The sequence below is a fragment of the Streptomyces sp. E-08 genome (genome assembly GCF_049913095.1).
Taxonomy (GTDB): domain Bacteria; phylum Actinomycetota; class Actinomycetes; order Streptomycetales; family Streptomycetaceae; genus Streptomyces.
Genome location: NZ_CP183971.1, coordinates 507,566 through 565,017, shown reverse-complemented (window position 1 = coordinate 565,017; position 57,452 = coordinate 507,566). Strand labels below are relative to the sequence as shown.

Below are 57,452 nucleotides of genomic sequence, written 5' to 3'. Positions count from 1 at the left end.
GCACCCGTGGAGGTGCGGGCCGCTCGCATGCCGCCCCGAGCCCGCGCCCCGAGCCCGCGCCCCGGGACGACGTGCCCCGGCGGGCCGGACCGCCGAGCGTCTCCTCGCACCTCGGGGTTTGACCCCGGGAAGAGTGGCAAGCCGAACTGGTAGGCACCGGATGCAGGGTGACGGACAGTCGGCCCGCGGAACCCACCCAGGAGGCGCTCATGTCGAACCCGACCCGAGCCCTCGTCCGTGTGGCGCCGTGGGCCGCGCCGATGGGACCGACCCGGCCTCGCCGCCTCGCCCACCCCTCCGGTGGCCCGTCGGGACCGGGGACGGCCCCCCGGACCCACGGGCATCGGCGCGAGCCGCCGCACCCGGGGATCCCCGCGCCGGACATTCCGACGCCGGGTATCCCCCTGCACGGCATCCCCGTGCGGGGGCTCCCCGCAGGAACGGTTCCCACGCCCGCGCACTCCGGCCGGACCGCCGCGGCGGAGCCCTCCGCACCGGTCCGCCCGCCCCGTCGCCCGACCCGCCCTCCGGTGACGCCGCCGTCGCGGCCGCCGGAGGCCGTAGTCCCGTCCGAGGATCCCGGCGCCTCGGGCCGGAGCAGGGAGAACCGCACGTACGCTCCCGCCGTGACCCCCGACGCGCCGCGCGGACGGGACGGGCAGGAGGGGCAGGAGGGGCTGAACGGGCGGGCCGACGGGCCCGCCGCCGGTGACCGCGGGCGGCCGCCCGGCGACGGCGGGAACGCCCGTCGTGGACGGTGGCGTCACCACGCGCCCCCGCGAACGGCCGGTACGCCGCAGGCCTGACTCCGCACCGTGCCGCGCCGGACGGAAGCCCCCACGCTCGACGGGGGCTTCCGCCGTGCCGTCCCCGCTCCAGGGCGCCGCACGTCCGCGCCGTGCCCCCGAGACCCGGCGCGGACGCCCCGCACCGCGCCGTCCGCAACCGGGCAGGGGCGGAGCGCCACCGGACAGGGTGGTGCGGGTCCGTTCCTGCCCTGCCCTGTGCTTCAGAGGAGGATCTTCGTGAACGAACGAAACGGCGGTACGCCGGAGGACGAGCCGAGGGAGGCGCGGCACGGCGGGAAGGCACAAGTGCCTGACGGCGGCACCGGTGCCGCCACCGGCAGGCACGACGGGAGCGGCGAGACGGAGGAGGAGCGCGCGGACCGGCGCTGGCAGGAGCTCCTCCAGGAGATACGGGTCGCCCAGACCGGCGTCCAGATCCTCCTCGGCTTCCTCCTCACCGTGGTGTTCACCCCCCTCTTCCACGATCTGGAGCAGACCGACAAGACGATCTACCTCGTCACGGTCGTCCTCGGGTCGCTGGCGACGGGCGCGCTGATCGGCCCCGTCTCCTTCCACCGGATCGTGTCGGGGCGGCGGGTCAAGCCCCAGGCCGTCGTCTGGGCCTCCCGGCTCACCTTCACCGGCATCCTGCTGCTGCTCGCGACGCTGACGGCCGCCCTGTTCCTCATCCTGCGGGTGGCGACGCACGACCCGTACGTGCCCTGGCTGGTCTCCGGCGTCCTCGCCTGGTATCTGATCTGCTGGTTCGCCCTGCCTCTGTGGGTCCGCACCCACTACGCCGACAGAAGTTGACCGGAGCACGACCCGGCAGGGCCCACCGACCCGAGGCGCGTACCGGCCCGGGAACCGCTGCCGGCGGGGGGAGGACGACGACGCAGAGGGGCGGCCCGCCGGATGGCGGGCCGCCCCTCTGCGTGCCGGACGAGGTCCGTCGTCCGTCGGATCAGTGGAATCGGCGAGAACGAACCCGTGGAAATCCGGCGCTTCACCGCTCAGCGCGCACCGGAGGGGAGGTTCTCCTTGATCTTGGCGATGGCGAAGCCCCACGCCTGCGACATCGTCGGCCTCTCCGGCACGGCCACCTCGGAGGGGTTGGTCAGCACGTCGAGGAGGACCGGGCCGGGGAGGGCGAGCGCCTTGCGCACGGCCTCGTCCAGCTCGCCCGGCGCGGTGACGCGGATGCCGGTCAGCCCGAGCGCCTCCGCCACCGCGGCGAAGTCGGGGTTGTCCAGTCCCGAACTCGGGAAGCCCCGCCTGCTCCTGCTCCGGCTTGACCATGCCGAGGCGACGGTTGTCGAAGACGACGAGCTTCACCGGCAGCCGTTCGGAGCGGATGGTCATCAGGTCGCCGAGCAGCATGCCGGGTCCGCCGTCGCCGCGGAAGGCCACGACCTGCCGGTCCGGCACCCACAGTTGCGCCCCGATGGCCTGCGGCAGTAGTGACGTCACCCTGGACGGTGGTCTGTCCCGGACCGGCGCGGTCAAGCGCGCGCGACGGGAACGGGCGGGGCGGGGCCGGTGGGCCAGGGTCCACCAGGTTTAGCGTGCGGGAGTCCGGCGAGACGATGCCCATGAGTGCTTCGGAGAACAGCGAACGGAACCAGTTCCCCTGGACCGGCCCCTACGCCGTCCCGGACTACCCCGACCCGACGCGGGTGGACGACCCCGACGTGGACGAGGGGTACGAGCCGGCCGCTTCCGAGGAGCCGCGCGTCCTGCCCGCGCCGTTCGCCGAGAAGGCCCGCGCGGCCGCGTACGTGGCCTGCGGCGCCGGGAGCGACCTGTGGGCCGCCGCGCGTGCGCACCGGACCGTGACGGCCGGTGCCGCCGCCGGCACGGCGGCCGCGCTCGCCCTCGCGTACGGGTGGGGGCGCCGGGCCGGGCGGCGGGCCGCGCGGCGCGACCTCGGCCCGGTGGCCCTCTTCTTCGCACGCCGCGGCTGAGCGGGCGGCGCTTCCCGCCGCCGTAGGAGGCCGGTGCGCGTGTGTACGCCGTCCGGCCGTCCCTCTCCCTTTCCGTCATCCATCGTCCCGTCCCTCTCTCTTTCCGTCATCCATCGTCCTTACGGAGGCCCATCCGCATGGTTCCCCTGCTTCTCGTACTGCTGCTCGTCCTGCTCCTCTTCGGCGCCGGCTTCGCCGTCAAGGCGCTCTGGTGGATCGCCGTCATCGTGCTCGTCCTGTGGCTGCTGGGCTTCGTGGCCCGGCCGAAGGGCGGCACGGGCCGCTGGTACCGCTGGTAGGCGGCCCCGCGCCGCGCGCCCGCCCGTGGCGTGACCGAGCCCGGCACCTCCGTGCGGAGAGTGCCGGGCTCAGCCGTGCTCAGGCGCTCAGCACCGAGTCGTCCTCGGGGCGCGCGCCCGGCAGGCGATGGCGGGCCGCGATCAGCGCCGCGTCCACGTCACGCGTACCGGTGGAGACGCACAGCGTGTACGCGAAGTCGTCCATGCGCCGCCGTACTTCTTCGCCGCCGTTCTCGGCCTGGAGCACCTTGAGCGTCTCGTACTGCTCGATGAGATTGCGCAGGACCGCGGGGTGGGCCATCAGCACGTACTGCTCCCCTCGTCGTCGGGGCGGGAGACCGCCCGGTTCGACGCGCGTGTACCCCGGTCGCGGCGTCGCATGCCTTCCGCCCGGGGCCGGAGAGGGCGGGTTCCGGCCGGATGACCTGGCACCGCCCTCCTCTTGTCGATCACGGAGGGGTAGTGTCGTCATGATTGCCGTACGGCAACGATCGCGGCAGCCGGAGCCGTCCCGAGGGAACGGACGTCGGGCGCCCGGCGTGGGCCGCACTGTCCGTGTGCGCAAGCTTGGTGGGGAACGAGGATGGGGCATGTCTGAGACGACGACCAGGGGCTCCTCCGGCCGGGAGCACCCCGGACCGGCCGCGGTGGTCGAGCCTGAACTCCGTCAGCTGCTGGCAGGGCTCACGGCCGTGCGGGACGGCGACTTCGGCACCCGTCTGCCGGACGAGGCGGACGGGCTGATGGGCGAGATCTCCCAGGTGTTCAACGGGATGGTCGACCAACTGTCCCTGTTCACCTCCGAGGTGACGCGGGTGGCGCGCGAGGTCGGCACGGAAGGGACCCTCGGCGGGCAGGCCGCCGTGCCCGGTGTCTCCGGCACCTGGGCCGACCTGACCGACTCGGTGAACGCGATGGCCGGCAACCTCACCACCCAGGTCCGTGACATCGCCCATGTGGCGACGGCCGTCGCCAAGGGCGACCTCTCCCAGAAGATCGACGTGGACGCGCGCGGCGAGATCCTGGAGCTGAAGAACACCATCAACACGATGGTCGACCAGCTCTCGGCCTTCGCCGACGAGGTCACGCGCATGGCCCGTGACGTGGGCACCGAGGGCATCCTCGGGGGACAGGCCGACGTGAAGGGCGTCTCCGGTACCTGGCGCGACCTGACCGACTCCGTCAACTCGATGGCCGGGAACCTCACCGCGCAGGTGCGGGCGATCGCCCACGTCGCCACCGCCGTCGCGGGCGGCGACCTGTCGAAGAAGGTCGACGTGGACGCCCGGGGCGAGATCCTGGGACTGAAGACGACCATCAACACGATGGTCGACCAGCTCTCGGCCTTCGCCGACGAAGTGACCCGGGTCGCCCGTGAGGTCGGCACCGAGGGCCGGCTCGGCGGCCAGGCCAGGGTGCCGAACGTGGCCGGCACCTGGAAGGACCTCACCGACAACGTCAACTCCATGGCGAACAACCTGACCGGACAGGTCCGGAACATCGCCCAGGTCACGACCGCCGTCGCCAACGGCGACCTGTCGAAGAAGATCGACGTCGACGCCCGGGGCGAGATCCTGGAGCTGAAGACGACCATCAACACGATGGTCGACCAGCTGTCCTCGTTCGCGGCCGAGGTGACCCGCGTGGCCCGCGAGGTCGGCAGCGAGGGCCGGCTCGGCGGCCAGGCCGAGGTCGAGGGGGTTTCCGGTACCTGGAAGCGGCTGACCGAGAACGTCAACGAGCTGGCCGGCAACCTCACCCGCCAGGTTCGCGCCATCGCCGAGGTCGCGAGCGCCGTCGCCGAGGGCGACCTCACCCGCTCGATCACCGTCGAGGCGTCGGGCGAGGTGGCCGAGCTCAAGGACAACATCAACGCCATGGTCGGCTCGCTGCGCGAGACGACGCGGGCCAACCAGGAGCAGGACTGGCTCAAGTCCAGTCTGGCCCGGATGTCCGCGCTGATGCAGGGCCACCGCGACCTGGCCGTCGTCGCCGAACTCGTCATGGACGAGCTGACCCCGCTCGTGGCCGCCCAGTACGGCGCGTTCTACCTCGCCGAGGAGGGCGCCGACGGCATCGAGCTGGGCCTCGTCGGCTCCTACGGACGCCCCGCCGGCGACCAGGACCGGGTCCGCTTCCGGCTGGGCGAGTCGCTCGTCGGGCAGGCCGCCCGCAGCCGCCGCACCATCGCCGCCGAGAACGTCCCCGCCGACTACGTCACGATCTCCTCGGGTCTCGGCAGCACGTCCCTGGGCAGCCTCGTGGTGCTGCCGATCGTCGTCGAGGAGCAGGTGCTCGGCGTCATCGAGCTGATGTCCTTCAGCCCCTTCACCTCCGTGCACCGGGACTTCCTGGAACAGCTCATGGAGACCGTCGGCGTCAACCTGAGCACCATCGTCGCCAACGCCCGCACCGACGAACTCCTGGACGAGTCCCAGCGCCTGGCCGGCGAACTCCGCTCGCGCACCGAGGAACTCCAGGTGCGGCAGGAGGAACTCCAGCGCTCCAACGCCGAGCTGGAGGAGAAGGCGGCCCTGCTCGCCACGCAGAACCGCGACATCGAGGCCAAGAACCTCCAGATCGAGCAGGCCCGGCAGGAGCTGGAGGACCGCGCCCAGCAGCTCGCCCTGGCCTCCACGTACAAGTCGGAGTTCCTGGCCAACATGAGCCACGAACTGCGCACCCCGCTCAACAGCCTGCTGATCCTGGCCCAGCTGCTGGCCCAGAACCCGACCCGCAACCTCACGGCCAAGCAGGTCGAGTACGCCGGCATCATCCACTCGGCCGGATCCGACCTGCTTCAGCTGATCAACGACATTCTCGACCTCTCCAAGGTGGAGGCCGGGAAGATGGACCTCAACCCGGAGCGCGTGCCCCTGCGCAGGCTCCTCGACTACGTCGAGGCCACGTTCCGCCCCCTCACCTCGCAGAAGAGCCTCGCCTTCGCGGTCTCCACGGCCGCCGGCGTCCCCGTCGACCTCGTCACCGACGACACGCGGCTCCGGCAGGTGCTGCGCAACCTGCTGTCGAACGCTGTCAAGTTCACCGAGCACGGCAGCGTCGAGCTGCGCATCGAACCTGCCTCGGACGGCGAGCCGCCCGTGTCCGTGCACCGCGGCGGCCCCGTCGTCGCCCTCCGCGTCGCCGACACCGGCATCGGCATCGCCCCCGAGAACCTGGAGGCCATCTTCGGCGCCTTCCAGCAGGCCGACGGGACGACCAACCGCAAGTATGGCGGCACCGGCCTGGGCCTCTCCATCAGCCGCGAGATCGCGCATCTGCTCGGCGGCGCCCTCACCGTCACGAGCGTGCCCGGCGAGGGCAGCACCTTCACCCTCTACCTCCCCGTCACCCGCACCGACTTCACCGAGCAGCCCGACCCCGCCGCCCCGCCGGCGGACCCCTCGGCGGCGCTCACCGTCCCGGCCCCGGCCCGGGGCGGCGCGCTCGCGCTGCCCGGCGCCCCGACCGCCCGGCCGACCCGGCGCCTCCTCGTGATCGAGGAGCGTCCGCGCGGGCTCCTGGCCGTTGTCGCCGAGAACGCGCTCACCCAACTCGCAGCCGACGGCGGGCACACGGGCCGGGCGGACATCGAACTGATCGCGGTCGTCGGCCCCCAGGAGGCCGCCTCCGCGCTCGCCACCCAGCCGTTCCACTGCGTCGTGCTCGACGTCGACATGGCGGACGGCGACGCCCTGCGCTTCCTGGACGCCATGGACGGCGACGAGGCGCTGCGCACCGTCCCCGTCCTCGCCCACAACAACCGCCGGCTCCCCGCCGACGAGGAGGGCGCCCTCCAGGACCTCGCCCGCCGCCGTCCGCTCGAACTCCTCTCCAGCCTCGACGAGCTGCGCGAGCGGATCGCCCTCCACCTGTCCGCGGAGCAGCCCGGCGACGTCGTGCCCCTGGTGCGCGGCGACCACTGGACGCCCGCGCCCCAGGCCATCGACTCGACCCTGTGCGGCAGGACCGTCCTCGCCGTCGACGACGACGCCCGCAACCTGTACGCCCTCAGCGGCATCCTGGAGCTGCACGGCATCACCGTGCTGCACGCCGATAACGGGCGGAAGGGGATCGAGACGCTCCTGGCGAACCCGGCCGTCGCCCTCGTCCTGATGGACGTGATGATGCCGGAGATGGACGGCTACACGGCGACCGCGCGGATCAGGGAGCTGCCGCAGTACGCGGACCTGCCCGTGATCGCCGTCACCGCGAAGGCCATGCCCGGCGACCGGGAGAAGAGCCTCGCGTCCGGGGCCAGCGACTACGTCACCAAGCCGGTCGACGCCGACGAACTCATCGCCTGCGTCCGCCGCTGGCTCGACGGCGGGGCGGCCTCGTGACCGTTCCCGCGGGATCGCCCCGCGCTCCCCTCCCGGCCCCGGAGCGCCGGACCGGCGCACCCCGGACCCGTCCGCACGGCAGCCCCGGGGCCGCCCAGACCGAGGAGTCGCCGACGTGAGTGGCCCCCGCTTCCAGGGCGGAGACCCGTCCGCCGGCCTATCCGAGGCAGGCGCCGCCGCGCCCCCGACCCCCGGCACCGTCGTCCCGTACCCCGCCGACGGCGCGCAGGCCGTCGCGTCCGCCGGCGGCCGGCTGGCCGCCACGGTGGAACGGCTGCGCGGCGAGGTGCGCGCCGCGCACGCGGCGGCCGAGGGCCGCGCCCTGATCGAACTCGCCAAGGGGGTCATCGTCGAGCGCCTGGGCTGCGGCCCCGCCGAGGCGGCCCGCCAGCTCGCGGAGCTCGCCGACCGGGCCGGACTGTCCCGGCTGGAGCTGGCCGCGGACATCATCAACCAAGCGGCCCGGGACCGGTTGGCCGAGGCGGCGGACGAGTTCGTGAGGACGGCCGTCGGCGATCCCGCCGCCACCGCCCCCGACACCTCGGTCGCCGTGCGGCTGCGCACCGCGGAGAGCGCGGCGCTCAGCGCCGGCGACACCCAGGCCGTCGCCGAGTCGCTGCTCCGGCACGCCCTCGAACCCCTGGGCGCCGTCGCCGTGGCGATCTGGACCACCGGTCCGGACACCTCGCTGAGTCTGCGCGGCCACGCCGGCTTCGGCCTCGAAGAGGCGGCCCGCTGGCACTACGTGCCGCCGGGGGTGACCACCGCGGCCCGCCAGGCGCTCATCGGGCGCCGCACCGTCCGGTACGCCTCCCTGGCGGCCGCGGGCATCCCCTCGATCGGCCGCGCGCGCCATCCCGACGGCGGCCGGGTCGTCGTCCCCGCCGGGACCGGTGGCCGCATCCACGGCGTCCTGGAGATCTGCTGGGCCCGTCCGCTCGACCCCCTGCCGCAGGCCGTGGAGCGCCAGATCGAGGCCCTCGCCGAGCTCTGTGCCCACACCCTGGAGGCGCTGCCCGAGGCGTCCCCCGGGGGCTCCCCCGTCCCCGGCGGCTTCCCGGCCCCGGGCGCGGACGGGGCGCCGGCGCTGGCCGAACTCTCGGACGGGCTCTACGACCCCGCCCTCGTCCTCACCCCCCACCTGGACGAGGCGGGGAAGCTCGTCGACTTCCGCATCCGGCACGCCAACGCGCACTTCCGGGATCCGGCCGGACGGCCCCGCGGCTCCGTCGACGGGGCCCTGCTCCTGGAGGCGTATCCGGCGACGGCGGGCGGCAGCGAACTCTTCGAACGGATCGAGCGGGTCTACGCCACGGGGGAGCCGTTCCGAGCCCGCCGGGCCCGGCTCACGGCCCTGGTGGACCAGGTGCCGCTCGCCTCGCTCGCCGACATCAGCATCAGCCGGTACGGCGCGAGCGTCCTGCTCATCTGGCGCGTCGAGGACGAGTCGGCACGCCTCGCCGACCTCCTCCAGCACGCCCAGCGCCTCGGCCGGGTCGGCGCTTTCGAGGAGGACGTCGTCGCCGGGGACATCACCTGGCACGGCCAGCTGTACGAGCTCTTCGGCCGCATGCCGACGGAGCCGCCGGTCGCCCTGCGCGACCTCGCCGCCCACGCCCACCCCGACGACGCCGACACCATCCGCAGCTTCCTCCAGAAGGTGCTGTACCAGCGGCGGGTGGGCTCCACCGCCTTCCGCATGCTCCGCCACGACGGCGTCACACGGCACATCCGGGTGACCGCCGAACCCGCCCTGGGCACCGACGGCGGTCTCCAGGCAGTCCGGGGCGCCTACCAGGACATCTCGGCGCAGCACTGGACCGAGGTCGCCCTCACGGCCACCCGCGACCGGCTGGCGGCGACTGAGGAGGCGGCCGAGGAACGCAACCGGCTCACCCTCCAGCTGCAGCACGCCATCATGCCGCCGGCCAAGCCGCCGCTCGACGCGCCGGGACTCGACGTCGCCGTGCGCTACCGTCCCGCCGAGTCCGAGTCCCTGGTCGGCGGCGACTGGTACGACGCGGTCGTGCTGCCGTCCAAGAAGGTGCTCCTGTGCGTCGGGGACGTCGCCGGCCACGGCGTGGAGGCCGCCACCGGCATGGTGGTGCTGCGCAACGCCCTCCGTGGCCTCGCCGTCACGGGCGCGGGACCGGGGCAGCTGCTGTCCTGGCTCAACAGCGTCGCCCACCACCTCACCGCCCATGTGACGGCCACCGCCGTGTGCGGCATCTACGACCCCGGGAGCCGTACGCTGCGCTGGGCCCGCGCGGGACACCTCCCCCCGGTGCTGGTCCGCGGAGACGAGGCGCTCGATCTGCCGCTCCTGCGCGGGCTGCTGCTGGGGGCACTCGCCGAGGCCGAGTACGAGGAGACGGAGCTGAGGCTCGAACCCGGCGACACGCTGCTGATGTACACCGACGGGCTCGTCGAGCGGCGGGACACCGCCGTCCAGGATTCCGTCGCCCAGCTGCTCACCGTCGCCCGGCAGCCGTCCGACAGCCTCGAACGCCGACTGGACCAACTGCTGGCGCGCAGCAAGTCGGACACGGACGACGACACGTGCGTGGTCGGCGTCCAGGTGTCATGACCCCGTCCGTCCGCCCCAAAGCCGGCCCCACACCCCCCCCATGGAAAGCAGGGAACATGTCCGAGCGAGAACCGAACCTCGATGTCGACGTCGAGATCCGCGACGACCGCACGGCGGTGCTGACCGTGGAGGGTGAGCTGGACATGGAGACGGCCCGCCGGCTGGAGGACCTTCTGACGGAACAGTTCGGCCAGGGGCGGCGCCGTCTCGTGCTGGACCTGTCCGCCCTCGGCTTCATGGACTCCTCGGGGCTGAACGTCCTGATCAGGGCGGTCAACAGGGCGCGGGAGACCGGCGGCGACCTGTACCTCGCCGCGCCGACCCCGGCGGTGCGCCGCATCCTGGAGATCACCGGCGTGACGACGATGATCCCGCCGCACGACGGCGTGGCGGACGCGCTGGCCGCGGCCGGCGGCGCGAGATAGCGGACGGGTGGCGCGGTCCCCGTGCACGGGGACCGCGCCCAGGAAAGAGGAAGAGGAAGAGGAGGACCGTGCACGAGATCGCCGAGATCGAGCAGGCGCTCCGTCGAGCGGCTCCGCACCGGCTCGTGGGGGTCGTGGAGGAAGCCCTGAGGGAGCACTGCGGGGTGCTGCGGGTGGAACTCCGCCTGGCCGACTACGGTTTGCGGACGCTCCAGCTCGTCGGGCACGTCTCCGGGGCGGATCCGTCGGTGCCGATCCACGACAGTCCTCAGGGGCGCGCCTTCGGCGCCCAGGAGCCGCACGTGGTCCGCGAGCCCGGGGCGCTCCGGCTCCACCTGCCCGTCACCGTCCGCGGGGACCGGATGGGGGTGCTGACGGCCGAGCTGCCCGTGGAGGCCGACCTCAGGCCGCTGCTGCCGGGGCTCGCCCAGGTCTGCGAGGCGCTCGGCCACGAGATCCTGGTGGCGGAGCGGGACACGGACCTGTACGTCCTGGCGCGGCGTGCGACGCGGCTCACGCTCGCGGCGGAGATGCAGTGGCAGCTGCTGCCCGGCCGTTCCTGCGCCCGTCCCGAGTTCGCCCTCGCCGCCCATCTGGAGCCCGCCTACGCCATCTTCGGCGACAACTACGACTGGTCGGTCTCGGACGGCCGGCTGACCCTGACGGTCACCAACGGCATGGGGGAGGGCATCGAGGCCGCCCTGCTGACGAACCTCGCGATCAACGCGCTCCGCAACGCCCGCCGGGCCGGCCTCTCCCTGCCGGACCAGGCGGCGCTGGCGGACCAGGCCGTGTACGCCCTGTACCGGGGCGAGGCCTTCGTGTCGGTGCTGCTGCTCTGCTTCGACCTGGCCACGGGCGAGGTGGAGGTCGTGGACGCCGGATCGCCCCGTCTGTGGCGGCAGCGGGGGCAGGCGGTGGAGGCCATCGGCTTCGAGGCGCAGCTGCCCCTCGGCATGTTCGAGGACACCGTGTACGTGCCCGAGCGGTTCGCGGTGCGGCCGGGTGACCGGCTGCTGTTCGGCAGCGACGGCGTGTACGCGGCCGTCTCGCCCGCGGGGGAGAGCTACGGGGACCGGGCGCTGGCCCGCGCGCTGCGGGGGACGCGGCTGTTGCCGCCCACGCACGTGCCGCAGGCGGTGCTCCGGGAGCTCGCCGTCCACCACGGCGGCAGCCCGCTGGAGGACGACGCCCTGATCGTCTGCCTCGACTGGCACGGCACCGTGTCAACGGTTGCCGTGTGACAACTGTATCCTTGGGGCAACACCTGGCAGGGGCCCGGAAGAACGCCGTCAAGGACGACCAGAGGTGGCAATGAGGACATGGGGTGTGCGCCCGGCCGGAGTCGGCGTCGCGCGGGGATCAGGCCGAACTGACGTCCTTCAGCGGCGTGCGGGCGGGTGACGAGGCGGCCGCTCCGCCCCCTCCCACGGCCTCGTGGAAGCCGGTGAGCCCCCGCAACAGCGCCTTGCGGCTCGTCGGCGACATGTTCGCGAGGACCGCGAGCAGGGCCTCCTCGCGCTGGGCCCTGAGGTCCCGCAGGTACGCCTTGCCGTGCACGGTCAGGTGTAGCTCCAGCTGCCGACGGCTCACGGGGCTGGGCAGCCGCTGCACGAAGCCCAGCGCCTCCAGCCGGTCGCACATGCGGCTCACCGAGGGCGGTGCGGAGCCGAGCAGCTCGCCCAGGGTGCGCAGGCTGATGCCCTCCTCGCGGTCCAGGCTGTACAGCACGCGCAGCTGACTCGCCGAGACAGGTGTCGACGACACCATGTCCCGGCCGCGCTCCCACAGCACCTCCAGCAGCTCGATGAGCTCCCGGGCGGACTCGGCCGTCCGCTGCGGTTCCCGCGGCGGCGGGGCGGGGTTGCCGTTCATGCCTGCCGACCCTCCTCGGACGTCCCGGGCCGGGTACAGCGGCCTTGCGACGGACCGGTCATCTCCACATCTCTCCAGAAGGCGGTACGGATCCGGTGGATCGACACGTGACAGTGGGGGGCGCACTGCGCGGGGCGGCACCACACCTCCTCCTGGACTCCCTCCGTACCAGTCTCGCGCACCTGCACGCCGCGACCTCCGTCGACCTACTGCTCGTCGACTACGGATTCACGACCCTGCGCCCCGTGGAACCCGTCCAGACACCTGCCGGGATGCCGCACGCGCCTGTGGACGTGGGCCCCGCCGGCCGCGTCTTCCGCACCCAGCAACCATATCTTTTCCGTGATGTCGGGCTCACGGCGACCGTTTACCTGCCCGTCACGGTCCGCGGCGACCGGTTCGGCGTCCTGGTCGTCGTCCTGCCCGCGGACCGGTCCACCCCGGAGACCACCGCGAGCCTCGCCCGGGTCGCCGAGACCCTCGGACACGCCCTGCGCGTCGCCGACCGCCACACCGACCTGTACCGCCGCACCCGCAGGACGCACGCCCTCAGCGTCGCCGGGGAGATGCAGTGGGACACCCTGCCGGGTCGGGCCTGCGCCGGACCGGCCTTCGACCTCCACGCCCACTGGGAGCCCGCCTACACCTCCGGAGGACACCTCCTGGACTGGAGCGCCACCGAGCGGGACCTGGTGATCGTCGTCGCCGACGGCGCCGGCCCCGGCACCCCGGCCGCCCTGGCGAGCACCCTCGCCCTGACGGCGTTCCGCAACGCCCGGCGGGCCGGGCTCGACCTGGTGACCCAGGCCAGCCTCACCGACCAGGCGCTCTACGGGCAGTACCGCGGCGAGCACCCGCTCTCCGCCCTGCTGCTCCGGCTCGACCTGACCACCGGCGAGGCCGAGGTGGTGGACGCCGGGTCGCCGACGCTTTGGCGTGTCCGCTCCACCGTGACGGAGCGCATCGAACTGGACCGCCAACTGCCCCTGGGCATGTTCGAGGACACCGTCTACGCCCCCCAGCGCCTGCGCCTCCTGCTCGGCGACCGGCTGGTCTTCGTCGCCCACGGCACCGGAGAGCCGACGGCCGGCGACGGGCACGAGGCGCCGGACGGTCCCGTCGCCCGCGCCCTCACCGGCGCACGCCGCCGGAAGGGTGCGGACGTCCCCCGGACCGTCGTACGGGCGCTGCGCGGGACACCCCGTAGCGCGCCGGACGCCGTCCTCGCACTCTGTCTCGACTGGCGCGGCCACGAGACCGGGACCCCGGGCCAGGGACGGCACGGGGGCCCCACGCCGACCGCGCCGGCGCTCCCTTGACGCGCTGTCGGTGGGTGTGATCCGCGTGCGGGCGGTGTGGGAATCATGAAGAGGGGAAAGGCGGGTACGAGGAGCCCAGCCGCCGACCCGGGACGAGGGGAGTACCAGCGCCATGACGGACGCGATCACCGCGGAGCGCGCGATCCCGGAGCCCCTGCTGTCCGCGGGTGCCGTCTACGACGACGCCTCCCGCGGCGGGGCGATCGCCTCCGCCCGCGCCTTCACGGCCGAGTTCCTCGCGGCCGCCCCGATCGTGCTGCCCGGACCGGTCGGTGAGGAGCGCGTCGAGCTCGCGCAGCTGGTGGTCAGCGAACTGGTCACCAACGCGATCCGGCACACGGCCGGCCCCTGCCGGCTCCTCCTCGAACTGGGCCGCGACATCCTGGAGATCTCGGTCTTCGACCAGGAGACCGCCGCCCCCGTGCCCCGCGGCCACGACCCCCGCCGCATCGGTCAGCACGGCGTCGAGATCGTCGTCGCCGTCTGCGAGAGCCTGACCGTGGAGCCCACCCAGGAGGGGAAGCGGGTCCGCGCCCGCCTCTCCCTCCTGCCGGAGTAGCCGCCACGGCCAACCCGCCGGACCGGCGATCGCGCTGACGCCCCGCCGACGCACCGGCACCTCACCGGCCCGCCGGGCGCACCACGGCCCCCCCGGGGGACGCCGGGGGCCGTGATCCGGCGGCCGGTCACCGGCGGTCGTCCGCCCGGCGGCGGGCCCGGCGTTCCAGCGAATGCCGCTCGGCCTCGGTCAGGCCGCCCCACACCCCCGGCGGCGGGTGCGGCTGCCCCAAGGCTGAGCGCAGGCACGGTTCGCGTACCGAGCAGCGCCCGCAGACCCTTTTGGCCTCCTCAGCCTGGACGAGGGCGGGGGAGCCGGTCCCCACCGGGAAGAACAGGTCGGGGTCGACCTTGGCAGGCCGCGGCCGCACGCCAGCCGTGAGCCTCCTGGCACATGAGGAGGAATCCGTGTCCCCGTTCGCCTGACCGTTCGTCCGTCCGTGAAACCCGGGCGGGACCGCTCAGGGGCATCACCGGGGCCCTCGCCGCGGACCGCGGGGGACGGGCGCGACGCTCCACCACGCCATCGCCACACCGACGACGAACACCAGGACCAGCATGACCGGCACGACGGAATCCTTCCCGGAGCGGACCGCGATCGAGGATCCGACTGACCGCGAACACCACGCCGAAACGTCTTCCTCCCTCATGAATCCAAAGGGCCGGGGAACGCGGAAGGGACAGTGACGCGCGCCGCCATCGCCCCGGGGGGGCGATGCCAGAGTCCTGTTCGGCGAGAGCACCGCCGTCCTCGCCTCCCTCAACGGCCCGGCGCACGAGGTCGAGAGCGCCAACCCGGCCTTCCTCGGCGCCATCGGCGCAAGCCCGCGCGTCCGCACCGGCGTGCCCCCCGGACAGCTGCTGCCCGAGCCCGCCGACCAGGGACTCATCGGCCTGCCCGACCGGGTCTACCGGCCGGGCACCCCCCGCACCGGCCCGCGACGCCCGGGTCCTCCTCGCCGACCGCGAAGCCCTCGTCCCGCAGGTCCCTGACGACCTGTCACGACCTTCACTCAACCATGACCCCATCGGTGCATCCGCCACGGCGGCACGAGGTGTAACAGGGACGGGACGGGTCAAGCGGACACCGCACCCGCTCGCTGACAGCCCCTCAGCCGGAGGACCCCATGCCCCAGCACCCTGTCGCGCCGCTCCCCGCACCGCGCGTCCTCACCCAGCCCATGGCGATGGAACTGCTCACCCCGGACGTGGCGGTCCGGATCGACACCACTGTCGGCTACGACTCCCGCGACCCCCATGCCCTGAGCATCGCCTTCCACCTCCTCGCTGAGGACCCGGTGGTGTGGCGCGTCGACCGCGAGATGATCCTCACCGGATCGCTCCAGCCCACCGGCGACGGCGCGATCTGGCTCCGTCCCGCCCCCGACGGCGGACTCCTCCTGCGGCTCGGGTCGGCGGGACAGTGCGCTGTCGTCAGGTGCGAGCAGGAGACACTCGACCGCTTCGTGCGCGACACCTTCGTCCTGGTGCCGCAGGGCACGGAGGAACGCCACATCGACTGGGGACCGCTGCTCTCGTCCCTGAGGCGCTGAAAAGCGGTGCGCCGGACCGCCGTTCGGGGACGACACCCGTCCTCGTACGGGGGCGGCTCCCTCAGCCGGGATGGCCAGGGACCGCCGGGCGGAAACAGGCCGTGACGTCCTTGCCCCGCGGACAGAGGCGGGTCCGCACGTCGTCGGCGAGCGCGTCGACCAGGAACAGTCCGCGCCCACCCGGCGCGCCGTCGTCCGGGCTGCGCTGCTCGGGAACCAGCGGCGAGGCGTCGTGCACGGTGACGTGCAGGCACTCCTCGTCCCACGTGAGGATCAGCTGCGCGTCGCTGTGGGCGTGCACATGGGCGTTGGTGACGAGTTCGGAGACCGTCAGCACGACGGAGTCCGCCACGCCGGGGGCGGTACGGTCCCAGCCGAGCGCCGCCAGGTGCTCGCGCGTCCAGTCCCGGGCCGTCTTCACGCTGCTGCCCATCGGCAGCGACCGCGCCCAGCCGACGGCCCTCATCGAGGGATCCCGTGTCATGACTCTCCTTCGGACGACCAGTGTGAGGTTCCGTCTGCCCATCGACCGGGAGAAAGGAACCGACCGCAGACACGTGAAGAGTTGGTGGGTGTGGAGGTGAGGAGTCCGGGTAGGCGGGCATCCTCAGGGCCACGCATCCCGATGAGGAATTCACGTGAGAGGGGAAAGGCGTGACGGTCACCACGATGTCGACCACGGGAGTCCAGTCCGGAGAGGGGACGCTGCCGCACATCCCGGACACGTTGGCGGTCGCGCCCAAGGACGCGAGGGCCCTGTCGAAGGTCTTCTTCCAGGAGCTCGCGACGCTGGAGGAGGGGACGCACGAGTACCAGTACGCGCGCAACACCCTCATCGAGATGAACATGAGCCTGGTCCGCTACGCCGCCGGGCGGTTCCGTCATCGCGCCGACGAGATGGAGGACATCGTCCAGGTCGGCATGATCGGCCTGATCAAGGCGATCGACCGGTTCGAGCTGTCGCGGGAGGTCGAGTTCACCACCTTCGCCGTCCCCTACATCGTCGGCGAGATCAAGCGGTTCTTCCGGGACACCTCCTGGGCGGTGCACGTACCCCGCCGGCTCCAGGAGGCGCGGGTGGAGCTGGCCAAGGCGACCGAGGAACTCAGCACCCGCCTCGGCCGGATGCCGACGGTCAAGGAGCTGGCCGACCTGATGAGCCTCACCGAGGAGGAGGTCACCGAGGCGCGGCTGGCCTCCAACGGCTACAACTCCTCGTCGCTGGACGCCGTCCTCAGCGGCGAGGACGAGGACAGCGACGCCTCGCTGGCCGACTTCATCGGCAGCGAGGACCCCGCCATGGCGCTGGTGGAGGACTTCCACTCGCTGGCTCCGCTCATCGCCGACCTCGACGAGCGCGACCGTCGGATCATCCACCTGCGATTCGTCGAAGAACTGACACAGGCTCAGATCGGTGAACAGCTGGGCTGCTCGCAGATGCACGTCTCGCGGCTGCTCGCACGCACCGTGAAGCGCCTGCGCGAAGGCCTGCTGGGCACCGGCGCCGGCTGATCCGGCCGGCCCGCACGGCTCCGGGGTTCCCGCACCCGACACGCGTCGGGTGCGCGGGAACCCCGAAGCCGTGTTCTCATGCGGGCGGGCGCTGTCCCCGGCCCGCCGGAGGGCCGGCCGGCGACGGCAGAGCGCCGACGGCTCCTCTCCCGGTTCCAGGAGGGTGTCGGCGGCGCCCACGGTGAGGGGATCGGGCCGGCCCACGGCCTCGTTGCTCTTGACGACCGTCCACGGCGCGCCGGCGGTGTCGGTCGCGCGGAACATCTCGATCTTCGCGACGGTGTACGCGCCCCACGGGTCCAGCGAGCCCAGATCCGTCGGCGACGGCTTCCACCGGCGGACGGGGTCCACCTGCCGGATCGCGAACCGGGTGCGTTGCTCCGCGCGGGAGACCGAGAACCAGAACGGGACCAGGATGATGCCGCCCTCGACCAGGTGCGTTGGACAGTGCCGCTCCCTGACGTCAGTCCCTCATCGGCCGGGGCGCGACGCACAGGCAACAGAGACGAGGACGCCGCTGAAGATCATGATGACGGCGGCGAACACCAGCCAACCACTGCTGTGTGCGTCTTCTCGCCGTCCGGGTGCACTCGCGTGGGTCGTCACGACAGGCTCCTCCGTGTCGTGCGGCCGCCTAGCCGTCGCCGTCCGGTGGGTCGGATGTCTCCAATCTGGCCCCGGTGGGACCGGGACGCACGTCGGCCGAACGAGTGGCGAGGGGCAGGGGACCCGCCGAACCCCGGCCGTGGCCCTTACGCCCGGAATCGCGGAGTTGTCGGCTGGCAAGCATCTGCCATGGCGAGGACTTGCCGCGGTGAAGCCTTCACGGCGGCAGTCGCCGGTCGATAGACCCGTGCCATGTACTTCCCCTCTGATGCTTCCGCCTTCCGGCGCGGGCGCCGCAGGCTGCTCTCGGCAGCCGCCGCGGTGCCCCTGCTGGCGTCGGGTCTGGCAGTTCTGCAGGCACCCGCACAAGCCGCGCCGGTCAAGCCCACCGTTTCCGCCAAGTCCTCCGCGACCCACAAGGTCACCCTCGTCACTGGCGACGTCGTCACGGTCACCACGTCGGCCGACGGCAAGCAGTCCGCCGACGTCGACCGGCCGGACAGTGCCGTCGGCGGCGTCAAATTGCAGCAGGTCCAGGGCGACTTGTTCGTCATCCCGGACGAGGCGGCGTCGCTGCTCGCGACGGACAGGCTGGACCGGCGCCTGTTCAACGTCACCGACCTGATCGAGATGGGTTACGACGACGCCAAGTCGGCCTCAGTACCCCTGATCGCCACGTACGGCAGGTCGACGTCCCGCGCGGCCGCCGAGCCGAAGGCTCCCCGGGGCAGCAGGCTGACCCGGGAACTCCAAGCCATCCACGGCGCGGTGCTCAGCACGGACAAGCGTCAGGCCCGCACCTTCTGGACCTCCCTCGCGCCCCAGGGCAGCCCCGCGTTGGGCGAGGGCGTCGCCAAGCTGTGGCTGGACGGCCGGGTCAAGGCCAGTCTGAAGGAGAGCGTGCCGCTGATCGGCGCGCCCGAGGCCTGGGCGGCCGGCTACACCGGCAAGGGTGTCAAGGTCGCGGTGCTCGACACGGGCATCGACGTCGGACACCCCGACTTCGCCGGCCTGATCGACGGCACGGCGAGCTTCGTACCGGGCGAGGGCGTCACCGACGTCAATGGACACGGTACGCACGTGGCCGGGACGATCGTCGGTTCGGGCGCCGCTTCCGGAGGGGACAGCAAGGGCGTCGCCCCCGGCGCGGACCTGTACGTCGGCAAGGTGCTCGGCGGGGTCGAGGGCTCCGGGCAGGACTCCTGGGTCATGGCCGGCATGCAGTGGGCCGCCGAATCCGGTGCGGACGTCGTCAACATGAGCCTCGGCGACTCCTACCCCACGGACGGCAGCGACCCGATGTCGCAGACGGTCGACGCGCTCTCCGCCCACTACGGGACGCTGTTCGTCATAGCCGCCGGCAACGCGGGCCCGGAAAGCATCTCCGCCCCCGGCGCGGCCGCCGCGGCTTTGACCGTCGCCGCCACGGACAAGCAGGACCGGCTCGCGGGCTTTTCCAGCACGGGCCCGCTCGCCTACTCCGGCAGCATGAAGCCGGACATAGCGGCGCCGGGCGTGGACATCACGGCCCCCCGGTCGCAGGCGATGACCGACGGGGGAGAGGGGCTGTACCGCACCCTCAGCGGCACCTCGATGGCCACCCCCCACGTGGCCGGGGCCGCGGCGATCCTGGCCCAGCAGCACCCGGACTGGACCGGCGCGCAACTCAAGGAACACCTGACCAGCACCGCCAAAGGGCTGGATGGCGGTTACTCGCCGTACGAGGTCGGCAGCGGCCGTCTCGACGTGGCCGCCGCCGTGCGCACCACCGTCCGGGGCACCGGATCGCTCTTCTTCGGCAACTACACCTGGCCGCACGAGCCCGGCGACGTCGCCGTCACGAAGGACCTGACCTTCACGAACACCGGCGCCACCGATGTCACGCTGAACCTGGCGCTGAGCGGCGACGGCGGGCCCTTCACGCTGGGAGCCGCCACGGTGAGGGTCCCGGCGGGCGGCACCGCCGTCGTCCCGGTGACCGGCGACCCGCAGGCGCCCCCGGTGGGCCGCCAGACCGGCTACGTGACCGCCAGCGACGCGGCCACCGGACAGCCGGTGACCCGCACCTCCCTGGCGCTGCTCGAGGAGGAGGAGCGCTACGACCTGAACATCAAGCTGGTCGGCCGGGACGGCAAGCCCGCCGCCGGGACGGTCGCCATCAACCTGGCCGGTGACCTCTGGCCTTGGTCGGTCTACGTCGAGGGCTCGACCACCATGCGCATGGCACCGGGCCAGTACACCGTCACGGCGTACCTCGACGTGCCCGGCGAGCAGGCGGACCGCTCGGGGCTGGCCGTCCTGGTCGACCCGGAGACCGTGCTCAAGGACGGCTCCGCCGATGTGGTGCTCGACGCGAGCAAGGCACGCCTGCTGCAGACCGAGGCGCCCCAGCGCACCGAGGACCGTCAGCGCAAGGTCGACTTCAACGTCCACTACAAGGGCCTCGACCCCTTCATGGACTACCGCAGCGCCTACGTGCTGCCGCCGTCGTACGACGACGTATACGTCGCGCCGACGGAGCCGATGAAGCAGGGCGAGTTCATGCTGGTCACCCGCTGGCGCAAGGGCGAGCCGCCGCTCAGTCTGAGCACGCTGGGCGACCGGCTGCGGTTCGAGACGCTGGTGCAGGCGGGAAGCGACCTGGGCACGGCCACGGACACGCTGGACACCGTCTACGCCGGCAGCGGCACGGTTGCCGAGTACGGGAAGGCCAAGGCCAAGGGCAAAGTCGTCGTCATCGAGCGCAGTGACAAGGTCTCGCCGCAGGAGCGCACCGCGGCCGCGGTCGCGGCCGGTGCGAAGGCGCTGATCGTGGTCAACGACGGCGTGGGCGCCCTGATGGAGTACGTCGGCGAGTCGGCCATCCCGGTCGCCACCGTGCACCGCGACGCGGGCAAGACCCTCATCGCGATGGCCAAGGCCGGCAACCTCAAGCTGACCGCACGGCAGACCGAGTACACGCCCTTCGTCTACGACCTGACCCGGGACTACCCCGGCCAGGTGCCGGACCGGGCCCTGGTCTACAAGCCGACCAAGAAGGACCTCGCCCGGATCGACGCACGCTACTACTCGGCCGCGGGCGACCGGTTGGCGGAGGGCTACCGCTCCGACTTCACCCTCAGCCCGTCGTTCAACTTCCCCGACACCGAGCGGCACCCGGGCACCCGCACCGAGTGGGTGACCCCGGGCCAGGTCTGGCGGGAATTCCACGCGCAGGGCGTCGACGGAACCCTGCCGTGGGTGATGGTGTCGGGCGACAACACGTACGCCAAGGGCAGCGCCACCCGGCTGGACTGGTTCGCGCCGGCGACCCGGCCCGACCAGAGCGAGTCCTTCGGCGTGTACAACTCCCGCTGGCAGAACTACATGACCTGGAACGTGCAGGCGTGGGCCTCCGCCAGCGACACCATGCGGCTCGGCGGTTACCTGCCCTGGGGCGAGACACCGTCCCACCTCCAGGTGTTCCAGGGCGACACGCTGATCGACGACAACCCGATCAGCGGCGACATGCAGTGGGTGGAGGTACCGGCGGGCAATCTGCCCTACCGTGCCGTCCTCGACGTGGAACGGCCCGCTGACGTCTTCCGCCTGTCGACGCGCACCCACACGGAGTGGACGTTCGTGTCCGACACCGTCGAGTCGGACGACTTCGAGCGCTTCACGGTGCTGAACCTCGACTACAAGCTGGAGACGGACCTGCACGGCGACCTGAAGTCCCGTGCGACCCAGCGGATCATGCTCAAGCCGGTGTCAATGGACGGCGGCACCGTGCCGGGCAACATCACCACGGTGAAGCTGGATGTGTCCTACGACGACGGCGCCACCTGGCAGAAGGTGACCCTCGCCAAGGGTGCCGGCGGTTCCTGGACGGGGGCGTTCAGCACGGCGGGGAAGCCCGGCGGCTTCCTCTCGGTCCGGGCGAGCGCCGCGACGGACAGCGGCTACAGCGTGAAGAACGAGATCATCCGGGCGTACGGCCTGCGATGAGCCGCACCGCCGGGCCCCGGGAAGGCGACTTCCCGGGGCTCTCCTCCTCGCACCCCCTCCCAGCAGGGCCTTTTCACGGCCTGCCGCCATGGCGCATACTCGCCCCGCTGCGGCAAGCGGAAGAGAGTCGATCGTCGATGCTGGATGCTCTGGGCCTCGAACCCGATGAGGAGCGCGTCTACAGGGCGCTGGTCGGGCGGCCGACGACCACCACGGTCCTTCTCTCGGACGCGCTCGCCCTGCCCCACGCCCACGTCGACCAGGCCCTGTCGCGCCTGGTCGAGTGGGGACTGGCGACCAGGTCCGCGGACGACCGGTTCACCGCCGCGCCGCCGGCCATGGCACTCGGCGCCCTCATCGGCCGGCGCCGGGACGGACTGCGCACGGCCGAGCAGGCCCTGGTGACCCTCGCTGAGGAACACCGGGCCGCGATGACCGGCCGCGGCATCACCGACCTGATCGAGGTCGTCACGGGCGTCGACGCCATCCGCCACCGGTTCCTCCAGGTGCAGCAGGCGGCCCGGACCGAGGTCCGCTCCTTCATCACCGCACCGTTCGTCGCGCTGCCGCCCGACGAGAACACGGCCGAGCCGATGGCCCTCGGCCGAGGGGTGCTCTTCCGCGCCGTACTGGACCGCGAGGTGCTGGCCGAACCCGGTATCGTCCGCGACGCCGTCGACTCCCTGCGCAACGGCGTGCGACTACGCGTCGCCGACCACGTGCCGATGAAGCTCGTACTGGCCGACGCCGATCTCGGCCTGGTCCCGCTCGCGGTCACACCGGCGGGTGAGCCCGGCGCCGTACTGCTGCACCGCAGTGGCCTCCTGGACGCGCTGGACGCGTTGTTCGAGACGGTGTGGCGCACGGCCCACCCGCTCGAGCTCTCGGACCCGAGAGACGAATCCGAAGCCACCGTCGAGGTCGGTCCGCAAGGCCCGACCGAACTCGACCGCAAGATCCTCGCGCTGCTCCTGGCCGGGCTCACCGATCTGACGGCCGCGGCCCAGCTCGGCCTTTCACCGCGTACGCTGCACCGGCGCCTGCGCCACCTCATGGACATGGCCGGGGTCCGGACCCGGATGCAGCTGGGCGCCCACGCCGTGCGGAACGGCTGGACGGGGTCCCCGCGAGCGTGACCGCGGATGACAGCACAGGGAGCCGAAGACGCCGTTCTCAGGCGAGGACGTTGATGGCACGGGCGACCACCAGGCCGAGAACGAGCAGGGAGACGAGGGACTGGAGGCCCATGGCGATCTTGGCCCAGGGAGCCAGGGGCATCACGTCGGTGGGGCTGAAGACGGTGGCGTTGGTGAGGCCGAGGCAGAGGCAGTAGATGTAGCGGGGCCGCCAGCCGGCGCTTGCCAGTTCGGGGTTGAGCTGCTGGGGGAAGGCGAGTGCGGGCGTGCGGGGGAGTCGATGGGGCACGGGTGGCGGCGCCACCGCCGTCGAGTTCGAAGTACAGCAGGGAGAAGGCCAGAACGGTACAGGCCCGCACGGTGCCACCGGTCGGCAGCAGGCCGGCGGCGGAGCTGGTCTCCCTGCCGCCGCGGAGGATGTCGTCGATCAGCTGGGCGGTGGACCAGACGGCGCTGAGCGCGAGAACGCCCACCAGGGAGACCGACAGGGTGCGCAGAGCGGTCGAGCGCCGGTCGATCCTGCCCGGGTCGCCGGCGACCAGGTCCCGCCTCGTCGGCGTCGGAGTGACCAGGCTCCGGGCGCTGCACCGGCCGAGGTGCACCAGGCGGGGCCGATCATTGGGTACCCTCGCGGTTGACTTCGGGCGTCGGCAGGAGCTGAATCGCCGTTAACAGGGGGATGGTTCCTTATGAGCAGTGCACCTTCGGCCGACTTCTTCCAACCGCTCAGGGCCGACGACCCGGCCGTCGTGGGCGGCTACCGGCTGGTGGCCGTCCTGGGCGCGGGCGGCATGGGCAAGGTGTACCTCTCGTACACGCCGGGCGGCCGGCCCATCGCCATCAAGGTGATCCGGGCCGAGTTCAGCGAGGACCCCGAGTTCCGGCGCCGCTTCCAGCAGGAGGTACGAGCCGCGCAGCGGGTCCAGGGCCTTTACACGGCGCCGGTCATCGACTCGGACACGGAGGCCGCCCAGCCCTGGCTGGCCACGGCCTACGTGCCCGGCCCCTCGCTCGCCCACGCCGTGTCCCTGTACGGCGGACTGCCCACGCGCAGCGTGCTGTTGCTGACCGTCGGTGTCGCTGAGGCCCTCCACGTGATCCACGGCGCGGGCATCATCCACCGCGACCTGAAGCCCGCCAACGTCCTCCTTGCCTCCGACGGCCCGCGCGTCATCGACTTCGGCATCGCCCGGGCGGCCGACAGCACCGCCTTGACCAACACCGGCGTCAGCGTCGGCACCCCGGCCTTCATGGCGCCCGAACAAGCCTCGACCGGTACGGTCACGCCGGCCACCGACGTCTTCGCCCTCGGCCAGATCGCGGCCTTCGCCGCCATCGGGGCCTCCGCATACGGCGACGGGTCCTCGCACGCCGTGCTCTACCGGATCGTCCACGAGGACCCCGACCTCAGCGGGCTGCCCGCGGAACTGCGGCCCGTGGTGACCCGCTGCCTCCGTCGTGAACCGGCCGACCGCCCGTCCCTGAGCGAGATCATCGAGCTGTGCCACGAGGCCGCGGACGAACCGCTGCGCCAGGGCGAGGACTGGCTGCCGCAGGCCGTGGCGGGTTCCATCACCGAGCGGCTCAAACTGCCCGCCCCCGCGCCCACACCGGCGCCGACCGCCCCGGGTACGACTCCGACGCCGACCGAGGCCTCCCCACGGTCGCCGGCTCCGAGCACGCCTCCGACGCCCCCCGCCGCGCCCCCGCACACGCCGACCGGCTTGGCCGCCGCGCCGACGCAGGCCGCTACGTCGCAGCCCGCCCTGGGGACGCCGCCGCCCCCGTACGCGCAGCCCACGTACCCCCAGCCGACGCACCCCCAGCATGCGTACCCGCAGCCCATATACGCGCCGGGCTACAGGACGCCGCCGCCGGCCTTCTTCCACGCCCCGGGATTCGCGCCGCCGCAGCCGCCCCGCCGCAAGCGGACAGGGCTGATCGTCGCCGGATCCATCGCGGCCGCGGTGATCGGGCTCGCGGTGATCGGCTATCTGCTGCCGGATGGCAAGGAAAAGGCCGGCGACTCCAAGGCGTCCAGTAGCGGTGCGACGGGCGGAAGCGCTACGCGGGGCTCGAGCCAGAAGCAAGCAGACCCGAAGCCGGTTTCCTACCGGGGCATCGACGTGCCGCAGAACCACCAGCTGCAGTTGGCCGACAGCCCGCCGCGCCCGGCCGAAGAGCCGACCGGCGCGGGCGTGATGTACGGACACGCGGACCTCTACTACTACCGGGACACCCTTTTCGGGGACGAGAAGGTGGGCTCCGCGAACGGGAAGCTGGTCCTGCTGAAGAACTCGGAGAAGGGCTCGCTCAAGACCTGTCGCGAGGTGACCCGATTCACGGAGAAGATCGGCCTCGACCAGCTCACGGACGGATCGCAGATCTGTGTGCTGAGCAAGGCCGGCCACATCTCGGTGGCGACCTACCGGGGCGAGTCCGGCGACAAGGATTCGACCACGTACATCAAGCTCGACCTCACGATCTGGCGCAATGCCGAGGACGTCCAACAGGACTAGCCCTGCTCCGCGCAAGTCCGTGGGGGGGGCGAGCGGAAGGCGAGTACGGACGGTCGGGCCGGCCTGTCAGACGAACGAGAAGCGCGCCGCGGCTTCGGCAGGGGTGGCCCCTGCCAGGGGACCCGGAACTTCCCAGGCCGGCGGCGTCAGATGTCGGAGTCGAGGAGCGCGGCCGCCCCGATCAGGAGCAGCTCGTCCCCGGCCTTCCCGCCGCGGTAGGCGTCGGCATGGCGTTCCGTCAGGCGATCACGTGCGGCGCCCAGCGCTGAGAGGCCCGGGATTTGCCGTGCGGCGCGCTGGGCCGTGAGCCGGCGGCCCGGTTCACGCCGGGCTTGATTGGACGGGTGCGGTGGGGAGCGTGAACAGGGTCTCCATGTCGTCACCCTCGGGGCCCCAGCGGCCATCGCCCGCATCCACTCGGGGAGCCCGCCTCGTCGCGGGTTCCGGGCGGCATGAACCACGAGGACGCCTGCCCCCGCGCTGTCCAGCCGGAACCGCCGTGTCACGAACGAGGGCTGTGGCGGTGTCGCCCGAGCGGAGGGCGCGATCGGCGGCTGTGACGGAGGAGGCGATCCGCGCCTCGCGGTAGAAGCCGTCGATCATCGCCTCCACTCCGGGCGGATTGAAGGGCTTTCCGAGCGTGCGCATCAGAGAGTCCTCGGTGGGGCGCCGCAGCCCGGTGACGTATAGACGCCGTCCACGTACGCGCCGACGGTGCCGCCGTCGGGAGACTGCGCACCGAGCCGGCGGCGGAGGACGCCAGGGGCGACCGCGGGCCCGCCCGGCCTCGATGACAGATGACGCATGGGGAGCCCGTTCAGCGCGCACCGCATGCCTCGCGCGGGAGCTGGCTTGCGGCACGGCGGCCGGGAGCTGTCAGTGCCGAGGTGTCCCGTCGTCCCCTGCGGTGAGCAGGGCGGGAAGGTCGGCGAAGGAGTCGAGGACGTGGTCGGGCGTTCCCGAGGCGGCGTGGTGCGTCTCGGGAAGGTACTTGCCGGTCATCACCAGTACGCCGGTCATGCCGGACCGTTGGGCGGCCAGTACGTCGGACTCGATGTCGTCGCCGACCATCAGAGCCTCCGACGCGTCGACGTCGAGGTGGGCGAAGGCGTTTTCGAAGAACGCGGGAGCCGGCTTGCCCGTCACCTCCGCCTCGGTGCGGGCGGCCTTCTCGAGGCCTTCGAGAAAGGCACCGGTGTCCAGGCCGAGACCGCCCTCCGTGCGCCAGTACAGATTGCGGTGCATCGACACCAGCCGGGCCCCACGCTGCAGCTGCCGGAAGACGCGATTGAGGGCCTCGTAGCCGAACTCGGTCCCCGTGCCGCCGAGAACGACGACGTCGGCGTCGCCCCCCTCGACGAGTGTGACGCCCGGTAGGTCCTCCCGTACGTCTCCGCTGTTCAGGAGAGGCAGCGTGCGCCGGGGAGGTGCTCGCGCAGATACGCCGCCGTGGCCGCCGGGGCGGTCAGGATGTCTCCGGCAGCGATGGGGAAGCCGAGGCCGGCCAGGCGCGAGGCGATGGCGGCCCGGGTGCGGGACGCGTTGTTGGTGACCTGCGCGACGCGGAGCCCCGCGGCGCGCAGCTGCTCCATGGCCGGGACCGCTCCCGGCAGGGCCTTCCAGGAGACGGGGAGGACGCCGTCGATGTCGACCAGGACCGCTCGGATTCGCTCCATGGAGCCGACGGTAGCTCCTGGAGCTCGGGGTACGCCGCGACCGCGGCACGCGGGTCGCGACAACCACCCTCGTCACCCCGCGTGAGTCGGACATTCTCCGCCTCACACCGCACGCCCTCTGACCACCGCCGTCACAGAGATGACCGCTTAAGGCTCCGTCGTAAGCGCCACCGTCAGGCGGGCCCCGGTGCCACACGCCAGCCTGGCGCGACCCCTATCGGCGTGATGGCGACTCGGCCTCGCCCGGCAGGGCGCGGCCCCGACAGATGATCCGGGGGCCTCGGTACCTCGAACGGGGGCCTTGTGTGTTGTGCCGGGCGTGCGGCTCGTTCGGCTTGGGCGGGATGATGGCTTCCCCATGCGTAAGGAGAGCCGCATGGCGATGTATGTACTCGTCCCCGGTGCCGACGGCCGTGCATGGTACTGGCATCTGGTAGTGCCCGAGCTGCGGGGACGGGGTCACCGGCTGGTGAGCGTGGATCTGCCTCAGGACGACTCCGCGGGCCTCGTCGAGTACACCGAAGCCGTCGTTCGGGCGATCGGCGACCCTTCCGATACGTCCCACGAGATCGTCCTCGTAGCCCAGTCGCCGGCCGGATTCATTGCCCCGCTGGTCTGCGACCGTATCCCCGTTGACCAGCTGATCCTGGTGAATGCCATGGTGCCGGTGCCTGGTGAGACCGCGGGGGAGTGGTGGGCCGATACCGGTCAGGCCGACGCCCGCGCTGCCTTCGCGACGCAGCGGGGCCGGGACCCGGGTGCGGATTTCGACCTGCTGACCGACTTCTTCCACGACGTACCGAGGGAGCTCACCGAAGAGGCGCCGGCACAGGGCGAGGCCGGGCCGTCGGAGGCCTTGTTCACCCAGCCGTGGCCGCTGCGCGCGTGGCCTGACGTACCGACCCGCTTCCTGCAAGGGCGCGACGACCGGTTCTTCCCGCTCGATTTCCAACGCCGCAATGCCGAGGAACGGCTGGGCATCACCGTCGAGGAAATGCCTGGTGGGCGCCTACTCGCGCTGAGCCACCCGGCGGAGCTCGCCGACCTCATCTGCCGCTAGGCGCTGGGCTGGGGAAGGCGCTGCGAGCGTCCGACGCAGCCGGACAACGTCCAGGCGCCCCGGGTTCAAGGCCGCGTACAACGCGCCGTGCCCGCGACGGTGGTCGGCCGGCAGGGGCAGGTCCACGGGCGGCCCTACCGGCCCGCCCGCGCGTCCATCAGCTCGAACGTTCGTCGCTACGCACGGCCGCCGGATCGGCCTGCGGGCGCGTGAGGCTGGGGAGCCGTCCTGGTGCAGCCCGGTGGACAGGGTCGACGAAGTGCAGGGCCTCACGGGCCAGTCCGTCCCAGCCGAGCTCAGAGTCGGGATCCAGGCTGAGCCACTCGCGCATGAGTCGCCCGTGCCCCGGGTCGAAGCGCTCGCCCTGACCCGCGTCCACCAGCTCGTCGACCCGGGCCCGCGGGAGCTTCACCACGAGACGGCCCTGCGCGAGCATCGCGAAAATCTTCCCGCCCACCTTGAGTGCAGCGGCGCCGAACTTCCCCTCCCGTCCGGGCGCGTCGCCAGGGATGGTCACCCCGTCCATCTCCGCGAACTGCGCGATCAGCTGCTCGTACCGTTTCTCGGGGGAGACTGCACGCCGTCGCTGCATCCGCTCCTCGACTCGTGCCGGCCGGTGCGGGGTCTCCTGCCGACCTCCGTCATCTCGGCGACACACAGCCTACTGTTGTGACCAGGTCAGACTGGTGCCGGACACGCAAGGCCGGCATGGTGGATCACCGTCGCTTTCCGACGGAACGACGACACGCCGAGTGCTGTCGGCCCGCAGTCGGCGCGGTGAGCGGACCGGTCCCCATGCTCTGCCCTTGCGGGGCATCAGGTTCAGCGGGCCGAAATCGTCCACGCAAGCCACGCGCCCTTTTCAGGGCTGGATCGTCGAAGTGCTCGTCCAGTACGTCGTTGAACGGGCGCAGCCCTTGCCGGAAGAGGGCCGGGTCGATGTCGGCGGCCGGCATCCCGCGTCTGGCGGCCATCTGCCACAACGTGACGTCTGTGGCGAGCTGGAAGAACCGTTCGATCCGGCCCCGGTTGCCGGGGAACGCGCCTTCCAGGGCGTCGGCGGCCCCGGCCCAGTCGGCCGGAGGGTGCGCAGACCGGCGCGCTGGAGGGTGGCGGCGGTCAGACCGGCGTTCCCGGCGCCGATGACGATCGGGTCGATGTCGGTTGCTCGCCGGCCGCCTCTTGGGCGATCCGGTCGAACTGGGCGCCCATGGCCTCGGCGAGCGCCTTCGCGGCGGAGAACGGGCGGACCATCACCATGAAGTCGTCGATCTTCCCCTCGTCGTCGAAGTGGAGGAAGTCGCAGCCCCGGATCCGCCGGCCTACGCCGCCGAGCCGCCCGGCAAGCCCACGGCGATCCCCGACGAACTCATGGTCAAGGTCCAGTGCGCCGATGTCGCCGACACCGATGCCGTGAAGGCTGCGATCGTCGAGCGCATGGAGTGGGCCGAAGCCAAACTCGCCCGCTACGAACGGCTCCGGGAACGCCTGTTGGCCGGCCGCAACGAGAACGAGTACTTCGCGGAGGCCGAACGGATCGGGCCGTACCTGACCCTGCTGCGCGGCGTGTCCTTCGAGAAGGAGAACATTCGGTGGAGCGAGCGCGCGCTTCACGTACTCGAACGACGCGCGACAGCGCCCCACGACCGGTGACACGCCACACCGCAGAGGTTGCGCGTCCCGCTCAACCCGCCGCAGGCACCGGGAAGCGGTCAGGCATGGGCACCGGAGCACGCAAGTGCGCACAGGCGAAGGTGAGCGACGTTCGGTGGTGAATCGGCAGGCGCTGGTGTGCATCGCGTCATGGGCGTGCTTTCACGCGCCCCCGGGGAGATCCGCGCGCCCTACCGGTGCCCACGGGAGGAGGGAAAGGATGAGCGGACCGCACAGGTACCAGGTGATCCGCACCCCTGTCCTCGGCCAGGTGGACATGCGGCGGAAGGAGCTCATGGTGTTGCTTCTCATCTCCCCGGACGGCGTCGAGGAAGCCCTCGACTGTGCGAAAGCGGCGGAACACCTCGACATCGTCGATGTGAAGAAGCCCGACGAGGGGTCGCTGGGCGCCAACTTCCCCTGGGTCATCCGGGAGATCCGCGACGCGGTGCCGGCGGACAAGCCGGTGTCCGCCACCGTGGGGGACGTGCCGTACAAGCCCGGCACGGTGGCGCAGGCCGCACTCGGCGCGGTGGTCTCCGGCGCCACGTACATCAAGGTCGGCCTGTACGGCTGCACCACTCCCGAGCAGGGCATCGAGGTCATGCGGGCGGTCGTCCGCGCGGTGAAGGACCATCGTCCCGACGCCCTCGTCGTCGCCTCGGGCTACGCCGACGCCCACCGCATCGGCAGCGTCAACCCGCTCGCCCTGCCCGACATCGCCGCCCGCGCCGGTGCCGACGCGGCCATGCTGGACACCGCGATCAAGGACGGAACGCGGCTCTTCGATCACGTCCCGCCCGATGCCTGTGCCGAGTTCGTCCGTCGCGCCCATGCCTCGGGTCTGCTCGCCGCCCTCGCGGGCAGCGTCAAGGAGGCCGATCTCGGTCCACTGACCCGCATCGGCACCGACATCGTGGGCGTGCGGGGAGCGGTCTGCGCGGGCGGTGACCGCAACGCGGGGAGAATCCAACCGCATCTGATCGCCGCCTTCCGGGCGGAGATGGACCGGCAGGCCCGGGAGCACGCCGTCGCCGCCTCGGCCGTGAACTGATCGTCGGGATGCCGACACCAGAAGCCGGTCGCTTCCCTGAGCAGCCTGCCACACGCCTTTCTGTCGTCGACCCGGCCACCGGGCAGGCCTTCGACGAGACCCCTGACCAGCGGCCGGACGAATTGGACGAGGTGATCGCCCGGGCCCAGCGGGCCTGGCACGATTGGCGCGCCGACTCTGCCGCCCGCACCACTGCCCTGCGCGCCGCCGCCGGCGCGGTGGAAACCGCCGGCGACGACCTCGCCCCGCTGCTCACCCGGGAACAGGGCAAACCCCTGGCCGAGTCGCATGCCGAAATCGCCCGTACGGCGGCCCGGCTGCGCTATTTCGCGGACCTGGCTCCCCGGACCCGACGGATCGACGACGGGCGACCCGTGCACAGCGAAGTCCGCTGGCGGCCCCTCGGGCCCGTCGCCGCGATCGTGCCCTGGAACTTCCCGATCCAGCTCGCGGCGGCGAAGTTCGCCCCCGCGCTCGCGGCCGGCAACACGGTGGTCCTCAAACCGTCCCCGCATACCCCGCTCGCCACCCGGCTGCTCGGCTCCGTCCTCGCCACCGTCCTGCCCGAGGACGTCCTCACCGTGGTCACCGGCAGCGAACCCCTCGGTGCCCGGCTGGCCGCTCACCCCGGCATCCGGCACGTCACCTTCACCGGCTCGGTGCCCACCGGCCGGGCCGTCGCGGGAGCCGCGTCGGCCTCGCTCGCCCGGGTCACCCTGGAACTGGGCGGCAACGACGCCGCCGTCCTCCTGGACGACATCGACGTGGAGCGGACCGCGGACCGGCTGTTCTGGGCCGCGTTCCGCAACTGCGGGCAGGTCTGCATGGCCGTCAAACGCGTCTACGCCCCCGCCCGGCTCCACGCCGAGGTCGTCGAAGCCCTCGCCCAGCGCGCGAAGACCGTCACGGTCGGATCCGGGCTCGACCCGGACACCCGGATCGGCCCGGTAAACAACGCTCCCCAGTTGGCCCGGGTCGACCACGTCACGCAGCAGGCGCTGGCGGCCGGTGCCCGGGCCGCGGCCGGAGGTCACCGCCTCGACGGGGCGGGCTACTTCTTCGCTCCCACGATCCTCACCGACGTCCCGCCCGACAGCCCGGTAGTGACCGAGGAACAGTTCGGGCCGGTCCTGCCGGTCCTGCCGTACCGCAACCTCGACGAGGCCGTCGACGCGGCCAACGGCACCCGCTTCGGACTGGGCGGCTCCGTCTGGGGCACCGACCTCGACCGGGCAGAGGCGGTGGCCGACCGGCTCGAATGCGGTACGGCCTGGATCAACCACCACGCCGAACTCTCCCTCGCCCAGCCCTTCGCGGGCGTCAAGGACAGCGGCGTCGGTGTCGCGGGCGGACCGTGGGGCCTCTACGGCAACCTCCGGCCGTTCGTCGTCCACCGCCCGCGGGAGGAGGAAGCGTGACGATGAGGTTCCAGGCCGCCGTACTGCGCTCGTACGCGGACCCGTTCTCGGTCGAGGAAGTGACCCTGAGTACGGACCCAGCTCCCGGCGAGATCCTGGTCGAGATCGCGGGAGCCGGGATGTGCCGAACCGACCTCGCGGTACGGCGATCGGCCGGCCGCAGCCCGCTGCCCGCGGTCCTCGGCCACGAGGGCGCCGGGGTCGTGGTGGCGACGGGCGGCGGCCCCGGCCTCGCGCTCGGCGTCGGCGACCACGTCGTGTTGAGCTTCGACTCCTGCGGACACTGCCGGAACTGCCGGGCCGTGGCCCCCGCCTACTGCGACTCCTTCGCCTCCCTCAACCTCTTCGGCGGGCGCGAGGAGGAACCACCGCGCCTCACCGACGCGGCCGGAAAGGCACTGGCCCCCCGGTGGTTCGGCCAGTCCTCCTTCGCCGCGTACGCGCTCGTCCCGGCCCGCAACGCCGTCCGGGTCGACCCCGCCCTGCCGCTCGAACTGCTCGGGCCGCTCGGCTGCGGCTTCCTCACCGGTGCCGGAGCCGTACTGAACACGTTCGCGGCACGGCCCGGTGACACCCTCGCGGTCCTCGGCGCGGGAGCGGTGGGCCTGGCGGCCGTGATGGCCGCCACCGCCGCCGGCCTGCGGACCGTGGCCGTCGACCGGCATCCCGAGAGGCTGGACCTGGCCGAACGGTTCGGCGCGACCCCGCTGTCCGCCGGATCGCGCGGACTGCCCGAGCGGATCCGCCGACTGACCGACGGCGGAGCCCAGTACGCCCTGGACACCACGGCCTCGGCCCCGCTCATCAACGACGCGCTCCAGGCACTGCGCCCCACCGGCACGCTCGGCCTCGTGGCACGCCTCCACGCCCCGCTGCCGCTCGAACCGGGCACGCTCGACCGAGGTCGCGGCATCCGCCACATCTGCGAAGGCGACGCGGTACCCGGGCTGCTGATCCCTCGACTGACCGGCCTGTGGCAGGCCGGCCGCTTCCCCTTCGACCAGCTGATCCGCACCTACCCGCTTGCCGACATCAACGAGGCCGAACGCGACTGCGAAGCAGGCCGTGTGGTCAAACCCGTCCTGCTGCCGGAAAGAAGAGAGCAATGAGCGAGACCTTCACCGCCGAGGAGTCCCCCCATCCCGCTGACGGAGGAGACCTGGCCGCCACGGCGACTCGCCGGGGCGACGCGGAAGGCGTGGACGGGGGAGTGGGGCTGACCGCGCTCCTCGTGGCCGCGGCCCGGGCGATCGAGACCCACCGTCACGACAGCCTGGCCCAGGACGCCCACGCCGAACACTTCGTACGCGCGGCCCCGGCGAGCGCGGACTGGCCGGTACGCATCGGGCAGGTCCCGGAGGAGGACGACAACCCGCTGTGGGGCAGGTTCGCCCGCTACTTCGGCCTGCGGACCCGGGTCCTCGACGACTTCGTCCTCGGATCGGTCCACGACGGTGCCCGTCAAGTGGTCTTGCTGGGTGCGGGCCTTGACACGCGGGCCTTCCGGCTGGACCTGCCCTCCGACTGCGCGGTGTTCGAGATCGACAGGCCGGGTGTGCTGGCCTTCAAGCAGCAGGTGCTCACGGACCTGTCGGCCGCCCCGAGGGCGAAGCGCGTTCCCGTACCGGTCGACCTGCGCGCGGATTGGGCCACCGCGCTGACCTCCGCCGGTTTCGACCCGGGCGCACCGAGCGTCTGGCTCGCCGAGGGGCTGCTCTTCTACCTGCCGGGCCCCGCCGAGACGTACCTCATCGACACGGTGGACCGGCTGACCACCGGGGGCAGCGCCCTGGCCTTCGAGGCCAAGCTGGAGAAGGACCTGCTGGCGTACCGTGACAGCGCGATCTACACGGCGACGCGGGAACAGATCGGCATCGACCTGCTCGACCTCTTCGACTTGGGACCGCGTCCCGACTCGACGGGTCACCTGACGGCCAAGGGCTGGTCCACGTCGACGCACACGCCCTTCGACTTCACCCGCCGACACGGACGCGGTCCCCTCCCCGAGCAGAACGACGCCCTGGAGGGGAACCGGTGGGTCTTCGCCCACAAGCCTGGGCCGTGACGTCCGCCTGGGCGGACAGTGCCTCGGGACGGTCGGCGCCGCCCCTGGGACACTCGCTACCGGGCCATGTCAGACGGCCGGGGCGCCCACCAGCCGGTCGCCGGGAATCCCGGCGAGGTCCGGTGCGTAGTACTCCTCGATGCCGGTGGCCCACGTGTCCACGGTGATGCGGTCATCGGCGTCCGGGCCGAAGGCGTCGAAGAGCGCGTGGATGTTCGCCTCCTCGAATCCGATCGCCGTCATCAGCGACAGGAAGAGGGGGCGCTCGATCAGGCCGTCCCCGTCCGGGTCGCCGAGTGCGGAGAGCGCCGCGGCGAACTCGCTGACCGTGGGGCCGAAACGCTTGGGGTCGAGCACGAAGGGGCGGAACTCGTCGACGGTGATCACGCCGTCGCCGTTGGTGTCCAGCTCCGTGGCCAGCGTCGTCCAGTAGCGGCGAAAGGCGGTCCGGATGGCCTCCTTGGCGTCGGCGTCCGATGCGACCGCGGCCTCCAGAACGCGTCCCGTCATGAGGTCGAAGTCGCCGGAGTCGATGACTCCGTTGCCGTTGGCGTCGAAGAGGGAGAAGACCAGCTCGACCCGCTGGGCGGCCTCAGTGCGCATATCTGTCACCTGTCTCGCGCGGCCCCGTCGGTCCAGGGCCTGTCTCAATGAGTGCCTCTACGTAACGCGCTGGGGAGAGACCTGTGACGGTGATGCGGCCACCGTTACCGGAAGGAGTGACTCCGCCGACAATCAGTCCACCGGCATCCCCCGGACCTCGACGCTGCGCTCGCGCTCTGGCTCACCATCGGCCCCTGGGCCGACTGCCGGTAGAGCGTGCGCGCGGAGCCCGTGACCTGCTCGGCTTCGATCTCCAGCAACAGACCCACGAAGATCAAGTCGGCGTGTCGACTTTCTGCGAGCCCTTACCGCGACCGGGTCACAGCCCAAGAGCCGAAGCATGTGGAACCTGGGGTGACTCAGCAGCCACCTCTTGACCGCCGCGGTCTTGTGGGTCGCAAAGCTGTCGCAGATCAGGTGGACATCGAATTCTCGCGGAAGCTCCTTGTCGAGTTTGGCGAGGAACTTCCGGAACTCTTCCGCCCGGTGGCGCCGGTGGAGTGATCCGATCACCTTCCCGCTCGCCGCGTCGAAGGCCGCGAACAGCGTGCTGGTGCCGGCGCGGACGTAGTCATGGGTGGCCCGCTCAGGCACTCCGGGCATCATCGGCAGCACCGGCTGCGAACGGTCCAGCGCCTGGATCTGGGACTTCTCGTCCACACACAGCACCAGCGCCCGCTCCGGCGGATCGAGACAAAGCCCGACCACGTCGTGGACCTTGTCGACGAAGAACGGGTCCGTGGACAGCTTGAACGTCTCCGAACGGTGCGGCTGCAAACCGAACGCCCGCCAGACCCGGGAAACGGTCGACTGAGACAGGCCGGTCTTCTTCGCCATCGAACGGGTCGACCAGTGCGTGGCGTTCTCCGGCCTCGACTCCAGCGTCCGGGCGATCAGATCGGCGACCTGCTCGTCCATCACCGTGCGGGGTCGACCAGGACGCGGCTCGTCGGACAACCCCTCAAGACGGTCCGACAGGAACCGCCGACGCCACCTCTACACGGTGTCCCGGGACATCCCGACCCGCTCCATCACCACACGCGTCGAAACGGAAAAACCATCTTCCCCGACGTCGTCGCAGGCCAGGATCACGCATGCCCGCATCGCCATATCCTGCGCAGACTTACGCCGCCGCACCCAACCCTCCAAAACCGATCGCTCGGCATCGGTCAGATTCAGCGGCGCAAGCTTCGGTCCCGGACGCGTCATACATCCAACCCTACGGAAACTTAGGACTCAGGACGCTAGGGGGCGGCGGCACTGTGGTGGCGGGTCCGCGCGGCACCGCCCCGCTCGAGTCTGCGCGGGGCGGAGATCGGACGGTGTGTTCAGGAGACGCGCTTGAGGGTCCAGGCGTTGTTGTTGAAGCCGGAGTTCGGCCAGGCGACGCAGGAGCTGCTGTAGTAAGAGCTGGTCGCGGTCCAGCCGGTGGGGTAGTACGTGGACCCGCAGGCCTGGACGACGGTGCCTATGGGCAGCCCGGTGAGCTGCTTGATCTGCTTGATGTTCGGGTCGAAGTTCTGGGTGCCGCAGCTGGCGCTGTAACCCCAGCTGACGTCGACGTAGCCGTACGGGGTGGCGGTGCTCGCGCACGTGGTCGTCACGTCACCGGGGGCCGCCTGGGCGGGCGCGGCACTGAGGGCGAACATCGCGGCGGCGCCGGCGAGGGCCATGGTGGTGGTGCGCAAACGGCTCATGGTGGGCTCCTTGGATCCAAAAACGGCCAATGGCATAGGGCAGCCCTGTTTCTACGGTGTGTGCGCGAGGCGTAACAGTCTGTTTCCGGTCTGATGGAATCAGGCCACGCCGACGGTAGGTCCGGACACGAGCGCTCCCTTCTGGCGCAGCCGACCGACGCGCGCCTTGGAGGGGCCGTGCGCCGCCTGCAGGGCAGTCGGAGAGCCGTTCACGCGACGTGGATGACGACAGGGCGCGAAGAAGCGCACCCTTCCTGCGGCGTGCCGCCCTGCACGGTGGTTACGGTCAGGTGGTGGCCGCCAGTGCCTCGCGCGCGATCTCCTCGGAGAGTGGCGAGCCTTTGGTGGCCCGGGACAGGACGAGTGCGCCGAGCATGGTGCACAGCCGGGTGATGCCGTCCTGGTCCGCGGTGTCGAGCCAGTCGGCGAAATCACCCACCCCCTGGGTGTGGACGCGGCGGGCCTCGCTGTCTCCGCCGTCACGGGCCAAGTCGGTGGCGAGTGCGGCGACGGGGCACCCGTCTGCCGCGCTGTCGCGGTGCTCGGCGGAGAGGTAGGTGTCGATCAGCGCCCGCTGGGCGGCGTCGCGCCGCCCCGCGTACTGATCGAGCCCGTCCGTGTGGTGCTGGGCGAGTTCGCCGAACGCGTGGGCGGTGCCTTCGTCGATGAGCGCCTCCTTGGAGGCGAACTGCTTGAGCCTTTTCCACCTCAGGTTGAGGCGTGGTGAAGGACGACGACGGTCTTCACGACGTCGGTGATCCTGTTGCTGCTGCAGCGGAGCTTGCGGAGCAGACGCCAGCCCTTCGGGGTGGCCATGGCCTGCTCACCGAGGCAGCGGATCGTGGGGTGGCTGCTGTTGTGCCGACGCTTCCACCGCTTGGGCGACGGCCTCGGAACGGCACGCGGACCGGTCGGCCGGCGCCCTGGCAGGCCTTGTCCGCCCAGCACTTCACGCCTGACTCGGCGAGCACGTCGATGATGTCGTGAGTACGGGCGGCGGTCAGGTCGTGAGTCGATCCGGGCAGTGCGGGTGAGGCCCACAAGAGGCGTCCGAACGGATCGGTGAGGACCTGGACGTTCATGCCGTGGCACTTGTGTTCCCGGAGTGGTACGGGGGGTCGGCGGCGATCCGGTCGATCGGCAGCAGGGTGCCGTCCAGGATGACGAACGCCTTCATCCGGATCGTCTTCATCGCCTCGGCCAGGGATGGGTGAGGGCGGCCAGTACGTCGACGGCCTCGCGTATGTAGCGGAAGGCGGTCGCGGTCCCGATACCGAACCTGGCGGCGAGCTGGGCGTAGGTGTCACCACACCGCAGGTGGGCGAGGGCGGGCAGGGCCTGACGCCTGGTGTCAGTCGTCGCCACCGCGTGCCGATCTCCTGCCGCCGGGAGGGGAGTTGTCCAGCCGGATACCGCAGGGTGTGGCTGGACAGGTCGATGGACGATGGGTAGACGAGCACGCGAGGCTCCTGACAGCACGGTGGATCTTGGCCGTGACACCGTCTACCAGGAGCTTCGTCATTGCGCAGGAGCATCCAACTCGCGGCTGCTACGACCAGCCCGGAAAGGCTCATTGGCTCATCCGTCTCTCTCTGCCCATCTGTCCCTATGGGCGCAGTCATGAGCCGGATAGCAGGACCCACGTCCTCTTCGCCCCCTGGCCGGATGCCACCGAGCCCAGTTTCAGCTTCGTCGCCGCCCTCTTGATGGCGGAGTCGTTGTACCCCCTCGTTCTTCGCCCCTCGCACCACCTCGCTCCGCAGGGCCTGGCCGCCGAGCGGCGTCAGGTGGTTGGTCGAGGTGGCCTGGCGGGTGTGGGCGAGGCCGATGCAGGCGACGCCCGCGCTCTCGGCCATCCGGCGGACGGTCTCGACGACGGGCCGGATCTCGTTGCCGGTGCCCTGCTTGATGTCGGGGTTGGAGGACAGCGGGTCGAGCATCATGGCGGCGACGCCGTTCTCCTGGGCGTACGTCGCGAGGCCGACGCAGTCCTTCGGCGGCAGGACTTCGCGGTGCGCCCGAGCATACTGACGCCGATGAAGTGGACACGGTCGAGGTCGGCGCCGGCGGCGAGGAGCCGGGGGTGACGGTGTACTCCAGGGAGGCTTCGTTGGCGACGTACATGACGTTGCGCGGCTTGCCGTAGAACTCGCCCTTCATCTCGCCGCGGGCGATCCAGGCGGCGAACTAGGCGAGGAGGGTGCTCTTGCCGATGCCGCCGCGTCCGACGATGAGGGTGAGTTCGCCGAGCGGGATCCTGCCGTCCCCGGCGTCACCGGCGGCCCAGAGCCACCGGACGCGCTTCGGCTGGATAGAGGAAGCACGCCGTACGACTATCTCCCGGAGGCCGTTCGCTTCGGCTTCCGCTCCGGCGAGGCCCTTCTTCCGGGCGAGGGCCTTCGCCTTCTCCGCCTTCGCCTGCGCGTCGATGGCGGCCCGCTCTTCGTTCTTCGCGATGTCGTCGGCTACTCCTTCAGCCCCTGGTGTGGCACCCCCGTTTCCTCTGTCCACTCCGGCTGGCTGGAGTCCGGCACGACTTCTCCCTCGTATTCAGTTGTTCGAGCGGGCCGGTGCCGTCCGGGGCGGCGTCTTCACCGGCGCAGCCGCTCCACCGTGCGATGATCAATCCGTAATCGGTTGACTACGCAGTGGAGCGGTCATGGCGGAGCGCGAGAACGGCACCGTGAAGTGGTTCAACGACGAGAAGGGGTTCGGCTTCATCACCCCGGAGTCCGGCCCCGACCTGTTCGTGCACTTCCGCGCGATCCAGGGGAACGGCTTCAAGTCCCTGAAGGAGGGTCAGAAGGTGACCTTCGTGAGGGTCCAGGGCCAGAAGGGCGAGCAGGCCGACGAGCTCCAGGTCGCCGGCTGACCCCGTCACCGCCGGCCGAAGGGTCGGCGTCCCTGGCGGGCCACAGCTCCCGCCCTGCATCCGGTAGCGCGCCGTATGGCACGCACTGAGCGATCGATCAGACCGATTCGGACTGGAAAGCGCCCCATGACCTACGTAGTGACTGAGCCTTGCATCAGGTGCCGGACCACCGACTGTGTGGCCGTGTGCCCGGTCGACTGCTTTCGCGCAGGTGCGAACATGCTCGTTATCCACCCGGAGGAGTGCATCGACTGCGGCGCCTGCGAGCCCGAGTGTCCGGTCAGCGCCATCTTCGAAGAGTCCGAAGTTCCGACGAAGTGGTCGGAGTACAAGGAACTCAACGCGGAGTACGCCGAGAAGTGGCCGCTGATCACTGAGCAGACCGATCCGCCCTCTGACTGGGAGAGCTGGAAGGGCGTCGACGAGAAGGCGGATCACTTCAGCTCGGAGCCCGCTTCCTGAGCCGACTCATCCGCAGTCGTCGGTGGGGGCGCAGGGCTCGTCGGGGCCGAGGGTGCAGCCGAGGTCACTCGGCACCGTCAGCGCCCTTCCATGCGCCGCGGACCCAGTCGGCGGCCCTCCGCCACCAGGAAGGCTTCGGGCAGCAGGCGGCGTGCGGGCAGCACGGCCGGGTGCCGGAGTAGACGACCGGCCTCCGGCACCCGTCGACCCCGCAGCCCGTGTCGGGGACGGCCGACACCGGGCGTCCGTACACGGCCCGGTCGCTGTCGTCGTAGGGCTCGGCCTGCGGCGGCAGGGCGGCGTACCGGGCGTGCCACGCCTCGGCGGTCATGGTTCGGGCGGTGTGGACGCAGCCCCCGTAGTAGAGGCAGCCGGGGGCGTTTTCGGGGCAGAGGGCGGCGACCTCGCGGCCGGCGCCGGGACAGTTGCCGGCGGCGCACGGCGGCGTCCCCCGGCTGTTGTACTCCGGTGTGGACCCGGCCGAATGCGCTCGCCGCGCGGGCCGGAGCATCGAGGTCCTCTTCCGTCACTACGCCACGTTCCTGGACGGCGTCCGGGAGCGGGCCGACCGCCAACATCGAGCGGTCCATGGAGGAGTGGGACCGCGTCAGCCGAGGTGAGGCCCCTGCGGGCTGAGCCGGAGTTTTGGTCCGTGACTGGTCCGGAAGAGATGGTCGGGAGCGGGATACCGGTGGGATGAACTGGTAGTTTCGGCGTAAATGTGACCCATTCCTGCAGGGGACGAGCGAGAGGCGCCTTCCGGGCGAAAGCCCAGGTCAGTCGCCTCTTTTCATGCCCCTAGAAGATCCCGAGCTTCTTCGGGGAGTAGCTGACCAGCAGGTTCTTCGTCTGCTGGTAGTGCTCCAGCATTGTCTTGCGGGTCTCGCGACCTATGGACGACCTCGGGCTTGTCCGGTCTGACGGGTCATGATCCGACGGCCTCGGCCGCGGCGCGGCCGGCCTGGCGGCCGGTGAGGAGGCAGCCGCCGAGGAAGGTGCCTTCGAGGGCGTTGTAGCCGTGGACGCCTCCGCCGCCGAAGCCGGCGGCCTCGCCGGCGGCGTAGAGGCCGTCGACCGGGGTGCCGTCGGCGGCGAGGGCGCGGGAGTCGAGGTCGGTCTGGATGCCGCCGAGGGTCTTGCGGGTGAGGACATGGAGTTTGACGCCGATGAGGGGGCCCGCGGCGGGGTCGAGGAGGCGGTGCGGGGCGGCGGCGCGGCCGAGGCGGTCGCCGCGGTAGCGGCGGGCGTTGTGGATGCCCTGGATCTGGGCGTCCTTGCTGAACGGGTTGGTGATCTGGAGGTCGCGGGCCTCGATCTGGCGGCGTACCAGGTCGGTGTCGAGCAGGGGGTGTTCGGTCAGGGCGTTCATGCCGTCGACGAGGTCGGTGAGGGTGTCGGCGACGACGAAGTCGGCCCCGTTCCGCTTGAACGCCTCGACGGGGGCGGGGGCGGCGGATCCGCCGAGCAGCCGGGTGCGGAGGAACGCGGTGAGGTCCTTGCCGGTGATGTCGGGGTTCTGTTCGGAGCCGGAGAGCGCGAACTCCTTCGCGATGATCTTCTGGGTGACGAGGAACCAGGAATGGTCGTACGCGGTGATGTCGGGGGTCGTCCGCAGATGGCGCAGGGTGGCGAGGGTGTCGTAGCCCGGCAGGCACGGGTCGGGCAGCCGGCGGCCGAGGGCGTCGAGCCACAGAGGTGAGGGGCCGGGCAGGATCCGGATGCCATGGCCGGGCCAGACCGGGTCCCAGTTGTGCAGTCCCTCGGTGTAGTGCCGCATACGGTCGCGGTTGACGAGCCGTGCTCCTGCGGCGGCGCTGATGTCGAGCATGCGGCCGTCGACGTACGCGGGGACGCCGGTGACCATGTGCCGGGGAGGGGTGCCGAGCCGCTCGGGCCAGTGGCGGCGGACGAGTTCGTGGTCGGCGCCGATGCCTCCGGTGGCCACGACGACGGCCTGGGCGGTCAGTTGGAAGTCGCCCACCCGGTCCCGGTTGGTGGCCACGCCGCGCGGCGCCGGGTCCTCGGCGAGGAGGGTGCCCCGTATGCCGTGGACCACGCCGTCGGTCACGACGAGTTCGTCGACGCGGTGGCGGTGGTGGAAGCGCAGCAGCCCCGCGGCGGCGGCCTCGTGGGCGCTGTGGATGAACGGGGCGACGACCGCGGGGCCGGTGCCCCAGGTGACGTGGAAGCGGGGGACGGAGTTGCCGTGCCCGTCGGCGCGCAGCCCGCCGCGTTCGGCCCAGCCGACGGTGGGCAGGAAACGGACGCCGTGGCCGGCCAGCCAGGATCGCTTCTCGCCGGCCGCGAACTCGACGTAGGCGCGAGCCCAGCGGACGCCCCAGGTGTCCTCGTCGCCGGGGTCGGTCAGGCGGTCGAAGCCCGCGCTGCCCTGCCAGTCGCTCCAGGCGAGTTCGAACGAGTCCTTCACCCCCATCCGCCGCTGCTCGGGCGAGTCGACGAGGAAGAGCCCGCCGAAGGACCAGTGGGCCTGTCCGCCGAGGTCGGCCGGTCCTTCCTGGTCGACGAGGGCGACTCTCCGGCCTCGGGAGGTCAGCTCGTGAGCGGCCACGAGTCCGGCGAGTCCGGCTCCGACGACGATGACATCGGCTTGCACGGCGGGGGTCCTTCCAGGGGTGCGTTGCAGGGGGCAAGGGGCCCCGGGCGCCGGCTGTCAGGTTCCGGCGCCCGGGGCGGTCTCAGGGCCGTCCGGGGTCGGACAGCGGGGCGGGCAGGGAGGTGGTGAGCACGGTGTCGGCCGCGTTGCGCGCCGCGTGCACGAGATACGGGCCGGGGGTGACGGCCCAGGCCCCGGCCTCCTCGTCCCAGACCTGGAACGTCCGGTCCGCGAGCGGTATCTCGACGTCGACCGTCTCGCCGGGCTCCGCCACGACGGTGGCGAGGCCGGCGAGCTGCCGGGCGGGGCGGCCCTCGGCCGGGGTGACGGGCTCGGCGTAGAGCTGGACGGTCTCCCGGCCCGGCCGGGGGCCGGTGTTGCGGAGCCGTACCCGGGCGCGCCCGTCGGCGGCCTCCAGGCCCAGGTACTCCCAGCTGGTGTAGCCGAGGCCGTGGCCGAAGGGGTACGCGGGGGCTGCGGAGTGCCGCTCCCAGGCCCGGTAGCCGACGAAGAGGTCCTCGGCGTACGGCAGGACGCCGTCCTCCGGGGTGACGCGCGTGACGGGGGCGTCCTCCAGCCGGGCGGGCCAGGTGGTGGGCAGCCGGCCGCCCGGCTCCTCCCGGCCGAGCAGGACGTCGGCGAGGGCGGCGCCGCCTTCCTGGCCGGGGAACCAGGTGAGCAGGACCGCGGCCACGTCCTCGCGCCACGGCATCTCGACCGGGGCCCCGGCGTTCACGACCACGACGGTACGGGGGTTGGCGGCGGCGACGCGGGCGACCAGCTCGTCCTGGCGGCCGGGCAGCCGCAGGTCCGCCCGGTCGAAGCCCTCGGACTCGACGCGTTCGGTGGTGGCGACCACGACGACCGCCGTGTGGGCGGCGCGGGCGGCTTCGACGGCCTCCTCGATCAGCCGGTCCCCGTCGCGCTGGGGGTCGCGGTGGGTGAGGCCGAAGGTGACGCCGCGGATCGGACCGAAGGCGACCTTCGGGGCGCGGTGGAGGAGACTTACCGCGATGGGCCGCCGGGCCTCCAGCTCGGCCGACCCGCGCGGGACCGCCCGGCCGGTGAGCACCTCCATGGGGTCGCCGCCCTCGGGGTCGGCCGCGTCGTGGAGCACGGTGCCGTCGACGGTGAGCCGGAAGTCTCCCGTACCGCCGGTGCCGAAGTGGTGGATCCCGGTGTCGCGCGGGGTGAAGGTGCCGGTGATCTCGACCGTCGCCAGGGCGTCGTAGTCGACATCGTCCGGCAGCGCCGCGTCCATCCAGCGGACGCGGCCGAGGGTGAGGGGCTGCTCGGCCAGAACGGCTCCGTGCAGGTCGCGCAGGACCGCCCGCAGCTCGAATCCCTTGGTGGCGACCTCCAGTTGGTCGTTCGGGTCGGCTCCCATGGCGTACGTCAGGGTGACGTCCTCCGGCAGTGTCGCGGTGAGGCCGTCGAGCGGTGAGACGACCCGGGCGGGGTAGACGGTCGCCGAACCACCGCCCAGGAAGCGGGCGTCGCGGGCGGCGCGGCCGATCAGCGCGATGCTGGGGACGGCCGACGGGTCCAGCGGGAGGGTCCCCGCCGGGTTGCGGAGCAGGACGAAGGAGCGGGTGGCGATCTCCCGGGCGACCGCGGGGCCGTCCAGGGGTGCGGGCCTCCGGTCGGCGGGCACGGCGGGCGCCGCACCCTTGAGGAGCCCGAGGCGCGCGGCGAGCAGCAGGACGCGTCGTACGGCCGTGTCGACCGTCGCCTCCGGCACGCGCCCGTCCCTTACCGCGGCGGCCAGCGCCGGACCGAACACGGTCTGCGGCCCGGGCATGGCCACGTCCAGACCGCCTTCGATCGCTCCGACGGTGTCACGGGCCGCCAGCCAGTCCGACACCACGACCCCGTCGAAGCCCCACTCGTCACGGAGAACCCCCGTCTGGAGGGCGCGGTGCTCGGTCATGGTGGTGCCGTTGACGCCGTTGTACGCCGACATCAGCGCCCACGGGCGGGCGTCCCGCACGATCGCCTCGAACGGGGCGAGGTACAGCTCGCGCAGGGCCCGCGCCGGGACATGGTTGTCGACCGTGAAGCGCTCGGTCTCGGCGTCGTTGGCGACGAAGTGCTTGACCGTGGCGGCGATCCCGCTCTCCTGGACCCCGGTGACGTAGCCGGTGCCGATCCGGGCGGTGAGCAGCGGATCCTCCGAGTACGCCTCGAAGTGGCGTCCGCCCAGCGGGGAGCGGTGGAGGTTCACGGTGGGGGCGAGCAGGACGTGGGCGCCCTTGCGGTGCGCCTCCTGGGCGAGGACCCGGCCCGCCCGGCGGGCCAGCGCCGGATCCCAGGTCGCGGCCAGCGCGGTCGGGCTGGGCAGGCACAGCGCGGGGTCGCCGGCGCTCCAGGCCGCCCCGCGGACCCCCACGGGACCGTCCGACATGACGAGGGAGCCCAGGCCGATCTCGGGCAGCGCGGGTAGGGTCCACAGGTCCTGGCCGGCGAGCAGGCGGGCCTTGGTGTCGAGGTCGAGACGGGCGAGTGCGGCTTCGACGACCGCGTGGTGGTCTCCTGGGGATCCAGTGGCGCCGGTGGAGCGGGAGCGCACGAAGGCGAGGGTCTGGGCCACCGGGCCCTCGAACCACCGCGGCTCTCCGGCACCGGGGTTGAAGAAACCGTGCGGCGCGTCCTCGTACTCGACAAGCCGGCAGGCGTTCCTGGCCGACTCCATGGCGTCGCGGAAGCGGCGGGCGTCGGCGATCGGGACGAGCTGGTCCGCCGTTCCGTGGAGGACGAGTGCGGGCGGGGCGCCCGGCCCGACGAGTCCGAGGGGTGAGACCTCGGCCGCCACCGTGCCGGGCAGGCCGAGGAGACCGCGGAGAGCATCACCGAGGTCGCCCGTGCCGCACAGGTCCACGACCGGGTTGAACAGCACCAGCCCGGCGAGCGGCGGGTGGCCGTCCGGCGCGGTGAGCGCCGTGGTCAGGGCGAGCTGTCCGCCCGCGGAGCCCCCGGCGAGGAAGAACGGGAGGTCCGGCGCGAGCCGCCGCACGTGCTCGACGGCGGCGCGGGCGTCGGCGAGGCAGTCGGCGAGGGTGTGGGCGTCACGGCCGATGAGCCGGTAACCGGCGCTGGCGACGAGGACGCCGTCGGCGGCGAGCAGCCGGGCCTGCGGGGCGAACTGCTCCGGCGCGCCCGAGGTCCAGCCGCCCCCGTGGAAGAAGAGCAGGACGGCGGTGGGGCTTTCGTCCCGGGGTTCCCAGAGCAGCAGGGGCTGTTCGGCGCCGCCACGGGAGGCGTAGGGGACGCGGGACTCGGTGATGCGAGGCATGGATGGCTTCCGTGGTGCTCGGAGGGGCATGTGCGAAAGAGGGGGAGGCGGGGTGTCAGGCCCCGCCCGCGCCGGCTGCCGCCGCCCGGCGGTCCAGTTCGGCGCGCACGCCGGACGCGTCGCGGGGGCAGGTGCGGTAGAGGAGGCTCAGCATGGCGCCGTTGACCAGCATCAGGACGACGACGACCCACAGGAACGCCGCCTGGAGCCCGAAGGCGTCGCCGATGTAGCCGACCAGCACGGTCGTCACGGCCCAGCCGGCCGCCTCGGCCGAGAGCATCAGGGCGAAGGCGGCACTGCGCGCCTCCGGCAGGGTCACCGACATGACCAGGGGCCGGTTGATACCGGGAGTGCAGCCCTGGACGAAGGCGAGTACGGCGAACAGCGCGAGGTACGCGCCGAGGGACGGCCAGGCGAACTGAGTCACCGCGCAGACGCCCAGGGCGTAGGCGAAGACCGTGAACTGCATCGCCGCGACCCGTCCCGTGCGGGGATTGCGGCGGTGGATCCCGTCGGTGGCGAGTCCGCCGAGCAGTGTGCCGGCGAAGTAGGCCACGGCGAACACCACGGTCAGGTATGAGGCTTGCGCATTGGTGAAGCCGCGCACGTCGACCAGGAAGGTCACGCCGAAGCTGAGGATGACGAACTGGCCGGTGGTCAGGCGCTGGACGCAGATCAGCAGCAGGGACCGGTTGCGCAGCAGTTCCCGGACCCGACCCCAGGTCAGCGCCCGTTCCGCAGGTGGCGCCGTTGCACCGGGGGACTCGGCGGCGCCGACTCCGGGATCACGGAGGAACAGCAGGACCAGGATGCCGAACAGGATCTGGAGGGCGCCCGCGAAGAAGAACCCGTACCGCCAGCCGCCCTCCACCTCGGACAGCAGACCGAGCAGCGGCCCGCTGAGTCCGGTGGCCAGGGCCGAAAGCCCGTACATGTAGCCGGCCGCCCTGCCCCGCGTCCGGTCGTCGAAGAGATCGGCGAGGAGACCGTTGACCAGGGGACCGCCGCCGGCGACGCCGACGGCGGCGACGGTGAACAGGACGAGGAGCTGGACGTAGTTCTGCGCGAACCCGGCCGCGAAGGTCCACACCCCCCAGAGTCCGGCGCACACGGCGAGGACGTTCTTTCGCGGGTAGCGCTGGGCCACCGCCACCCAGAACGGGCCGCAGACGACGCCGACGAGTTTGCCGACGCCGACGAGGACACCGAGCGCGGCCAGCGGGAGGCCGAGTGCTGCTCGCAGGGCGGGGAACAGCACGGACACGACACTCCCCTCGCCGTTGTCCGCGCTGATCAGCCCGCCGAGGAGGGTGACCTGGCGCCAGTTCCGGGCCTTCTCTCCCGAGGCGGCGGGAAGGGAGGCGACACCTGGCCGGGGTGAGGAGGGAGGTGCGGCTTCGGTCGGCATCGTGCGACTCCTTCGTCGGCGCCGTGGATGAGGCTCGGAGGGATGGTTCAGCGGTTCTGGACGGACTCCTGGTCGCGTGTCTGGAGCAGATGCGCCCAGCGCTGGAGCAGTTCGGCGGTCCGGGGCCGGTCGGGCGCGTGCCAGGACACGGGGAAGTTCACGGTGGCGAGCCGCTCTTCGAGGTCCTCGGCGAGCGGGGCACGACCGGTGTCCCGCAGGTGCCGGGCGTAGCGAACCGGATCGTTGTAGTACGTGGGGCCGGTCTGCAGCGTCGCCTGCATCGGGTCGGGCAGGCAGCCGGGGCGGCCGGCGTACTCGTTCCACCACTCGGCGAGGTGCGCGCGCATCCGGGCGGCGAGCTCGGGTTCGTCCGCCATCAGGTCGCGGGTGAGGTACGGATCGTCCGTGACGTGGAACAGCTGCTCCCACTCGGCGCGGAAGGCTCCGGGGTGGTAGGTGCGGATGTAGAGGTGGTCGCGGGTGCGCACGGCCCGCTGGTAGGTGTGTGCGCCGTGCCCGAGGACCAGGTACTCGCGGGAGCCGAGGGTCTCGCCGCGTACCGCCCGGGCGAAGGAGGTGCCCTGCCAGCCTGCGGGGACGTCGAGGCCCAGCAGCTCGCACAGGGTGGGCGCGAGGTCGATGTTGTAGAGCAGGGAGTCGTTGCGCCGGGCGTCGGCGGGCAGGTCGTCGGTGACGCCGGGCCAGTAGACCACCAGGGGGAGCCGGTGGGTGGGCTCGTTGGCCAGGCCGTGTTCGGCGTAGGAGCCCTGCTCGCCGAAGGACTCGCCGTGGTCGGCGCTGACGATCACGGCCGTGTCGTCGGCGATCCCCAACTCGGCCAGTGTGTCCATGAGGTGGCCGAAGTGGTGGTCCCAGTAGGAGATGGCCCCGTCGTAGCCGTTGATCAGGTGCTCGAAGTCGGCGCGGGAGCGGATGGCGTCCGGCATGTTGTGCGGGACGGGAGAGGCGCCGGCGCCCCGGAGGGAGTAGTGGAGGTCGAGGGCGCTGCGCGGGCCGTAGATCTCGGCGCCGTGGCGGGCGATGGTCTCCTCGTCGGGCCAGGACTGCACCGGCCCGGACGCCGCCATCCGCTCGGTCCACTCTGCGGGCTGGGTGTAGTTGGTGTGCGGGTCCCAGTAGGTGAGGTGGAGGTACCAGTCGTCGTCCTCGGCGTGCCGGCGGATCCAGTCGATCGCCGCCCGGTTGACGTCCTGGGCCTCCTCGTCGCCGAAGCGGTCGGTGGCGCGGATCGACTCGCGGAAGTTCGCGTGGAAGTGGTAGGCGCGATGCCGTTCGGCGAAGACGGAGACGGCGGCGGTGTAGTAGCCGCCCCAGCCGAGCCGCTGCCCGAGCAGGGGCCGGTCCGGCTCCGGCCCGTGTCCGGCGTCGAGCCGGAACTGGGCGGCGGGCCCGAAGTGGCCCACGACCCCGTTGGTGATGCCGAACTGACCGCTCGTCAGAGCCGTCCGTGAGGGCAGGCAGGGTGAGTCGGAGCAGTAGTAGCGGTCGAAGACGACGGACTTCTCGGCCAGCCGCTGAAGGTGCGGGGTCGTGGGGCGGTGGTAGCCGTAGGGCGTGGTGTGGTCGGCGCGCAGCGTGTCGACGTCCACGTAGATGATGCGCATGGCGGACTCCAGGCGTTTTCGGGTACGCCGGACCGCGGGCTCGCCCGAGGGGCGCCCGAGGCCGTGGCGGGGTGGGGCCGCCGGTGAGGGCGGAGATCTCCCGGAGGGAGAGGAAGGAGAAGAGGAGGGCGCGGGCGAGTTGGCCCGCGGGAGACAGGGCGACGGCCTGGGACGTCGGGCGCCGAGTGCGGGACGCCGGACTCCGGCTCGGGGCGGGCCGGAGCCCGGCCCCGTCGGCCGGGGAGGCTCAGCGCGCGTGGCGCTCGGCGTGCCGCTCGTCCGGGTGCTCGGCGCGGCGCTGCTCGATCTGGCGTTCGAGGCGCGCCTTGGTCAGCTGGAGCCACGCGATGTACGCCGCGACGGAGGCGTATCCGTTCTCGTGGGCCATGGTGTGGATCTCGCGGGCCCATGCCGGGTCGAGCTCGGGGATCTCCGCCTCGTAGGCGAAGGGCAGCGGCGCCTCGGGGGTGGTGGCGTCGTGCTTCAGCCGGTACTCCAGCTCGGTGGAGACGATGTCGAGCGCGATCTCCGGTCCGAGCTGGCCGCCGAAGACGAAGCGGAGCTTGAAGTCGGGGTCCATCGGTCGTGGCGACGGCTCGAAGGGGGAGCGGGCCCAGGCGAGGAGCGCCTCGCGGCCCTCTTCGGTGAGCCGGTAGACCTTCGCGTCGGGGCGGCCTTCGCGAGGATCGACGTCGAAACCGACCCAGCCGCGCTCGACCAGTTTCGCGAGCCGCCGGTAGATCTGGGGGAGCTGGACGCCGTAGCCGAGGTAGCGGCCCGACCCTTCCATCCACCCGCGCATGTCATAGCCGGAGAGTCGGCGCACGGCCAGGGCCCCAAGGATCACGTAGTCGAGATGCATTCGGTCACCTATGTTCCTGGGAACTTACCTCGTAAGGTTCACCCGCCGGTCGGCGGGTGTCAAGAGTCTTCACGCCGGTGCAACGCAACGGAAACCCGCGTGGCCGCTCGAACTGTCGGGACTGTTGGCCGTGCGGGCGGCGACCCGGTAGCGGTCGCAGTAGGACCGGTGGCACATGTGGGATCCACCGCGGATGACCTTGTCGGTGCCGGTGGCCGGGCCCCGGGGGTCGAGCGGCGGCCGGGCGGTGTCGTGGGCGGTGGTCCACCAGTCGGCGCACCACTCCCAGACGTTGCCCGACGTGTTGTACAGGCCGAAGCCGTTGGGTTCGAAGGCGTCGACGGGGGCCGTGCCGCGGTAGCCGTCCTCGGCGGTGTTCTTCGACGGGAAGGTGCCCCGCCAGATGTTGCAGCGGAAGGCGCCGCCCGGGTTCAGCTCGTCGCCCCAGGGATACCGCCGCTGTTCGAGGCCGCCCCGGGCCGCGTACTCCCACTCGGCCTCGGTCGGCAGCCGCTTGCCGGCCCAGGCCGCGTAGGCGGCTGCGTCGGTCCACGAGACGTGGACCACCGGGTGGTTCCCCCGTGCTTCCAGGGTGCTTCCCGGTCCCTCGGGCCGGTTCCAGGACGCTCCCTCCACCCCGCACCACCAGGGGGTGCGTCCGGGGCGCGGGGCGCCGCGCCTCAGGGCGGCCGGCAGGAAGCCGGCGAAGACGTACGACCAGCCGAAACGCTCCGCGTCCGTGACGTGGCCGGTCTCCGCGACGAACGCGGCGAAGGCGTCGTTGGTCACCGCGTGGACGTCGATCCGGAACGGGCTGAGCCGCACCGGCCGCACCGGCCCCTCCCCGTCGTCGGGGAAACCCTCGGCGTCCTCCGCGCCCATCAGGAACTCGCCGCCGGGCAGCAGCACCATGCCCCCGGATGAGGTCTCCGGGGAGCCGGCTCCGACAGGTGCCGGGCGGGCGGCCGAGGACGCCGCGGGCGGGGTCGGCGAGGGTGGGGGCGGGGGGACCGGGCTTCCACCGGCGGGCATGCAGCAGCGCGAGGGAGAGGCGGGATCGCTCATGGGGGGCTCCGGGGGAGTGAGTGGGGTGTCGGCGGACCGGGGGGCGAGAAGGCCTTTGCTTCCCGGTAGCTATGTTCTAACGTACATAGCTCGTCGACGGGTGCGACCCGTTCGACGTGCGATCACCACCGACAGGCCAGGGAAGGACACCCATGAAGGCCGTCATGGTCATGTTCGACACGCTCAACCGGCGTTTCCTGCCCCCGTACGGAGCGGACTGGACGCACGCCCCGAACTTCACGCGCCTCGCCGAGCGCACCGCGACCTTCGACACCTGCTACGCCGGGTCGATGCCGTGCATGCCGGCACGGCGCGAGCTGCACACGGGCCGCCACAACTTCCTGCACAGAGGCTGGGGGCCACTGGAGCCCTTCGACGACTCCGTGCCGCAGATGCTCACCGAGCAGGGCGTCCACACCCATCTGGCCACCGACCACCAGCACTACTGGGAGGACGGCGGCGCCACCTACCACGGCCGCTACCGCACCTTCGAGTTCTTCCGCGGGCAGGAGGGCGACCCCTGGAAGGGGCACGTCGCCGACCCCGACATCCCCGAGAGCCTGCGGGCCCGCCGCGGCGAGGCATGGCGTCAGGACTGGATCAACCGGCAGTACCTCGCCGACGAGGCCGACCACCCGCAGACCCGCACCTTCGACGCCGGCCTGGAGTTCCTGCGAACCAACCACGCAGAGGACGGCTGGTTCCTGCAGATCGAGACCTTCGACCCGCACGAACCCTTCTTCAGTTACCCCCGGCACAAGGAGCCGTACCCGCACGTCTACGACGGCCCCCACTTCGACTGGCCCGACTACAAACAGGTCATCGAGACCGACGAGCAGGTGGAACACGCCCGCCACGAGTACGCCGCGCTCCTGACCATGTGCGACCGCTCCCTCGGCCGGGTCCTGGACGCCATGGACGAACTCGCCCTGTGGGACGACACGATGCTGATCGTCTGCACCGACCACGGGCTGCTCCTCGGCGAGCACGGCTGGTGGGGCAAGAACGTCCAACCCTGGTACGACGAGACCATCCACACCCCGCTCTTCGTCTGGGACCCGCGCAGCCGCGTCCACGGCGAGCGCCGCGCCTCCCTCGTCCAGACCGTCGACCTCGGCCCCACCCTGCTGGAGTACTTCGGCGTCGACCGCACCCCCGACATGCAGGGCAGGCCGCTGCGGCAGACCGTCGCCGACGACACCCCGGTGCGCGAGGCCGCCCTGTTCGGCGCGTTCGGCGGGCACGTCAGCGTCACCGACGGCCGGTACGTGTACATGCGGGCCTGTGCGAACCCGTACAACCAGCCCCTGTACGAGCACACGCTGATGCCCGCGCACATGCGGGGCCTCTTCGCACCCGCGGAGCTGAGGAACGCCGAGCTCGTCCCGCCCTTCCCGTTCACCAAGGACGTGCCCCTCCTGAGGGTCCCGGGCCACGCCATGTCCAACCCGTACGCCTTCGGCACCCTCCTCTTCGACCTGGACACCGACCCGGGACAGGAGTCCCCGCTCGTCGACGACGCGCTCGAACTGCGCATGGCGGGCCTGCTGGCCGAGGGTCTGCGTGCCGCCGACGCGCCCCTCGACCAGTACGAACGCCTCGGCCTTCCCGTGACCGGCCCGGTCACCGGCGAGCACCTGCTGGTACGGGCGCAGCAGGCCCAGGCGGAGGCGTCCCGCCAGCCTCCGCCGCGCCCCGAGGACTTCCCCACCGGGCCGCTCAGCGTGCACGTCCCCCTCCGCGAGCTGCTCACGCACCCCGGGGCGGCGGCCGTGCTGCGCGAGCACCTCGCGACCCTCCTCGACGGGCCCTTCGCCCGGGTGGCCGCGGACCTCTCCCTCCTCCAGATCGCCGCGTTCGCGGTCGGCCTGCTGCCGGTCGCACGACTGCGTGCCATCGCCGCCGAACTGTCCGCGGCGGAGGCCGCCGCCGGGCCCACCCCCCGTCATCACGGCCGACCCGATTGAACCGCGCGGGCCTCACCCCGCCCCGCCACGGCCGGCCGAAACCGCCGGCAGAGCCGTCACCGCCCTCCGCTCCGGCCTTGTCGACGAGGCTTCCGGCCCCTGGGCCCGATGAAAGGGACCATCGTGACCTCCCGCCCCAACTTCCTCATCCTCATGCCCGACCAGCTGCGTGCCGACGCCGTCGGAGCCTTCGGCAACCCGCACGTCGACACCCCCCACATCGACGCGCTCGCGGCCCGCGGCACCCGCTTCACCAACGCCTTCGTGCAGCATCCGGTGTGCTCGCCCAGCCGCGCCTCCCTCCTCACCGGCTGGTATCCGCACACCGCCGGCCACCGGACCCTGACCCACCTCCTCAAGGAGCACGAGCCCAATCTGCTGCGGCTCCTCAAGGAAGCGGGATACCACGTCACCTGGGCGGGTGCCCGCGGGGACACCTTCGCGCCCGGCGTCACCGAGCAGAGCGTCCACGAATACGGCTTCTCCACCCTGCCGACCACCGGATACGGGGGCGACTACCCGGACGGCGTCTGGTCCCGGCTCTTCTACCGGGGCCGGGTGCCCGACGACGGCCGCATCGACCCGGACGAGGCTGCCGTACGGACCGCCGAAGAGTGGCTCGCCCACCCTCCCGAGGACCCCTGGGTGCTGTTCGTGCCGCTGGTGGCCCCGCACTGTCCGTTCCAGGTCGAGGACCCTGGTTCTCCCGCTTCGACCGGGCCGCCGTGCCCGACCCCACGGCCCCCGGCGACCCCTCCGGCGAACCCGGCTACATGCGGGCCGTCCGCGACGGCTACGGCATCGGCGAGGTCACCCCCGGACAGTGGCGCGAGGTCGTGGCCACGTACTACGGCATGGTCGCCCGCCTCGACGACCAACTCGGCCGGATCACACGGGCGGTGGAGGCCGCGGGCTCGGCCGAGGACACCGTCACCCTCTTCTTCGCCGACCACGGTGAATACCTCGGCGACTACGGCCTGATCGAGAAGTGGCCCTCCGCCATGCACGACTGCGTCACCCGCGACCCACTGATCATCAGCGGCGGTGGATTCACCGGAGGCCAGGTCAGCGACGCGATGGTGGAGATGATCGACGTCCTGCCGACCGTCCTGGAACTGGCCGGGATCGAGGCCCCCACCGCCACTTCGGCCGCAGCCTCACCCCGCTGCTGCGCGACCCGAACGCCCCGCACCGAACGTACGCCTTCACCGAGGGCGGATTCACGGTGGAGGAGGAGCAGCAGATGGAACGCCCAGGCTTCCCGTACGACCGCAAGGGCGCCATCCAGCACGAACGGCCCGAACTGGTCGGCAAGGCGGTCGCGGTACGGGACCGTGAGTGGACGTACGTATGGCGGCTCTACGAGCAGCCCGAGCTGTACGACCGTACGAAGGACCCGCGTGAGCGGACCAACCTGGCGGGTGCCCCAGCCCACGCGGACACCGAGCGGCGCCTGCGCGACGCGGTGCTCCGATGGCTGATGGAGACCACCGACGTCATCCCCGCCGTGCCCGACCCCCGCCTCCCGCAGGTGGCCCTGCCGGCCCCGGGCAGTGGTGGCAGGGCCTGCTGAACCCGGGCGGGGTCCTCCGGCCCGGAAGCCCTCGTGAACGGCATGGGCCGCTTCGCGGGGGACCACCGGGCCGTTTCTTCGTCGCCCTTCGAGCGATGGTCGTGGACCAGTTGCCCGTCGTGCGCAGAGCATGGTTGTAGACGGCACGCGCGTACGTCTCGTAGAACTCGGCGAAAGCCTCGCGGTCTGCCGCCCGGATGCGGGACCACCCGGTGGACCGGCCGGCAGGAGGAGGCGTGGCATCGCTCCGTGCCACGCCTCCATGCCATGTCCGCCGCCGTCCGGGGGCGAAGCGGGTCAGACCTTGACGGTCACGTACTTCTTGCCCCGGTCGTTCTCGATGACGACCTCGGCGACGTCGTCCATCGGGACGGCCGCCGAACCGTCGAGGTTCGAGCCCTTCTCCTCGTCGGCGACGAGCCAGCTGCCGGCGATCTCGCGGTCACCGTTCTTCGCGACCACCACCAGGCGGCAGCGTTCGCCCGCCGGAACGCCTGTGACCGAGGCGTTGAGGCGGATCCAGTCGGCGGCGGGCGTCACCCGGAGGCGCATCTCGCCGCCGGTCTCCCCGCTGCGGCCTTCGAAGAACTTGACGCTCACCGGAGGGGCCGTCGGTGGGTTCGTCGTGGCGGAGGGGACCGGAGGGACGGCCTGAGCGGTCCGGTCGCCGGTGTTCTGGCCGATCAGGACTCCGCCGCCGAGGAGGGCCGCGGCGGCGACGGTCGCGGCCACGGCCAGGAAGGCCCGTCGCCTCAGCGCCTGAGCGGCGCGTTCGCCGCGTACCTGGCGCAGAGTGCGCTGCAGCAGCAGGTCACCCCCCTCCGGGGGACCGTCGAGGAACGCCTCCGGGGGGACTTCGCCGAGCGCGGACTCCATGTCCCGCAGCTCGCCCAGTTCGTCGCGGCACTTCTGGCACGACGCCATGTGTTCGTCGACGGTCCGCACCTCCTGCTCGTCGAGAGCGCCGAGGACGTAGGCGCCGAGCAGCGCGCTGTCGTGTTCCCTGATGCTCATACCGCCACTCCCTTCCATTCCACGGCACTTACTGCCTTCGGCCGGTCCACGTACATGTCTCTCAGTGCTTTCAACGCGTAGTGCGACCGGGACTTGACCGTCCCGGGTGGTATCCCGAGTGCCTGCGCCGCCTCCGCGACGCTCCTGCCCCGGAAGTAGATCTCCAGCAGCACGTCCCGGTGATCCGATGAGAGCCGGTCGAGCGCCTCCACGACGACCATCGAGTTCACCACGGCCTCGGCGTGGTCCTGTTCGATGGGCTGGCCGCTCTACCGCTACGCGCAGGACACCGCGCCCCGGCAGACCCGTGGACAGGGCATCGGCGGCACCTGGTTCGCGGCCGCGCCCGACGGCACGAAGGCCAAGGCAGGGAGGGGGCGGGACCGAGGAGACGACGCCGCCGAGCGGGCCCCCGGCGCCGAAGTACCTCCCGGCCCTGTCCACGGTGAAGGACGAGAGGCTCGGCACGATCGTCCGCGACGGCAAAGGACGTACGCTCTACCGCTTCACCAAGGACACCGCCTGGCCGATGAAGTCCAACTGCCAGGGCGACTGCCTCAAGCTCTGGAAGCCGGCCAAGCTGGTCGACAAGAAGGATCTCAAGGGCATCGACCCGAAGCTGGTCATCCCGTACAAGCGACCCGATGGCACCCAGCAGCTCACGCTCGACTGCTGGCCGCTGTACTGGTACACGGGCGACAAGGAGCCGGGCGACACCAGCGGCCACGGGGTGAACGGCACGTGGTTCACGGTCCGGCCCGACGGCAAGCTGGCCAAGTAGCCGCGCCGGCTCCCGGAAGACCGGTCACGGGGCGTTTCGGAGAGCATCCGGAACGCTGAAGCGGCAGCCGTGGAGGATCTTCCACGTCTTCCTGCGTGTGAAGGTGTGCTCGCCGCGGGCGCGGACCCGTCGGTGGGAAGCGTTGCGCTCCTCCATCCAGGCCGGTAGTCCGGCCTGACCGCGTTCCGGGTGGGGAATGACCGGGCCGACACCGCGGTGGCAGGCGTCATCGGGCCGCGGCCTTCGTGCCGGTCGCTCAAACCGACAGCGACGTCAGTCGCAGCACAGATGAGGCCCGGATCCACAGGATCCGAGCCTCATCTGACTTCAGTAGCGGGGACAGGATTTGAACCTGCGACCTCTGGGTTATGAGCCCAGCGAGCTACCGAGCTGCTCCACCCCGCGTCGGTAGGTGCAACACTACGCTACCCACGGCACCACCAAGACCAATCGGGTTGCTCAGCTGCGCCGTACGGAAGGGGTTGTACGACGCGGGTGCCCCGAGCAGACACGCGATGCCGGTCCGAGGGCAGCGTCTCCCACTCGCGCGCGGTGATCCGGTCGGATGCCAGAGCCGCGAGCGAGCCTTCACCGACCCACGCCCAAGCGAGCTGTCCGTCGAGGTCGGCCCGCGTCAGACCGTAGACATGGCGCGGGGGAGTGGTCACAACAAGCTCCCTTACTGATCGTTTCGGAATGATCGCGAGAGTCGCCGCAGGCAGATGATGGAGCAGGCCAGTTCGAGGAGCCCCTGGTGAAGGCCTGCCCGGTTCTCGTAGCGCTGAACGACTCTTTGGCCGACCGAGCTGCCGCCAGACGAGGCCGCCCAGCGGATCGGCACGGCTGCCATTCTGAAACGATCAGTAAGGAGCACCCCGGCTTAAGGGCTGTCCCGTAGCTGTTGGCACTGGTGAGATGAGACGGAGCCGCTCAGTCAGCACCTGCGCACTTGGGTGTCAGCAGTACGCATCTCAGTTGACGCGTGGCTCCTGCACCCTGCACCAGGTAATTCGCGGGCGTCCCGCCCAGATCCCGTCCTATTCTGTCCGCTGCCGTCCACGCCGGGGCGGGCCCGACGGAGGAGCGGCGGAGTGCCGGACGTGTACAAGATCATGTTGGATGCCGAGTTGAGCAAGGCGTTCGACGTGTGGTCCGGCTATCTGAACGCTCGGACTGGCGAGGATGCTCAGGTCCGTGCACGACTGCGCTCCACGTTGCAG

General features: G+C 71.8%; 41 protein-coding genes, 1 tRNA gene and 13 pseudogenes (1 of these 55 cut by a window edge). 28 read left to right on the top strand and 27 right to left on the bottom strand.

Features of this window, described 5'->3' with window-relative positions:
* Positions 1-1,094: 1,094 nt before the first annotated feature.
* Positions 1,095-1,601: a DUF6328 family protein gene (locus tag ACN9MM_RS02770; protein ID WP_426368646.1), complete on the top strand. Its 507-nt coding sequence runs from the start codon at positions 1,095-1,097 to the stop codon at positions 1,599-1,601.
* 200 nt (positions 1,602-1,801) lie between these two features.
* Here the strand turns inward: ACN9MM_RS02770 and ACN9MM_RS02765 are convergent.
* Positions 1,802-2,246: pseudogene (locus ACN9MM_RS02765) on the bottom strand (thiamine pyrophosphate-dependent enzyme); the annotation flags it as partial.
* Between the two features lie 134 nt (positions 2,247-2,380).
* Between ACN9MM_RS02765 and ACN9MM_RS02760 the strand changes: the two are divergent.
* Positions 2,381-2,752, top strand: coding sequence for a hypothetical protein (locus tag ACN9MM_RS02760; RefSeq protein ID WP_426362115.1), 372 nt, complete (start codon positions 2,381-2,383; stop codon positions 2,750-2,752).
* A gap of 137 nt (positions 2,753-2,889) precedes the next feature.
* Positions 2,890-3,051: a DUF5670 family protein gene (locus ACN9MM_RS02755; protein WP_033211473.1), complete on the top strand. Its 162-nt coding sequence runs from the start codon at positions 2,890-2,892 to the stop codon at positions 3,049-3,051.
* Positions 3,052-3,130: 79 nt separating this feature from the next.
* Here ACN9MM_RS02755 and ACN9MM_RS02750 read toward each other — a convergent pair whose 3' ends face one another.
* Positions 3,131-3,358 (bottom strand): DUF5133 domain-containing protein, encoded by a 228-nt coding sequence (locus ACN9MM_RS02750; RefSeq protein WP_361230401.1) that lies wholly within the window; start codon positions 3,356-3,358, stop codon positions 3,131-3,133.
* A gap of 283 nt (positions 3,359-3,641) precedes the next feature.
* Here ACN9MM_RS02750 and ACN9MM_RS02745 point away from each other — a divergent pair, with 283 nt between their 5' ends.
* The 4 genes from ACN9MM_RS02745 to ACN9MM_RS02730 all read left to right on the top strand — a co-directional run bounded on the left by ACN9MM_RS02745 (position 3,642) and on the right by ACN9MM_RS02730 (position 11,650).
* A complete protein-coding gene (locus tag ACN9MM_RS02745; RefSeq protein WP_426362114.1) occupies positions 3,642-7,394 on the top strand; it encodes a HAMP domain-containing protein in 3,753 nt (1,250 codons plus the stop codon).
* A 115-nt stretch (positions 7,395-7,509) separates the two neighbouring features.
* Positions 7,510-9,981: a SpoIIE family protein phosphatase gene (locus tag ACN9MM_RS02740; protein ID WP_426362113.1), complete on the top strand. Its 2,472-nt coding sequence runs from the start codon at positions 7,510-7,512 to the stop codon at positions 9,979-9,981.
* Positions 9,982-10,037: 56 nt separating this feature from the next.
* On the top strand, positions 10,038-10,406 hold the full coding sequence (locus ACN9MM_RS02735; RefSeq protein ID WP_351821343.1) for an STAS domain-containing protein: 369 nt from the start codon (positions 10,038-10,040) through the stop codon (positions 10,404-10,406).
* Positions 10,407-10,474: 68 nt separating this feature from the next.
* A complete protein-coding gene (locus ACN9MM_RS02730; RefSeq protein WP_426362112.1) occupies positions 10,475-11,650 on the top strand; it encodes a PP2C family protein-serine/threonine phosphatase in 1,176 nt (391 codons plus the stop codon).
* Between the two features lie 118 nt (positions 11,651-11,768).
* Here ACN9MM_RS02730 and ACN9MM_RS02725 read toward each other — a convergent pair whose 3' ends face one another.
* Positions 11,769-12,281, bottom strand: a complete 513-nt coding sequence (locus tag ACN9MM_RS02725) for a MarR family winged helix-turn-helix transcriptional regulator (RefSeq protein WP_426362111.1) — start codon at positions 12,279-12,281, stop codon at positions 11,769-11,771.
* A gap of 107 nt (positions 12,282-12,388) precedes the next feature.
* Here ACN9MM_RS02725 and ACN9MM_RS02720 point away from each other — a divergent pair, with 107 nt between their 5' ends.
* Positions 12,389-13,600 carry a PP2C family protein-serine/threonine phosphatase gene (locus ACN9MM_RS02720; protein WP_426362110.1) on the top strand — a complete coding sequence of 404 codons (1,212 nt, stop codon included), beginning with the start codon at positions 12,389-12,391 and terminating at the stop codon, positions 13,598-13,600.
* A 112-nt stretch (positions 13,601-13,712) separates the two neighbouring features.
* The gene (locus ACN9MM_RS02715; RefSeq protein WP_426362109.1) at positions 13,713-14,159 is read left to right on the top strand and encodes an ATP-binding protein; all 447 of its coding nucleotides are present in this window, start codon (positions 13,713-13,715) and stop codon (positions 14,157-14,159) included.
* A 127-nt stretch (positions 14,160-14,286) separates the two neighbouring features.
* Here the strand turns inward: ACN9MM_RS02715 and ACN9MM_RS02710 are convergent.
* A pseudogene (locus tag ACN9MM_RS02710) lies at positions 14,287-14,554 on the bottom strand (WhiB family transcriptional regulator).
* A gap of 731 nt (positions 14,555-15,285) precedes the next feature.
* Between ACN9MM_RS02710 and ACN9MM_RS02705 the strand changes: the two are divergent.
* Positions 15,286-15,711 (top strand): SsgA family sporulation/cell division regulator, encoded by a 426-nt coding sequence (locus tag ACN9MM_RS02705; protein ID WP_426362108.1) that lies wholly within the window; start codon positions 15,286-15,288, stop codon positions 15,709-15,711.
* Between the two features lie 61 nt (positions 15,712-15,772).
* Here the strand turns inward: ACN9MM_RS02705 and ACN9MM_RS02700 are convergent, their stop codons facing one another.
* Complete coding sequence (locus ACN9MM_RS02700; protein ID WP_426362107.1) at positions 15,773-16,195, bottom strand: ATP-binding protein; 423 nt, start codon at positions 16,193-16,195, stop codon at positions 15,773-15,775.
* A gap of 170 nt (positions 16,196-16,365) precedes the next feature.
* Between ACN9MM_RS02700 and ACN9MM_RS02695 the strand changes: the two genes are divergently transcribed.
* Entirely contained in the window at positions 16,366-17,223 is an 858-nt protein-coding gene (locus ACN9MM_RS02695; RefSeq protein WP_426362106.1) for an RNA polymerase sigma factor SigF, read from the top strand.
* 76 nt (positions 17,224-17,299) lie between these two features.
* Here the strand turns inward: ACN9MM_RS02695 and ACN9MM_RS02690 are convergent.
* A pseudogene (locus ACN9MM_RS02690) lies at positions 17,300-17,658 on the bottom strand (polyphosphate kinase 2); the annotation flags it as partial.
* A gap of 423 nt (positions 17,659-18,081) precedes the next feature.
* On the opposite strand from ACN9MM_RS02690, the gene ACN9MM_RS02685 reads away from it, so the two are divergent.
* Positions 18,082-21,816 carry a S8 family peptidase gene (locus tag ACN9MM_RS02685; protein WP_426362105.1) on the top strand — a complete coding sequence of 1,245 codons (3,735 nt, stop codon included), beginning with the start codon at positions 18,082-18,084 and terminating at the stop codon, positions 21,814-21,816.
* A 137-nt stretch (positions 21,817-21,953) separates the two neighbouring features.
* On the top strand, positions 21,954-22,952 hold the full coding sequence (locus ACN9MM_RS02680) for a helix-turn-helix domain-containing protein (RefSeq protein ID WP_426362104.1): 999 nt from the start codon (positions 21,954-21,956) through the stop codon (positions 22,950-22,952).
* A gap of 37 nt (positions 22,953-22,989) precedes the next feature.
* On the opposite strand, the gene ACN9MM_RS02675 is transcribed toward ACN9MM_RS02680, so the two are convergent.
* Positions 22,990-23,241 (bottom strand): hypothetical protein, encoded by a 252-nt coding sequence (locus ACN9MM_RS02675; protein WP_426362103.1) that lies wholly within the window; start codon positions 23,239-23,241, stop codon positions 22,990-22,992.
* A gap of 400 nt (positions 23,242-23,641) precedes the next feature.
* Between ACN9MM_RS02675 and ACN9MM_RS02670 the strand changes: the two genes are divergently transcribed.
* A complete protein-coding gene (locus ACN9MM_RS02670; protein WP_426362102.1) occupies positions 23,642-25,471 on the top strand; it encodes a protein kinase domain-containing protein in 1,830 nt (609 codons plus the stop codon).
* Between the two features lie 876 nt (positions 25,472-26,347).
* Here the strand turns inward: ACN9MM_RS02670 and ACN9MM_RS02665 are convergent.
* Positions 26,348-27,147 (bottom strand): annotated as a pseudogene (locus ACN9MM_RS02665) (TIGR01458 family HAD-type hydrolase).
* A gap of 376 nt (positions 27,148-27,523) precedes the next feature.
* Here ACN9MM_RS02665 and ACN9MM_RS02660 point away from each other — a divergent pair.
* Positions 27,524-28,207 carry an alpha/beta fold hydrolase gene (locus ACN9MM_RS02660; RefSeq protein ID WP_426362101.1) on the top strand — a complete coding sequence of 228 codons (684 nt, stop codon included), beginning with the start codon at positions 27,524-27,526 and terminating at the stop codon, positions 28,205-28,207.
* Between the two features lie 157 nt (positions 28,208-28,364).
* Here ACN9MM_RS02660 and ACN9MM_RS02655 read toward each other — a convergent pair whose 3' ends face one another.
* Positions 28,365-28,799: a hypothetical protein gene (locus ACN9MM_RS02655; RefSeq protein ID WP_426368956.1), complete on the bottom strand. Its 435-nt coding sequence runs from the start codon at positions 28,797-28,799 to the stop codon at positions 28,365-28,367.
* A 572-nt stretch (positions 28,800-29,371) separates the two neighbouring features.
* On the opposite strand from ACN9MM_RS02655, the gene ACN9MM_RS02650 reads away from it, so the two are divergent.
* The 5 genes from ACN9MM_RS02650 to ACN9MM_RS02630 all read left to right on the top strand — a co-directional run bounded on the left by ACN9MM_RS02650 (position 29,372) and on the right by ACN9MM_RS02630 (position 34,397).
* Positions 29,372-29,860: a hypothetical protein gene (locus tag ACN9MM_RS02650; protein ID WP_426362100.1), complete on the top strand. Its 489-nt coding sequence runs from the start codon at positions 29,372-29,374 to the stop codon at positions 29,858-29,860.
* Positions 29,861-30,158: 298 nt separating this feature from the next.
* A complete protein-coding gene (locus tag ACN9MM_RS02645; RefSeq protein WP_426368645.1) occupies positions 30,159-30,914 on the top strand; it encodes a (5-formylfuran-3-yl)methyl phosphate synthase in 756 nt (251 codons plus the stop codon).
* Positions 30,915-30,922: 8 nt separating this feature from the next.
* Positions 30,923-32,332: an aldehyde dehydrogenase family protein gene (locus tag ACN9MM_RS02640; protein ID WP_426362099.1), complete on the top strand. Its 1,410-nt coding sequence runs from the start codon at positions 30,923-30,925 to the stop codon at positions 32,330-32,332.
* A gap of 2 nt (positions 32,333-32,334) precedes the next feature.
* Positions 32,335-33,441: an NAD(P)-dependent alcohol dehydrogenase gene (locus ACN9MM_RS02635; RefSeq protein ID WP_426368644.1), complete on the top strand. Its 1,107-nt coding sequence runs from the start codon at positions 32,335-32,337 to the stop codon at positions 33,439-33,441.
* Complete coding sequence (locus ACN9MM_RS02630) at positions 33,438-34,397, top strand: class I SAM-dependent methyltransferase (protein ID WP_426362098.1); 960 nt, start codon at positions 33,438-33,440, stop codon at positions 34,395-34,397. The genes ACN9MM_RS02635 and ACN9MM_RS02630 overlap by 4 nt, the downstream gene beginning before the upstream one ends.
* 69 nt (positions 34,398-34,466) lie before the next feature.
* On the opposite strand, the gene ACN9MM_RS02625 is transcribed toward ACN9MM_RS02630, so the two are convergent.
* The 6 genes and pseudogenes from ACN9MM_RS02625 to ACN9MM_RS02600 form a co-directional block, all read right to left on the bottom strand.
* Positions 34,467-35,000, bottom strand: a complete 534-nt coding sequence (locus ACN9MM_RS02625; RefSeq protein WP_426362097.1) for an EF-hand domain-containing protein — start codon at positions 34,998-35,000, stop codon at positions 34,467-34,469.
* Between the two features lie 345 nt (positions 35,001-35,345).
* A pseudogene (locus tag ACN9MM_RS02620) lies at positions 35,346-36,209 on the bottom strand (IS630 family transposase); the annotation flags it as partial.
* Positions 36,210-36,328: 119 nt separating this feature from the next.
* The gene (locus ACN9MM_RS02615; RefSeq protein ID WP_426362096.1) at positions 36,329-36,697 is read right to left on the bottom strand and encodes a hypothetical protein; all 369 of its coding nucleotides are present in this window, start codon (positions 36,695-36,697) and stop codon (positions 36,329-36,331) included.
* A gap of 286 nt (positions 36,698-36,983) precedes the next feature.
* Positions 36,984-37,391, bottom strand: a pseudogene (locus tag ACN9MM_RS02610) (TetR/AcrR family transcriptional regulator); the annotation flags it as partial.
* A 14-nt stretch (positions 37,392-37,405) separates the two neighbouring features.
* Positions 37,406-38,157, bottom strand: a pseudogene (locus ACN9MM_RS02605) (transposase family protein).
* 727 nt (positions 38,158-38,884) lie between these two features.
* Complete coding sequence (locus ACN9MM_RS02600) at positions 38,885-39,208, bottom strand: hypothetical protein (protein WP_426362095.1); 324 nt, start codon at positions 39,206-39,208, stop codon at positions 38,885-38,887.
* A 148-nt stretch (positions 39,209-39,356) separates the two neighbouring features.
* Between ACN9MM_RS02600 and ACN9MM_RS02595 the strand changes: the two genes are divergently transcribed.
* Both ACN9MM_RS02595 and fdxA read left to right on the top strand, forming a co-directional pair.
* On the top strand, positions 39,357-39,569 hold the full coding sequence (locus ACN9MM_RS02595) for a cold-shock protein (RefSeq protein WP_426362094.1): 213 nt from the start codon (positions 39,357-39,359) through the stop codon (positions 39,567-39,569).
* A gap of 126 nt (positions 39,570-39,695) precedes the next feature.
* Complete coding sequence (gene fdxA, locus ACN9MM_RS02590) at positions 39,696-40,031, top strand: ferredoxin FdxA (protein ID WP_426362093.1); 336 nt, start codon at positions 39,696-39,698, stop codon at positions 40,029-40,031.
* Positions 40,032-40,095: 64 nt separating this feature from the next.
* Here fdxA and ACN9MM_RS02585 read toward each other — a convergent pair whose 3' ends face one another.
* From ACN9MM_RS02585 to ACN9MM_RS02550, 8 genes and pseudogenes are all read right to left on the bottom strand, one after another.
* A complete protein-coding gene (locus ACN9MM_RS02585; protein ID WP_426362092.1) occupies positions 40,096-40,362 on the bottom strand; it encodes a hypothetical protein in 267 nt (88 codons plus the stop codon).
* A 594-nt stretch (positions 40,363-40,956) separates the two neighbouring features.
* Positions 40,957-42,645, bottom strand: a complete 1,689-nt coding sequence (locus tag ACN9MM_RS02580; RefSeq protein WP_426362091.1) for an FAD-binding dehydrogenase — start codon at positions 42,643-42,645, stop codon at positions 40,957-40,959.
* Between the two features lie 82 nt (positions 42,646-42,727).
* Positions 42,728-45,214 (bottom strand): beta-glucosidase, encoded by a 2,487-nt coding sequence (locus ACN9MM_RS02575; RefSeq protein WP_426368643.1) that lies wholly within the window; start codon positions 45,212-45,214, stop codon positions 42,728-42,730.
* Between the two features lie 42 nt (positions 45,215-45,256).
* A pseudogene (locus ACN9MM_RS02570) lies at positions 45,257-45,937 on the bottom strand (alpha/beta hydrolase); the annotation flags it as partial.
* Positions 45,938-45,992: 55 nt separating this feature from the next.
* The gene (locus tag ACN9MM_RS02565; protein ID WP_426362090.1) at positions 45,993-47,345 is read right to left on the bottom strand and encodes an MFS transporter; all 1,353 of its coding nucleotides are present in this window, start codon (positions 47,343-47,345) and stop codon (positions 45,993-45,995) included.
* Positions 47,346-47,392: 47 nt separating this feature from the next.
* A complete protein-coding gene (locus ACN9MM_RS02560; RefSeq protein ID WP_426362089.1) occupies positions 47,393-48,970 on the bottom strand; it encodes a sulfatase family protein in 1,578 nt (525 codons plus the stop codon).
* Between the two features lie 247 nt (positions 48,971-49,217).
* Positions 49,218-49,832 (bottom strand): PadR family transcriptional regulator, encoded by a 615-nt coding sequence (locus tag ACN9MM_RS02555; protein ID WP_426362088.1) that lies wholly within the window; start codon positions 49,830-49,832, stop codon positions 49,218-49,220.
* Positions 49,833-49,901: 69 nt separating this feature from the next.
* Positions 49,902-50,864: a formylglycine-generating enzyme family protein gene (locus ACN9MM_RS02550; RefSeq protein ID WP_426368642.1), complete on the bottom strand. Its 963-nt coding sequence runs from the start codon at positions 50,862-50,864 to the stop codon at positions 49,902-49,904.
* Positions 50,865-51,049: 185 nt separating this feature from the next.
* On the opposite strand from ACN9MM_RS02550, the gene ACN9MM_RS02545 reads away from it, so the two are divergent.
* From ACN9MM_RS02545 to ACN9MM_RS02530, 4 genes and pseudogenes are all read left to right on the top strand, one after another.
* Positions 51,050-52,864, top strand: coding sequence for a sulfatase (locus tag ACN9MM_RS02545; RefSeq protein WP_426362087.1), 1,815 nt, complete (start codon positions 51,050-51,052; stop codon positions 52,862-52,864).
* A gap of 108 nt (positions 52,865-52,972) precedes the next feature.
* Positions 52,973-53,581: pseudogene (locus ACN9MM_RS02540) on the top strand (sulfatase-like hydrolase/transferase); the annotation flags it as partial.
* Between the two features lie 56 nt (positions 53,582-53,637).
* A pseudogene (locus ACN9MM_RS02535) lies at positions 53,638-53,931 on the top strand (sulfatase-like hydrolase/transferase); the annotation flags it as partial.
* 176 nt (positions 53,932-54,107) lie between these two features.
* Positions 54,108-54,437 (top strand): hypothetical protein, encoded by a 330-nt coding sequence (locus ACN9MM_RS02530; RefSeq protein ID WP_426368955.1) that lies wholly within the window; start codon positions 54,108-54,110, stop codon positions 54,435-54,437.
* Between the two features lie 297 nt (positions 54,438-54,734).
* Here ACN9MM_RS02530 and ACN9MM_RS02525 read toward each other — a convergent pair whose 3' ends face one another.
* Together ACN9MM_RS02525 and ACN9MM_RS02520 are read right to left on the bottom strand one after the other, a co-directional pair.
* On the bottom strand, positions 54,735-55,451 hold the full coding sequence (locus ACN9MM_RS02525; protein ID WP_426362086.1) for a zf-HC2 domain-containing protein: 717 nt from the start codon (positions 55,449-55,451) through the stop codon (positions 54,735-54,737).
* Positions 55,448-55,711, bottom strand: a pseudogene (locus ACN9MM_RS02520) (sigma-70 family RNA polymerase sigma factor); the annotation flags it as partial. The pseudogene ACN9MM_RS02520 and the gene ACN9MM_RS02525, both read right to left, overlap by 4 nt.
* On the opposite strand from ACN9MM_RS02520, the pseudogene ACN9MM_RS02515 reads away from it, so the two are divergent.
* Positions 55,710-56,232 (top strand): annotated as a pseudogene (locus ACN9MM_RS02515) (SCO0930 family lipoprotein); the annotation flags it as partial. The pseudogenes ACN9MM_RS02520 and ACN9MM_RS02515 sit on opposite strands and share 2 nt — an antisense overlap.
* A 60-nt stretch (positions 56,233-56,292) precedes the next feature.
* Here the strand turns inward: ACN9MM_RS02515 and ACN9MM_RS02510 are convergent.
* Together ACN9MM_RS02510 and ACN9MM_RS02505 are read right to left on the bottom strand one after the other, a co-directional pair.
* Positions 56,293-56,445, bottom strand: a pseudogene (locus ACN9MM_RS02510) (IS5/IS1182 family transposase); the annotation flags it as partial.
* A gap of 118 nt (positions 56,446-56,563) precedes the next feature.
* A tRNA-Met gene (locus tag ACN9MM_RS02505) sits at positions 56,564-56,637 on the bottom strand.
* A 686-nt stretch (positions 56,638-57,323) separates the two neighbouring features.
* On the opposite strand from ACN9MM_RS02505, the gene ACN9MM_RS02500 reads away from it, so the two are divergent.
* Positions 57,324-57,452: the start of a hypothetical protein gene (locus ACN9MM_RS02500; RefSeq protein WP_426362085.1), read on the top strand. 396 nt of this gene lie beyond the right edge of the window; only the first 129 of its 525 coding nucleotides appear in the window; its start codon is at positions 57,324-57,326; the stop codon falls past the right edge of the window.

Coding starts and splice junctions, on each gene's coding strand:
- ACN9MM_RS02615 (WP_426362096.1), bottom strand. CDS start 36,697: ATGAGCCGTTTGCGCACCACCACCATGGCCCTCGCCGGCGCCGCCGCG.
- ACN9MM_RS02525 (WP_426362086.1), bottom strand. CDS start 55,451: ATGAGCATCAGGGAACACGACAGCGCGCTGCTCGGCGCCTACGTCCTC.
- ACN9MM_RS02660 (WP_426362101.1), top strand. CDS start 27,524: ATGGCGATGTATGTACTCGTCCCCGGTGCCGACGGCCGTGCATGGTAC.
- ACN9MM_RS02670 (WP_426362102.1), top strand. CDS start 23,642: ATGAGCAGTGCACCTTCGGCCGACTTCTTCCAACCGCTCAGGGCCGAC.
- ACN9MM_RS02755 (WP_033211473.1), top strand. CDS start 2,890: ATGGTTCCCCTGCTTCTCGTACTGCTGCTCGTCCTGCTCCTCTTCGGC.
- ACN9MM_RS02630 (WP_426362098.1), top strand. CDS start 33,438: ATGAGCGAGACCTTCACCGCCGAGGAGTCCCCCCATCCCGCTGACGGA.
- ACN9MM_RS02705 (WP_426362108.1), top strand. CDS start 15,286: ATGCCCCAGCACCCTGTCGCGCCGCTCCCCGCACCGCGCGTCCTCACC.
- ACN9MM_RS02595 (WP_426362094.1), top strand. CDS start 39,357: ATGGCGGAGCGCGAGAACGGCACCGTGAAGTGGTTCAACGACGAGAAG.
- ACN9MM_RS02565 (WP_426362090.1), bottom strand. CDS start 47,345: ATGCCGACCGAAGCCGCACCTCCCTCCTCACCCCGGCCAGGTGTCGCC.
- ACN9MM_RS02655 (WP_426368956.1), bottom strand. CDS start 28,799: ATGCAGCGACGGCGTGCAGTCTCCCCCGAGAAACGGTACGAGCAGCTG.
- ACN9MM_RS02685 (WP_426362105.1), top strand. CDS start 18,082: ATGTACTTCCCCTCTGATGCTTCCGCCTTCCGGCGCGGGCGCCGCAGG.
- ACN9MM_RS02555 (WP_426362088.1), bottom strand. CDS start 49,832: ATGCATCTCGACTACGTGATCCTTGGGGCCCTGGCCGTGCGCCGACTC.
- ACN9MM_RS02745 (WP_426362114.1), top strand. CDS start 3,642: ATGTCTGAGACGACGACCAGGGGCTCCTCCGGCCGGGAGCACCCCGGA.
- ACN9MM_RS02560 (WP_426362089.1), bottom strand. CDS start 48,970: ATGCGCATCATCTACGTGGACGTCGACACGCTGCGCGCCGACCACACC.
- ACN9MM_RS02545 (WP_426362087.1), top strand. CDS start 51,050: ATGAAGGCCGTCATGGTCATGTTCGACACGCTCAACCGGCGTTTCCTG.
- ACN9MM_RS02530 (WP_426368955.1), top strand. CDS start 54,108: ATGGAACGCCCAGGCTTCCCGTACGACCGCAAGGGCGCCATCCAGCAC.
- ACN9MM_RS02635 (WP_426368644.1), top strand. CDS start 32,335: ATGAGGTTCCAGGCCGCCGTACTGCGCTCGTACGCGGACCCGTTCTCG.
- ACN9MM_RS02700 (WP_426362107.1), bottom strand. CDS start 16,195: ATGACACGGGATCCCTCGATGAGGGCCGTCGGCTGGGCGCGGTCGCTG.
- ACN9MM_RS02715 (WP_426362109.1), top strand. CDS start 13,713: ATGACGGACGCGATCACCGCGGAGCGCGCGATCCCGGAGCCCCTGCTG.
- ACN9MM_RS02735 (WP_351821343.1), top strand. CDS start 10,038: ATGTCCGAGCGAGAACCGAACCTCGATGTCGACGTCGAGATCCGCGAC.
- ACN9MM_RS02760 (WP_426362115.1), top strand. CDS start 2,381: ATGAGTGCTTCGGAGAACAGCGAACGGAACCAGTTCCCCTGGACCGGC.
- ACN9MM_RS02725 (WP_426362111.1), bottom strand. CDS start 12,281: ATGAACGGCAACCCCGCCCCGCCGCCGCGGGAACCGCAGCGGACGGCC.
- ACN9MM_RS02550 (WP_426368642.1), bottom strand. CDS start 50,864: ATGCCCGCCGGTGGAAGCCCGGTCCCCCCGCCCCCACCCTCGCCGACC.
- ACN9MM_RS02585 (WP_426362092.1), bottom strand. CDS start 40,362: ATGACCGCCGAGGCGTGGCACGCCCGGTACGCCGCCCTGCCGCCGCAG.
- ACN9MM_RS02640 (WP_426362099.1), top strand. CDS start 30,923: ATGCCGACACCAGAAGCCGGTCGCTTCCCTGAGCAGCCTGCCACACGC.
- ACN9MM_RS02680 (WP_426362104.1), top strand. CDS start 21,954: ATGCTGGATGCTCTGGGCCTCGAACCCGATGAGGAGCGCGTCTACAGG.
- ACN9MM_RS02625 (WP_426362097.1), bottom strand. CDS start 35,000: ATGCGCACTGAGGCCGCCCAGCGGGTCGAGCTGGTCTTCTCCCTCTTC.
- fdxA (WP_426362093.1), top strand. CDS start 39,696: ATGACCTACGTAGTGACTGAGCCTTGCATCAGGTGCCGGACCACCGAC.